At 35.1% G+C, this 57,671-nt stretch carries 59 protein-coding genes, 1 pseudogene and 2 riboswitches (1 of these 62 running past the window's edge); of the genes and pseudogenes, 18 read left to right on the forward strand and 42 right to left on the reverse strand.

The window, feature by feature from the left end:
- Positions 1-59: 59 nt before the first annotated feature.
- Together ABH961_RS27425 and ABH961_RS27430 are read right to left on the reverse strand one after the other, a co-directional pair.
- Positions 60-167, reverse strand: a complete 108-nt coding sequence (locus tag ABH961_RS27425; protein WP_000664237.1) for a DUF3948 family protein — start codon at positions 165-167, stop codon at positions 60-62.
- A gap of 41 nt (positions 168-208) precedes the next feature.
- Positions 209-316 carry a DUF3948 family protein gene (locus ABH961_RS27430; protein WP_000664237.1) on the reverse strand — a complete coding sequence of 36 codons (108 nt, stop codon included), beginning with the start codon at positions 314-316 and terminating at the stop codon, positions 209-211.
- Between the two features lie 518 nt (positions 317-834).
- Here ABH961_RS27430 and ABH961_RS27435 point away from each other — a divergent pair.
- The gene (locus tag ABH961_RS27435) at positions 835-1,707 is read left to right on the forward strand and encodes a Cof-type HAD-IIB family hydrolase (protein ID WP_141520062.1); all 873 of its coding nucleotides are present in this window, start codon (positions 835-837) and stop codon (positions 1,705-1,707) included.
- A gap of 37 nt (positions 1,708-1,744) precedes the next feature.
- On the opposite strand, the gene ABH961_RS27440 is transcribed toward ABH961_RS27435, so the two are convergent.
- From ABH961_RS27440 to ABH961_RS27465, 6 genes are all read right to left on the reverse strand, one after another.
- The gene (locus ABH961_RS27440) at positions 1,745-2,710 is read right to left on the reverse strand and encodes an ABC transporter ATP-binding protein (RefSeq protein ID WP_001294493.1); all 966 of its coding nucleotides are present in this window, start codon (positions 2,708-2,710) and stop codon (positions 1,745-1,747) included.
- Positions 2,707-3,687 (reverse strand): ABC transporter ATP-binding protein, encoded by a 981-nt coding sequence (locus tag ABH961_RS27445; RefSeq protein ID WP_000030797.1) that lies wholly within the window; start codon positions 3,685-3,687, stop codon positions 2,707-2,709. Before ABH961_RS27445 ends, ABH961_RS27440 begins: the two co-directional genes overlap by 4 nt.
- A gap of 10 nt (positions 3,688-3,697) precedes the next feature.
- On the reverse strand, positions 3,698-4,621 hold the full coding sequence (opp4C, locus tag ABH961_RS27450; RefSeq protein ID WP_098079950.1) for an oligopeptide ABC transporter permease: 924 nt from the start codon (positions 4,619-4,621) through the stop codon (positions 3,698-3,700).
- 12 nt (positions 4,622-4,633) lie between these two features.
- Complete coding sequence (locus tag ABH961_RS27455; RefSeq protein ID WP_048542900.1) at positions 4,634-5,590, reverse strand: ABC transporter permease; 957 nt, start codon at positions 5,588-5,590, stop codon at positions 4,634-4,636.
- Between the two features lie 108 nt (positions 5,591-5,698).
- Entirely contained in the window at positions 5,699-7,426 is a 1,728-nt protein-coding gene (locus ABH961_RS27460) for an ABC transporter substrate-binding protein (RefSeq protein ID WP_141520061.1), read from the reverse strand.
- 244 nt (positions 7,427-7,670) lie between these two features.
- Positions 7,671-9,371, reverse strand: a complete 1,701-nt coding sequence (locus ABH961_RS27465) for an ABC transporter substrate-binding protein (protein WP_098079948.1) — start codon at positions 9,369-9,371, stop codon at positions 7,671-7,673.
- Between the two features lie 237 nt (positions 9,372-9,608).
- Between ABH961_RS27465 and ABH961_RS27470 the strand changes: the two genes are divergently transcribed.
- Positions 9,609-9,806: a hypothetical protein gene (locus ABH961_RS27470; RefSeq protein WP_141497539.1), complete on the forward strand. Its 198-nt coding sequence runs from the start codon at positions 9,609-9,611 to the stop codon at positions 9,804-9,806.
- 11 nt (positions 9,807-9,817) lie between these two features.
- Here ABH961_RS27470 and ABH961_RS27475 read toward each other — a convergent pair whose 3' ends face one another.
- From ABH961_RS27475 to ABH961_RS27505, 7 genes are all read right to left on the reverse strand, one after another.
- Entirely contained in the window at positions 9,818-10,963 is a 1,146-nt protein-coding gene (locus ABH961_RS27475; RefSeq protein WP_098048794.1) for an ABC transporter permease, read from the reverse strand.
- A gap of 12 nt (positions 10,964-10,975) precedes the next feature.
- Positions 10,976-12,172, reverse strand: a complete 1,197-nt coding sequence (locus ABH961_RS27480; RefSeq protein ID WP_098079946.1) for an ABC transporter permease — start codon at positions 12,170-12,172, stop codon at positions 10,976-10,978.
- A 15-nt stretch (positions 12,173-12,187) separates the two neighbouring features.
- Positions 12,188-13,120, reverse strand: coding sequence for an ABC transporter ATP-binding protein (locus ABH961_RS27485; RefSeq protein WP_000960158.1), 933 nt, complete (start codon positions 13,118-13,120; stop codon positions 12,188-12,190).
- Positions 13,121-13,258: 138 nt separating this feature from the next.
- Positions 13,259-13,915 carry a response regulator gene (locus ABH961_RS27490; protein ID WP_098079944.1) on the reverse strand — a complete coding sequence of 219 codons (657 nt, stop codon included), beginning with the start codon at positions 13,913-13,915 and terminating at the stop codon, positions 13,259-13,261.
- Positions 13,912-15,105, reverse strand: coding sequence for a sensor histidine kinase (locus ABH961_RS27495; RefSeq protein ID WP_098079942.1), 1,194 nt, complete (start codon positions 15,103-15,105; stop codon positions 13,912-13,914). Before ABH961_RS27495 ends, ABH961_RS27490 begins: the two co-directional genes overlap by 4 nt.
- Positions 15,106-15,254: 149 nt before the next feature.
- Complete coding sequence (abc-f, locus tag ABH961_RS27500) at positions 15,255-17,135, reverse strand: ribosomal protection-like ABC-F family protein (RefSeq protein ID WP_098079940.1); 1,881 nt, start codon at positions 17,133-17,135, stop codon at positions 15,255-15,257.
- Positions 17,136-17,259: 124 nt separating this feature from the next.
- Positions 17,260-17,394 carry an RAxF-45 family protein gene (locus ABH961_RS27505; RefSeq protein WP_046956655.1) on the reverse strand — a complete coding sequence of 45 codons (135 nt, stop codon included), beginning with the start codon at positions 17,392-17,394 and terminating at the stop codon, positions 17,260-17,262.
- A 421-nt stretch (positions 17,395-17,815) separates the two neighbouring features.
- Between ABH961_RS27505 and ABH961_RS27510 the strand changes: the two genes are divergently transcribed.
- Both ABH961_RS27510 and ABH961_RS27515 read left to right on the forward strand, forming a co-directional pair.
- Positions 17,816-17,944: a hypothetical protein gene (locus ABH961_RS27510; protein WP_002006681.1), complete on the forward strand. Its 129-nt coding sequence runs from the start codon at positions 17,816-17,818 to the stop codon at positions 17,942-17,944.
- Positions 17,945-18,078: 134 nt separating this feature from the next.
- Positions 18,079-18,873 carry a DUF4931 domain-containing protein gene (locus ABH961_RS27515; RefSeq protein ID WP_255258500.1) on the forward strand — a complete coding sequence of 265 codons (795 nt, stop codon included), beginning with the start codon at positions 18,079-18,081 and terminating at the stop codon, positions 18,871-18,873.
- Between the two features lie 11 nt (positions 18,874-18,884).
- On the opposite strand, the gene ABH961_RS27520 is transcribed toward ABH961_RS27515, so the two are convergent.
- Positions 18,885-19,418 (reverse strand): transglycosylase SLT domain-containing protein, encoded by a 534-nt coding sequence (locus ABH961_RS27520; protein ID WP_048542991.1) that lies wholly within the window; start codon positions 19,416-19,418, stop codon positions 18,885-18,887.
- A 250-nt stretch (positions 19,419-19,668) separates the two neighbouring features.
- Between ABH961_RS27520 and ABH961_RS27525 the strand changes: the two genes are divergently transcribed.
- Complete coding sequence (locus tag ABH961_RS27525; protein ID WP_098079938.1) at positions 19,669-21,318, forward strand: DUF2334 domain-containing protein; 1,650 nt, start codon at positions 19,669-19,671, stop codon at positions 21,316-21,318.
- Positions 21,319-21,351: 33 nt separating this feature from the next.
- On the opposite strand, the gene ABH961_RS27530 is transcribed toward ABH961_RS27525, so the two are convergent.
- The 6 genes from ABH961_RS27530 to ABH961_RS27555 form a co-directional block, all read right to left on the reverse strand.
- Positions 21,352-22,857 carry a DL-endopeptidase inhibitor IseA family protein gene (locus tag ABH961_RS27530; protein WP_098079936.1) on the reverse strand — a complete coding sequence of 502 codons (1,506 nt, stop codon included), beginning with the start codon at positions 22,855-22,857 and terminating at the stop codon, positions 21,352-21,354.
- A gap of 96 nt (positions 22,858-22,953) precedes the next feature.
- Positions 22,954-23,718, reverse strand: a complete 765-nt coding sequence (locus ABH961_RS27535) for a TatD family hydrolase (RefSeq protein WP_098048790.1) — start codon at positions 23,716-23,718, stop codon at positions 22,954-22,956.
- Between the two features lie 744 nt (positions 23,719-24,462).
- Positions 24,463-24,819 (reverse strand): YxeA family protein, encoded by a 357-nt coding sequence (locus ABH961_RS27540; protein WP_048563001.1) that lies wholly within the window; start codon positions 24,817-24,819, stop codon positions 24,463-24,465.
- 138 nt (positions 24,820-24,957) lie between these two features.
- Positions 24,958-25,794 carry a YitT family protein gene (locus tag ABH961_RS27545; RefSeq protein ID WP_000248044.1) on the reverse strand — a complete coding sequence of 279 codons (837 nt, stop codon included), beginning with the start codon at positions 25,792-25,794 and terminating at the stop codon, positions 24,958-24,960.
- 117 nt (positions 25,795-25,911) lie between these two features.
- A complete protein-coding gene (locus ABH961_RS27550) occupies positions 25,912-26,241 on the reverse strand; it encodes a PH domain-containing protein (protein ID WP_048542920.1) in 330 nt (109 codons plus the stop codon).
- A gap of 146 nt (positions 26,242-26,387) precedes the next feature.
- A complete protein-coding gene (locus ABH961_RS27555) occupies positions 26,388-27,365 on the reverse strand; it encodes a LacI family DNA-binding transcriptional regulator (protein ID WP_048542922.1) in 978 nt (325 codons plus the stop codon).
- 305 nt (positions 27,366-27,670) lie between these two features.
- Between ABH961_RS27555 and ABH961_RS27560 the strand changes: the two genes are divergently transcribed.
- Positions 27,671-27,766, forward strand: coding sequence for a DUF3948 family protein (locus ABH961_RS27560; RefSeq protein ID WP_068967834.1), 96 nt, complete (start codon positions 27,671-27,673; stop codon positions 27,764-27,766).
- A gap of 73 nt (positions 27,767-27,839) precedes the next feature.
- On the opposite strand, the gene ABH961_RS27565 is transcribed toward ABH961_RS27560, so the two are convergent.
- The gene (locus ABH961_RS27565; RefSeq protein ID WP_000277788.1) at positions 27,840-28,445 is read right to left on the reverse strand and encodes a lysophospholipid acyltransferase family protein; all 606 of its coding nucleotides are present in this window, start codon (positions 28,443-28,445) and stop codon (positions 27,840-27,842) included.
- 336 nt (positions 28,446-28,781) lie between these two features.
- Here ABH961_RS27565 and ABH961_RS27570 point away from each other — a divergent pair, with 336 nt between their 5' ends.
- Positions 28,782-28,874 (forward strand): DUF3948 family protein, encoded by a 93-nt coding sequence (locus ABH961_RS27570; protein WP_068967835.1) that lies wholly within the window; start codon positions 28,782-28,784, stop codon positions 28,872-28,874.
- A 60-nt stretch (positions 28,875-28,934) separates the two neighbouring features.
- Here ABH961_RS27570 and ABH961_RS27575 read toward each other — a convergent pair whose 3' ends face one another.
- Complete coding sequence (locus tag ABH961_RS27575) at positions 28,935-29,075, reverse strand: YrzO family protein (protein WP_000894064.1); 141 nt, start codon at positions 29,073-29,075, stop codon at positions 28,935-28,937.
- A gap of 21 nt (positions 29,076-29,096) precedes the next feature.
- Positions 29,097-30,065 (reverse strand): DMT family transporter, encoded by a 969-nt coding sequence (locus ABH961_RS27580; RefSeq protein ID WP_048542927.1) that lies wholly within the window; start codon positions 30,063-30,065, stop codon positions 29,097-29,099.
- A 127-nt stretch (positions 30,066-30,192) separates the two neighbouring features.
- Here ABH961_RS27580 and ABH961_RS27585 point away from each other — a divergent pair, with 127 nt between their 5' ends.
- Both ABH961_RS27585 and ABH961_RS27590 read left to right on the forward strand, forming a co-directional pair.
- Positions 30,193-31,059, forward strand: a complete 867-nt coding sequence (locus tag ABH961_RS27585; RefSeq protein WP_048542928.1) for a LysR family transcriptional regulator — start codon at positions 30,193-30,195, stop codon at positions 31,057-31,059.
- A gap of 255 nt (positions 31,060-31,314) precedes the next feature.
- On the forward strand, positions 31,315-31,416 hold the full coding sequence (locus tag ABH961_RS27590) for a DUF3948 family protein (RefSeq protein WP_001060018.1): 102 nt from the start codon (positions 31,315-31,317) through the stop codon (positions 31,414-31,416).
- Positions 31,417-31,481: 65 nt separating this feature from the next.
- On the opposite strand, the gene ABH961_RS27595 is transcribed toward ABH961_RS27590, so the two are convergent.
- Entirely contained in the window at positions 31,482-32,429 is a 948-nt protein-coding gene (locus tag ABH961_RS27595; RefSeq protein ID WP_098068814.1) for a helix-turn-helix transcriptional regulator, read from the reverse strand.
- Between the two features lie 133 nt (positions 32,430-32,562).
- Between ABH961_RS27595 and modA the strand changes: the two genes are divergently transcribed.
- From modA to ABH961_RS27610, 3 genes are all read left to right on the forward strand, one after another.
- Positions 32,563-33,369 (forward strand): molybdate ABC transporter substrate-binding protein, encoded by an 807-nt coding sequence (modA, locus tag ABH961_RS27600; RefSeq protein WP_048542930.1) that lies wholly within the window; start codon positions 32,563-32,565, stop codon positions 33,367-33,369.
- 5 nt (positions 33,370-33,374) lie between these two features.
- Positions 33,375-34,049 (forward strand): molybdate ABC transporter permease subunit, encoded by a 675-nt coding sequence (modB, locus tag ABH961_RS27605; protein ID WP_098079934.1) that lies wholly within the window; start codon positions 33,375-33,377, stop codon positions 34,047-34,049.
- Positions 34,050-34,349: 300 nt separating this feature from the next.
- A complete protein-coding gene (locus tag ABH961_RS27610; RefSeq protein WP_000353549.1) occupies positions 34,350-35,201 on the forward strand; it encodes a GRP family sugar transporter in 852 nt (283 codons plus the stop codon).
- A 238-nt stretch (positions 35,202-35,439) separates the two neighbouring features.
- Here the strand turns inward: ABH961_RS27610 and pnuC are convergent, their stop codons facing one another.
- The gene (gene pnuC / locus ABH961_RS27615) at positions 35,440-36,072 is read right to left on the reverse strand and encodes a nicotinamide riboside transporter PnuC (protein WP_098079932.1); all 633 of its coding nucleotides are present in this window, start codon (positions 36,070-36,072) and stop codon (positions 35,440-35,442) included.
- Between the two features lie 187 nt (positions 36,073-36,259).
- On the opposite strand from pnuC, the gene proC reads away from it, so the two are divergent.
- The 4 genes from proC to ABH961_RS27635 all read left to right on the forward strand — a co-directional run bounded on the left by proC (position 36,260) and on the right by ABH961_RS27635 (position 41,944).
- Positions 36,260-37,063: a pyrroline-5-carboxylate reductase gene (proC, locus tag ABH961_RS27620; protein WP_098079928.1), complete on the forward strand. Its 804-nt coding sequence runs from the start codon at positions 36,260-36,262 to the stop codon at positions 37,061-37,063.
- Position 37,064: 1 nt separating this feature from the next.
- On the forward strand, positions 37,065-37,898 hold the full coding sequence (locus tag ABH961_RS27625) for an aldo/keto reductase (protein ID WP_048542938.1): 834 nt from the start codon (positions 37,065-37,067) through the stop codon (positions 37,896-37,898).
- A 153-nt stretch (positions 37,899-38,051) separates the two neighbouring features.
- Positions 38,052-38,156, forward strand: a riboswitch (SAM riboswitch).
- A 132-nt stretch (positions 38,157-38,288) separates the two neighbouring features.
- Positions 38,289-39,929 (forward strand): peptide ABC transporter substrate-binding protein, encoded by a 1,641-nt coding sequence (locus tag ABH961_RS27630; RefSeq protein WP_048542940.1) that lies wholly within the window; start codon positions 38,289-38,291, stop codon positions 39,927-39,929.
- 386 nt (positions 39,930-40,315) lie between these two features.
- Positions 40,316-41,944: a peptide ABC transporter substrate-binding protein gene (locus tag ABH961_RS27635; protein ID WP_048542942.1), complete on the forward strand. Its 1,629-nt coding sequence runs from the start codon at positions 40,316-40,318 to the stop codon at positions 41,942-41,944.
- A gap of 41 nt (positions 41,945-41,985) precedes the next feature.
- Here ABH961_RS27635 and ABH961_RS27640 read toward each other — a convergent pair whose 3' ends face one another.
- The 4 genes from ABH961_RS27640 to ABH961_RS27655 form a co-directional block, all read right to left on the reverse strand.
- Positions 41,986-43,125, reverse strand: a complete 1,140-nt coding sequence (locus ABH961_RS27640; RefSeq protein WP_048542944.1) for a YhgE/Pip domain-containing protein — start codon at positions 43,123-43,125, stop codon at positions 41,986-41,988.
- Between the two features lie 62 nt (positions 43,126-43,187).
- On the reverse strand, positions 43,188-43,769 hold the full coding sequence (locus tag ABH961_RS27645) for a TetR/AcrR family transcriptional regulator (RefSeq protein WP_071728628.1): 582 nt from the start codon (positions 43,767-43,769) through the stop codon (positions 43,188-43,190).
- A 65-nt stretch (positions 43,770-43,834) separates the two neighbouring features.
- Entirely contained in the window at positions 43,835-44,026 is a 192-nt protein-coding gene (locus ABH961_RS27650) for a hypothetical protein (RefSeq protein ID WP_048542950.1), read from the reverse strand.
- Between the two features lie 18 nt (positions 44,027-44,044).
- Complete coding sequence (locus ABH961_RS27655; protein WP_098079456.1) at positions 44,045-44,944, reverse strand: helix-turn-helix domain-containing protein; 900 nt, start codon at positions 44,942-44,944, stop codon at positions 44,045-44,047.
- Between the two features lie 172 nt (positions 44,945-45,116).
- Between ABH961_RS27655 and ABH961_RS27660 the strand changes: the two genes are divergently transcribed.
- On the forward strand, positions 45,117-45,584 hold the full coding sequence (locus tag ABH961_RS27660; RefSeq protein ID WP_001221562.1) for a YusW family protein: 468 nt from the start codon (positions 45,117-45,119) through the stop codon (positions 45,582-45,584).
- A gap of 16 nt (positions 45,585-45,600) precedes the next feature.
- On the opposite strand, the gene ABH961_RS27665 is transcribed toward ABH961_RS27660, so the two are convergent.
- From ABH961_RS27665 to ABH961_RS27685, 5 genes are read right to left on the reverse strand one after another with little or no spacing between them, the layout of a single operon-like run.
- Positions 45,601-47,211: a peptide ABC transporter substrate-binding protein gene (locus ABH961_RS27665; RefSeq protein ID WP_098642503.1), complete on the reverse strand. Its 1,611-nt coding sequence runs from the start codon at positions 47,209-47,211 to the stop codon at positions 45,601-45,603.
- A 13-nt stretch (positions 47,212-47,224) separates the two neighbouring features.
- Positions 47,225-47,998: an ABC transporter ATP-binding protein gene (locus ABH961_RS27670; protein WP_404520445.1), complete on the reverse strand. Its 774-nt coding sequence runs from the start codon at positions 47,996-47,998 to the stop codon at positions 47,225-47,227.
- Positions 47,995-49,005 carry an ABC transporter ATP-binding protein gene (locus tag ABH961_RS27675; RefSeq protein ID WP_098079922.1) on the reverse strand — a complete coding sequence of 337 codons (1,011 nt, stop codon included), beginning with the start codon at positions 49,003-49,005 and terminating at the stop codon, positions 47,995-47,997. The genes ABH961_RS27670 and ABH961_RS27675 overlap by 4 nt, the downstream gene beginning before the upstream one ends.
- Complete coding sequence (locus tag ABH961_RS27680) at positions 48,962-49,966, reverse strand: ABC transporter permease (RefSeq protein WP_098642504.1); 1,005 nt, start codon at positions 49,964-49,966, stop codon at positions 48,962-48,964. Before ABH961_RS27680 ends, ABH961_RS27675 begins: the two co-directional genes overlap by 44 nt.
- A gap of 17 nt (positions 49,967-49,983) precedes the next feature.
- Positions 49,984-50,901, reverse strand: coding sequence for an ABC transporter permease (locus ABH961_RS27685; protein ID WP_000289321.1), 918 nt, complete (start codon positions 50,899-50,901; stop codon positions 49,984-49,986).
- A gap of 134 nt (positions 50,902-51,035) precedes the next feature.
- A riboswitch (SAM riboswitch) is annotated at positions 51,036-51,141 on the reverse strand.
- Positions 51,142-51,256: 115 nt separating this feature from the next.
- Here ABH961_RS27685 and ABH961_RS27690 point away from each other — a divergent pair.
- Positions 51,257-51,449: pseudogene (locus ABH961_RS27690) on the forward strand (DUF3951 domain-containing protein).
- A gap of 18 nt (positions 51,450-51,467) precedes the next feature.
- Here ABH961_RS27690 and ABH961_RS27695 read toward each other — a convergent pair.
- The 6 genes from ABH961_RS27695 to ABH961_RS27720 all read right to left on the reverse strand — a co-directional run.
- Positions 51,468-51,971, reverse strand: a complete 504-nt coding sequence (locus ABH961_RS27695; RefSeq protein WP_048542964.1) for a lipoprotein — start codon at positions 51,969-51,971, stop codon at positions 51,468-51,470.
- Positions 51,972-52,221: 250 nt separating this feature from the next.
- Positions 52,222-53,472, reverse strand: coding sequence for a multidrug effflux MFS transporter (locus ABH961_RS27700; RefSeq protein ID WP_098079920.1), 1,251 nt, complete (start codon positions 53,470-53,472; stop codon positions 52,222-52,224).
- 126 nt (positions 53,473-53,598) lie between these two features.
- Complete coding sequence (locus tag ABH961_RS27705; RefSeq protein WP_048542966.1) at positions 53,599-55,317, reverse strand: DUF3981 domain-containing protein; 1,719 nt, start codon at positions 55,315-55,317, stop codon at positions 53,599-53,601.
- A gap of 78 nt (positions 55,318-55,395) precedes the next feature.
- On the reverse strand, positions 55,396-55,929 hold the full coding sequence (locus tag ABH961_RS27710; RefSeq protein WP_000222365.1) for an MFS transporter: 534 nt from the start codon (positions 55,927-55,929) through the stop codon (positions 55,396-55,398).
- Positions 55,926-57,362: an FAD-binding oxidoreductase gene (locus ABH961_RS27715; RefSeq protein WP_048542969.1), complete on the reverse strand. Its 1,437-nt coding sequence runs from the start codon at positions 57,360-57,362 to the stop codon at positions 55,926-55,928. The genes ABH961_RS27710 and ABH961_RS27715 overlap by 4 nt, the downstream gene beginning before the upstream one ends.
- Before the next feature lie 124 nt (positions 57,363-57,486).
- Positions 57,487-57,671, reverse strand: partial view of a hypothetical protein gene (locus ABH961_RS27720; RefSeq protein WP_098068808.1) — the 3' end only. The gene runs 580 nt beyond the window's last position; the window shows 185 of its 765 coding nt (coding positions 581-765); the start codon falls outside the window, past its right edge — the gene reads right to left on this strand; the stop codon is at positions 57,487-57,489.

Below are 57,671 nucleotides of genomic sequence, written 5' to 3' on the forward strand. Positions count from 1 at the left end.
TAATACTTGCTCTTTCATTTTGCATTCTCCTCTCTTTTTCTTTTATTACAAAACTTCTATTATACTAATACGCTTGATAGAAATACGATTAATGCCGTTAATACTACTGCTCCACTTGCTGATCCTACGAAGTCACCTTTTGTTACTTGTAATACTTGCTCTTTCATTTTGCATTCTCCTCTCTTTTTCTTTTATTACAAAACTTCTATTATACTAATACGCTTGATAGAAATACGATTAATGCTGTTAATACTACTGCTCCACTTGCTGATCCTACGAAGTCACCTTTTGTTACTTGTAATACTTGCTCTTTCATTTTATGTATCCTCCTTTTTAATAAGTTATCTATATGTAATTTCTAAGAAATGTTTATTTCATAGTTTTTATGTTAGCGTTACATTAAAGTTATTAACGTAACGTTTGTAACACTAATGTAACATAACTATTGTTACGTTGCAATATAATTACGTAAATTTTATTACACTTTTTTTACGTTTTTTTATAAACACCCTTAAAAACCCTGTTTTAATGCACTTTCTACTAACTCTATGTTTGTAATGTTATTGTAATATTACAGTCATATAACGAAATATACCCATACTCTCTCCTACTTTTGTTACAAATTAAAGTACATATTGGAATAAATACGTTGGAATCTATCAAATTTTCACTAACGATTTATTCAAGATAAAGTGAAAATTTAATCAGCCCTCACCAATCGAACTTTTATGGGCAGCCCGACCATTAAAACGGGATAAAATACAACCTTTCCAAGATAAGTTTATATGTTTCCTCTATATAACTATGTATAATAAAAGCAAAGAGGTGGTCATTTTGAAATTAATCGCATTAGATATGGATGGTACACTACTATCATCTAATCTTGAAATATCCAAAGAGAACTTACAAGCTATCCAAGCTGCAAAAGAGGCTGGTCATATAGTCATGATCTGTTCCGGTCGTGCAAAAGAGGATGCTTTAAAATTATTGGAAGAATATAAATTATCTCTTCCAGTTGGAGCGAGCAATGGGGCAATTGTTTATGTGGATGGAAAAGTAATTAACTCGCGTTGTTTACAAAATGATACAGTATACAAGCTTGCAAAATTACTAGAATCTGAAGGTTTTCCTTATAAGCTATATACGAATAAAGGAGTTTATTCTCCATATACATGGCAAGATCAAGTTATGCAAGCTTTCGAGGAGAACAAGCACGCATTAGATGTTACACTTGAGGAACTTGAAAGAATTACAGAAAAACAAAAAAAATCAAACTTAATTACTGATTTCCAAAAAATCGAAGATGTTGTAAATAATCCAGAATTAGAAATATCTAAATTCTTCATTTTGACATTTAATGCAGCGCATCGTGCACAGCTATTAAGCATGTTACAAGAAGACACTGATATTTCAGTTACGGCATCAGCTCCTACTAATGTAGAAATTATGGATAAGCATGGTCATAAAGGGAACGGTCTACAAGAAATGGCTACTTATTTCAATATACCAATTGAAGATACTATTGCGATCGGGGACAACTTTAATGATGTGCCAATGTTACAAGTAGCTGGCTTATCAGTTGCAATGGGAAATGCTGAAGAAGATGTAAAAAAACTATGTGATGTCGTAACATTAACAAATAATGAGCATGGTGTTGCTCACGCAATCGAGAAATTTGTATTGAAACAAACTTCATCTAGTAAATAAAAAAAGGACTCTTTCAATTTGAAAGGGTCCTTTTCTTTTATACATGATGACAAGCAACAAAATGCTCTTCACCAACATTACGGAATTCTGGTACCGTTTGTTTACAAATATCTGTTGCAAACGGGCAACGTGTATGAAAGCGACAACCCGAAGGTGGATTTGCTGGACTTGGAATATCACCCTCTAGTATAATCCGCTCTCGCTTCACTGTTGGATCTGGTATTGGCACAGCTGATAACAATGCTTTTGTATACGGATGCAGTGGGTTCGTAAATAACTCATCACGCGGCGCTGTTTCCACAATCGTTCCTAAATACATAATTCCAATTTTCGTACATAAGTGCTCTACTACGCTTAAATCATGAGAAATGAACAAATAAGATAGTCCCTTTTTCTCCTGTAACTCACTAAATAAATTAATGATCTGTGCTTGAATAGATACATCTAGTGCTGCCACAGGTTCGTCAGCTACTATAAATTCCGGATTTAATACCATAGCTCTTGCGATAACGATACGCTGACGTTGTCCACCAGAAAACTCATGAGGATACCGGTCAATATGATATGGGGCTAAGCCACATAACTCTAATACTTCTGTCACTTTTTCACGAACATTTTCTTTCGTCGCTAGTCCGTGAGCCAACATTGGTTCACCAAGTGCCTCTCCAATTCTCATTCTCGGATTTAATGAGCTAAATGGATCTTGAAACACGAGTTGCATATTAGGACGATGTTTTCTCAATTCCTCTTTTGATAGAGAATGAACATCGTGTCCTTTAAACTTCACTTCTCCCTCCGTTTTTTGAACGAGACGTAAAATTGTTTTTCCTATCGTCGTTTTTCCGCTTCCTGATTCACCAACGAGACCGAACACTTCGCCTTTATTAATAGTAAAACTTACTCCATCAACTGCTTTCACATGTCCAATCGTTCTACTAAATATGCCGCCTTTAATTGGGAAATATGTTTTTAAGTTTTTTACTTCTAATAATGGTTCACTCATTGTCCCGCACGCTCCTCATATAACCAGCAAGCTACTTTATGATTCTCATCATGTACATTCAGATTTGGCGCTTCTTCTTTACATATTTCCATACAATGCTCACAACGACCGCTAAAGTAGCAAAATTCATCCAAACCGACTAAATTAGGAACCTGCCCTGGAATAGAGTACAGTTTATCTATTCGTTTTCCCATCACTGGTTTTGATTTCAACAAACCTTTCGTATACGGGTGTTTCGGATTTTGGAATATTTCTAGTACTGGCGCTTCTTCAATCACTTTCCCGCCATACATAACGACAACGTAATCCGCCATTTCTGCTACAACGCCTAAATCATGTGTAATTAATAAAATAGATGTTTTAAATTCCTCTTTTACTTGCCTTAATAAGTCCAATATTTGTGCTTGAATCGTAACATCAAGAGCCGTTGTCGGTTCATCCGCAATTAATAACTTCGGATTACAACTAAGTGCAACAGCAATCATAATACGTTGTAGCATACCACCGCTCAGTTCATGTGGATAAGAATGGACAATTTCATCCGCACGAGCTATACCGACTTTACGAATTAACTCAATTGCCTTCTTATACGCCTCATTTTTACTAAGCAGTTCATGCTCCCTTAACGTCTCTACAATTTGTTCTCCTACAGTGAAGACCGGATTTAGCGATGTCATCGGTTCTTGGAAAATCATCGCAATATCATTGCCTCGTAAACTACGAAGCTCTTTCTCTTTCATTCCTAAAAGACTTTTTCCTTCATATAAGATATCTCCACCTACTACACTGCCTGATTCAGCAATAAGTCCCATAATAGATAAAGCTGTTACACTTTTCCCGCAACCCGATTCGCCTACAACACAAACCGTTTCACCTTCTCGAACTGTAAAACTAACATGATTCACAGCCTTTACTGTTCCTTCTTCTGTCTGAAAGTGTGTTTGTAAGTCTTTCAGCTCTACTACCGCTTTACTCATACCTTCTCACCTACCGTCTCATCTTTGGATCTAACGCATCACGAAGTGCATCACCAAGTAAATTAATTGATACAACTGTTATAAAGATTGCGAAACCAGGCGGAATCCATAACCACGGCCGCTTTTGGAAATCAATTAATGAGTTAGCTGCGCTAATCATATTCCCCCATGATGGTGTAGGTGGGACGACGCCGAGACCTAAGTAACTTAGCGCGGATTCACTCAAAATTGAACCTGCAACACCCAAAGTTGCTACAACAATAAGCAACGGAAAGACGTTAGGAATTAAATGATGAATAATTTTCCGAGAATCCTTTAATCCTAATACATCTGCTGCTTGCATAAAGGCTTGCTCTCGCAATGTTAAAATTTGTCCTCTCACAAGCCGGGCAAGTCCTGGCCATCCTACTAAACTTAAAATAATCATTACAACATATAAACGGTATTCCGATGGTAATTTCCATTCTGATAAAATTGCTCCCATTATAATAAGTAGCGGTAATCCCGGGATGGACATTAACACATCCGCAACACGCATAATTAAATGATCTACAACCCCTCGATAAAAACCAGCAATTGCTCCTAATAAAGCTCCTAGTATAACGGATAATAGCATCGACGCTAAACCAATTGTTAATGAAATACGACCTGCTTGCATAAGTCTAGTTAAAATATCCCGTCCCAACTGGTCTGTTCCAAGCCAATGTGACAGGCTGGGTGGTTTATTAATTTGTGTTACTTGTACTTTCCCATCAGCATACGGCGAAAAGATTGGACCGATAAAACTAAATAAAAACATAAATATTAAAACGTATAAGCCACACAGTGCCATCTTATTTTTCTTAATTTTTTTATACGCTTGACGCCATGGTGATGATTCATTTCTCTTTTTTTGTTCTTTCTTTTTCTCTATTATTGGTGTAATAGTCTCCATATCTTTCCCCCCTTACTTCAATCGAATTCTTGGATCAACAAACGCATATACAATATCAGCTAAGAAATTAGCCATAATTGTTAAACAAGAAAGAAACATTGTAAAGGCCATTAATACCGTATAATCACGGAAGTTTAATGCTTCTAATTGAATACTCCCAATCCCTGGCCAATTAAAAATCTGTTCAATAATAATCGCTCCTGAAAATAAACCAGGTAATTCAAAAGCAAGTAATGTAATTGCTGGCAAAATTGCATTTTTCAATGCATGTTTATAAATAACGGTTCTTTCTTTTAAACCTTTTGCACGAGCAGTACGAATATAATCTTGCCTAACAACATCCAACATGCTAGTTCTAAAATATCGTGTTAATGACCCTACACCAAGAAGCGTTAAAATAAATACAGGTAGAATCATATGACGTAATACTTCTAATATGTATGCTATTCCTGTTGAGTTACTTCCAATATCAATCATGCCACCAATAGGTAATAACTTTAAATCAACTGCTAATAATTTAATTAAAAATAATCCGATAAAGAATGATGGAAATGACATTGCTGCAAAGACACCGATTGTTACCAATCTATCAAACCAAGAGTGCTGCTTTGTTGCAGAAATAACCCCAATAATAAGAGCAATAATCCAAGTGAAAAATAAAGCTGCAACAGCAACGATAAATGTATTCCAAATAAATTTATTAAGTAATGAAGTTACAGGTTCTTGATACTGTAGAGAAAATCCAAAATCACCATGCAAAGCATTCACTAACCAATGAAAATACCTTTCAATAATTGGTTTGTTTAAGCCATACAATTCCCTTAACTCTTGAGCTCTCTCTGGTGTTAACTTAGGATTTGAATCAATATAATCCCCCGGCAAAAGTGCAAATAAGAAAAAAATAATAATAGATGTACCAAACAATGTAGGGATCATTTGAAGGAACCTACGAACGATATATGTTTTCACCTTTTGTCTCCCCAATCCTATTTACTTAAAAATAGAAGAACATTTTTTCAAAACAGCTACTATCCCATCGCTGTATGAAAAAACGCCTTCTATTATTTAGGTCAACCCTTATTGTTCAATAGATAACACTGGTAAGTTGGAACTAATGCTATCGTACTTTTCTGGATCAATTCCTTTTATACGTGCATTATGAGCATAAAGTAGTTTACGATAGTTTAATAAAATAACTGGTGGATCATCACTTAACTCTTTATACAGTTCTTTATAAATTGCTTTACGTTTTTCAATATCTGTCGTCCCTATACCTTTTACAATCAAGTCATCTACTTTCGGGTTGTTATAACCCGTATCACTTTTTGGATTAGTTGATAAGTAATCACTTACAACTTCACTTGGATCACTAATTCCTGGTGTTGAAACTGCCGCTAAATCGTAGTCACCTTTTCCTACTTTTGAAAGCATCGTATTAAAGTCCATCAACTCTGGATTTAATTCAACACCGATTTCTTTGTAACTTTCTTTTGCAATTGGAATAAAGATATCATTTGTTTTACCTGTATTTGATGCGTAGTATGTTAATTTTAGTTTTTGACCATCTTTTTCACGAACCCCGTCAGAACCTACTTTCCAACCAGCCTCATCCAATAATTTTTTAGCCTTTTCTACGTCGTGTGGATATTTATTAATACCTTCTTCTGTATATGCCCATGAAACTGGCGCAATTGGTACGTTAGCAACAGATCCATATCCTTGTAAAGCTGTATCCACATACTTCTTACGGTCTAATCCATAAGTAAGTGCTTGACGCACCTTCTTATCCTTCAAATACGATTTCTTATTATTTACATAGATATAAGCAATATCACTTGATGATTCAAGATTAATATTTGCAAACTCTAATCCTTTTAATTGGTCTATATTTTCAGGGTTCGCTCTAAATCCACTATAGTCCAGTTCACCTGTTTGGAATAATTGGAATCCAGTATCACCTGATGTGATTTTGTAAATAAAGTTTTTGATTTTTGGTTTACCTGCATAATAATTTTCATTAGCAACAAAGCGTACTTCTTGACCTGGAACATATTTTTCAAATTTATATGGACCCGCTGCAATTGGTTGCCCATATAATGCTTTTAAATAGTCTAAACTTGTATTTTGTTTATAATCTTTTCCATAATAAGCTTTTGATAGCACTGGACCACCTAAATTAGTTAGCGCCTGTGAATTAACTTTTTCAGTTGTAATTTTAATTGTCTGTGGATCAACAACTTGAATTCCTTCAATAGAAGTTGCTTTTCCTTCTTTATATTCTTTTCCACCTTTAACAGCATACTGTGCAATATCCATTCCACCTTCATACGCTTTATCATGAAGTAGTGTTAATGTAAATGCTACGTCCTCCGCCGTTAAAGGCGAACCATCACTAAATTTTAGATTTTTACGTAAATGGAATGTATATGTTAACTGGTCAGCAGAAATATCCCATTTTTCTGCAAGATCCGGAATAGGTTTACTTTGTTTGTCTGTTGTTACTAATGACGCAAAAATAACAGACGTTACATTTCCATCCCAACCATTATCTTGAAAATACGGAAGGAAAACTCCCCCTGGCTTAGAAATGGCTGTAATAAAAGTATCTTTTCGCTGATTTGCTTTCTCTGGACTTTTCTTTTTATCTGTAGCTGGAATTGATTCAATCTTAGCGTCTTTTAAATCCTGCTTTTTTACCGGTTCTGTAGAAGCCGTATCTTCCTGTCCCCCACAAGCAGATAACACAAGCAAACTACTCAATAATACTGAAAATACACCAGCCCATTTTTTTGTCTTTTTCTTCATTGTCCCCACCCTAACTTTTTTAATAATTAAACCTTATGAACTGCTTGCCTTATGTATGCCTCCCACAGCAATATTTTATAGCCAATCGGAAAAGTCGGTTTTATTCGTAAGAAAATAGATGTTTTTGAGGGGTAACAATCCTATTCCGACCTTTCCGGTAGACTTTATGGTTATTAGCTTATATCTTCCGTTATATTTTGTCAATTCTTTCTAAATAAATATTTTTAGAATTTTTTCAAAATTATCATTCTATCTTTAATTTAGGTAAACTTAATAAAATACCGTTATAGTTATCTTCTTGTAATCCTTGAATTCGTGCATTATGTGCAGACACCACTTTGCTATTATTCAAGAAGATTACAGGCGGGTCTTCACTTAATTCTTGATATAACTTTTTATAAATTTCTTTTCGCTTTTCAATATCCAACGTTTCTAATGCTTGCTTAGCTAATTCATCTACTTTCGGATTATAATATCCATCATAATTTCGTTTACTTGTTGAAACAAACTCTTCAATCGTTCCGCTCGGATCATCAATCATTGGCGTAGATACCATCGCTAAATCATAATCACCTTTTATCACTTTTGAAATCATCGTATTAAAGTCCATATATTCTGGGTTAAACTCTACACCCAACTTTTTATAATCTTCTTTCATCACAGGAATCATTACATCATTTATTTTACTTGCTGATGAGGCAAAATAACTTACTTTCAATTTTTGTCCATCTTTTTCACGAATTCCATCCGAACCCGCTTTCCATCCAGCCTCATCCAGTAATTTCTTCGCCTTCTCTAAATTATACTCATATTTATTAATGCCCTCTTCTGTATACGCCCATGAAACTGGCGTAATCGGTACATTAACGAGTGACGCATATCCTTGGAAATACGTATCAATAACCTTTTGACGCTCTAATCCGTAAATAAATGCTTGGCGGACACGTTTATCTTTAAAGTATGGCTTCTTATAATTCATTTTAATGTAGCCATAAGAGCTTCCCGTATACACATTAATATTAGCAAAACCTAAATCTTTTAATTGCTCAATGGTCTCCACGTTTGTCGTAAAACCATCATAATCTACTTCTCCTGCTTGAAATTGTTGTAACTTCGTATCACCCTTTGTAATTTTATAAATAAAGTGCTCAATCTTCGGTTTTCCTTCAAAATAATTTTCATTTGCTACAAATCGAACCTCTTGACCAGGAATATATTTATCCAATTTATAAGCTCCTGCTCCCACCGGCTTTCCATATAACTCTTTTAAGTACTCCAAGTGTCCTTGTTTATACTCTCTCCCATAATAAGCTTTAGATATAACTTCTCCACCGATTAATGATAATGTTTGAGCATTTACCTTTTCAGTCGTAATCGTAATTGTTTTCGGATCAATGATTTGAATTCCTTCAATAGAGGTTGCCTTTCCTTCTTTATAAGCTTGCCCACCTTTTATTGCTGTTTGGCTTATATCAGTCGCACCACTATAAGTTGGATCATGTAATAACGTTAATGTAAATGCTACATCATCTACAGTTAACGGTGAACCATCACTAAACTTTAAATCATCCTTCAAATGGAATGTATATGTAAGCTGATCCTCCGAAATCTCCCACTTTTTCGCTAATATTGGAATTGGCTTTCCTTCCTTATCCAGCCCAACAAGGGGCGCAAAGATAGCTTGCGTTATATTACCATCCCATCCATTCTCCATAAAGTGCGGAAGGAATATCCCTCCAGGACTCGGCATTCCAACTACAAAAGTATCTTTTCTTTCATTTACTTTTGTAGGACTTTTTGCTTTGTCGCTCGCCTTAATAAATTCATCTTTTACTTTTGGTACGTTCCCGGCTTCATTTGTACTTGCTTCCTCATGACCACATCCGGCTAGTAATACTGACACACTAAGAAATGTAGCAAGTGCTCCTTTAAAAACATTTTTCATTGCACTCTCACCTTTACCTTCCTAATTTTTAAAGATGTAGGAACATAGGCCTCCTTTCTGTAACTATCTTTATTTTTCCTATAAAAATAGTATGAATTAATTTCAAGATTATTCCTTTCCTTTAAACATGTCAATCACTCTCTTTTATTTCTTATTACAAAATTAAAAATTCACTTCTATTCGTTCCATATGAAACATAGACTACTAATAACCAATTACCAAAAAGGGGGCGAAAACATGGACAACCTATTCCAATACGTCCTGCACTACGTGTTATTAACCATTATGATAGTCGGGGCGCTATTACTATTCCCATTCTTCCCAAAGTTCGTCCTCTTTTTATCTTTTTTTATTATGCTCGGGATCGCTATTATCATTTCAACAAAAGAAGATACCACACAAAAAGAAAACAGAGTTCAGCGTGTAAAGCTGTAACTCTGTTTTTTTCAGTCGTAACGTATTCTTGTTAAACTAATTATGAAAAAGACCCCTGCAAATAAAATGAGTATACCAATATATCCTCCTATATCTGCCAATGTACCTCCCCTTACAATTAACTCCGTAAAGCCACGCATCGCCCAAGTTTGTGGAACAAAGTTTGCTACCGTTTGCATCCATGCTGGTTCAATTTCAATCGGCCAATAAAGACCACCAATCATGCATGTTGAAATCACAACGATATTCCCTAGCGCTGACTGTTGTTCTGTTGTTTTTACGATGCTTGCTAATAATAAGGCTAGACCAATGACAGCTAATAATAATACGGAAACGAGTATAATAACCCCTAATAAATTTCCCCACTGCACATCAAATAAGGAATACGTTGATATCATTAAAACACCGAATTGAATCCAACCTATTAAAAAGAACGATAGGATATACCCTGCTAATATTTGAACTTTTGAAACCGGCGTTCCTAATAAACGAGACCAAACACCAAGTTGTCTAGCTTTCAAAATAGTCCCCGTCGCACTTAACATAACAATCATAACGAATAGAATTGAAAAGCCTGCCGCTCGTCCTGTAACGTCATTTAACTTTTGATCATCATGTGAAATTGACTCTTTTTGAATCGAAACAGGTTCTACTTTTGTATAAATTTCTTTATACATTGTTTCCCACGAAGTGTTACTTTTCTTCTCTAAATCTCTCGCTGCGCTAACTTCTATCTCCATTTTTTTTAACGCGCTTGCCAATACTTGCTCTACAGAAGTTCCACCAGTAAAATCAGCACTGGCTTGAAACTGAATACTTTCTATCCTTCCATCTAGCATACTCTTTTGAAAGTCTTTCGGAATAATAACTATGCCGGATGATTTTTTGTTTTCAATCTTCTGTTTTCCTTCCTTATACGTTACCTTCTCTATAGAAATTAAGTCACTTTTCTTTATGTCCTCGTAATACTTGGTAGATAATGTAGAACCATCTTCATCTACTAAGCTAACATTTACTTTCGTATTCCCACTTCCACCTAAAAGTCCGCCGAAAATGAGTGTAAAAATAATAGGCATTCCAAACATGAGTATATAACTTTGTGGTTTTATTAAAATTTGTTTTAACTCTAGCCAACAAAGCGCCCAAACCTTCTTCATCATTTCCCCCTCCTATCTCGTACGTAAACGTAATGTTCCTATCATAACGGAGACAATTCCCGCACTACATAAACTAAAAATAACAGGGAGTAACACATCCCAAGGTGTTCCCGACATAATATTTAAGAAGCTCGTAAGTGCCCATTTATTCGGAGCAACATTCGCAATGGTTTGAAGTGTATCAGGGAATACGTAAATCGGTAACATCGATCCCCCTAATATAGCGAGTATTTGAATACCGATTCCTCCCATTACATCTGCCGTTTTTTCCTCACGAATAAAAGCTGCAATTAACATAGATAAACCAGAAACACAAATTGCATAAGACATTCCCACCACTACTATTTGGGACAAGTCTCCACCCCATTCCACTTGAAACATAAAGTGTGTAGCAACTATAAACATTCCTAATTGTATACAAGCAAATAATAATGTACCTAAAAACTTCCCGAATAAAATTGAAAATGAGCTCGTCGGTGTACTGAACAAACGCGCCAATGTTTCAGTTCGTTGCTCTGTTACAACTGACTTTGCACCTACTGTTATGTTATATAGTAAAAACATGACTAACATCGCTGCTGCATAATATTGCATCGCTGCAACTGTTTTTTTACCTATCGTTCCTTTTTCAATGTTATTTGCACCCGAAGTTGCTACTGTTTGTAAATCTCCACTCACTTCTTTTGCAACTTGTTCCACATTACTATGCTGAGACTTTGCTAATTCCGTCACAACACTTTTAGTAGATACCACAACTGTTTGAACACGCTCTGAAAAAGAACGGATCATTGATTCAGCGATTTTCGCTTGTATATCTTTTGATGGGTCTATAAAAACCTTTGGTTCTTTTAATTTTCCATCTTGTACTTGTTCGCTCCATTTATTTGGGATGACAATTCCCACATCGATTTTCTTTTCCTTTAACATACCTTCAAGCTCTTCCTGAGAATTAACTATCTTTACTTTCACACCATCTTTTAATTCTTTAGATTGCAATACGTCTTTTTGAAAGACATCTGCGAGCTCATCAGTTCCTTCTTGATAATAGCCAATCACTGTTTTTGGTAGTCCACCATTATCAAATATATTACTTAACGCTGAACCTAAAATCGCTGTTAATAAAAGCGGCATAATTAACATCATAATAAATCCACGCCGATCAATTAAACGTATTTTTAAATCTTTCCATGCAATAATAAAACTTTTCATCCCGCACTAACCTCCTTAATCACGAAGTGAACGTCCTGTTAATTGTAAAAAGAGTGCCTCTAAATTCGGTTCTTGCACTTCAAGCTTTAAAATCTGAGCGTTGTTCTCCACAACTACTGACACAACTGTACCAATGGAGTCGCCACCATTTAGTCCAATATCAATCGTACTATTATCTTCATCAAAAATAATTCGTTCAACAACAGATAGTGCTTTCAACTTTTGTAGCAATTCCGTACTATAACGATTTAATTGCAATCTCACTATAAACCCATCTGCCAGGCGATTACATAGCTCCCTTTTCGTTCCTAATGCAATTAACTTTCCATGATCAACAATTGCAATTCTTTCACATAAATACTCTACTTCTTCCATGTAATGACTCGTATAAATAACTGTCATCCCTTTTTCATTTAGCTTTTTAACAGTCTCTAAAATGTGGTTTCTCGATTGCGGATCAATCCCAACTGTCGGTTCATCCATAATTAATAACTCTGGCTCATGCATAAGTGCTGCACCAATATTAATACGCCTTTTCATTCCACCTGAAAATGTTTCAATTTTATCTTTTCCACGGTCTTGTAAACCGACGTAAGCTAATACTTCCTCCGCTCGCTCTTTTGCAACTTTTCCATTTAAACCGTACATCTTTCCCCAAAAAACCAAATTTTCCTTCGCTGAAAGTGTCGGATACAACGCAATATCTTGCGGAACAATACCAATTTTCTTTTTCGCCTCTAATGGATATTCTTTTACAGATTTCCCACCAACCTTGATATCACCACTATCGTATGGAATTAACCCGCAAATCATTGATATCGTCGTTGATTTTCCCGCTCCATTTGGACCAAGCAATCCAAATGTTTCACCTTTTTTCACTTCAAAAGAAACATTCTTTATGATTTCCTTCTTACCAAATGATTTCGTAATATGATCTATGACTAACATACTGATTCAGCCCCTTTGCATTCATTTACAATTTCATTGTAGAAAAATCCCTTCTCTTCTCCATCACCCTTGAGATAGAAATACAAAATAAAAAAGCAGCAAATTTTGCTGCTTTTTCACAATTATATATGCCAAAAGTCATGTGTACATCGTGATGCCATACCTTACTGCGTATATGGCTGCTTGCGTTCGATCTCTCAGTTCTAACTTACTAATTAAATTAGAAACATGATTCTTAACAGTTCCTTCTGTAATAAATAGCTTTTCCGCAATCTCTTTATTATTTAAACCAAGTCCAATTTCTCTTAAAACATCTACTTCCCGCTCAGTTAATTGCGCTAATTGTTCTGGTATGGTGCACTCTACTGCTACTTTTGTCTTTTTTAATTCTTTTATGATTTGCGCTGTTATATCCTGAGGAAGCACAGCCCCTCCACTATGCACCGTTAAAATTGCTTGAGCGATTGCATCTGTCTCCATGTCCTTCAATAAATAACCACTTGCTCCTTGCTCCAATGCTTCAAAAATAAGCTCACTATCACTAAAAGTCGTCAACATAAGAACCTTTATATGAGGGAACTGTTCTCTAACTAAACGTGTTCCTTCAACACCATTCATACGAGGCATCCGAATATCCATCAAAATAATTTCAGGATGTAGCTCTTTCACTTTTTGTATCACTTCGTCTCCATCAGTAGCTGTTCCCACTACTTCAAGTTCCGAACGTAAATTTAACAACATCGCTAAGCCATCACGAATGAGTGATTGATCATCAACAATCATAATCCGAATCATACAGTTCCCCCTATTATCCACTTTTTCTCCTGAAGTGGAAATTCAATCTTTAACTGAAAGCCTTTTTCTATCTCACTTTCAAATTGAATAGCTCCCCCATGTTCCTCTACACGTTCTTTCATATTAAGTAAACCAAAACCTGGGCTTACCTCGTTAACTCCCACGCCATTATCCAAAATGCATAGTTTAACTTGTCTCGTCGAACAAGTTAAACTCACTTCACATAAACTCGCTTTCCCATGCCGCTTTGCATTCGTTAAAGACTCTTGCATAACCCGGAGCAGTGTGGGTTGTAGTGACAACGGAATCAAAACCGGATCCCCTTGTAATTGAAAAGATACTTGTACTTTCGTCGCTTTAGAATATCCATGTAACATTTCACGCATATTCTCTATTATGTTCCCTAGTTTACCTTCTTCTTTTAAGGCGTGTACAGAAGCTCTCACCTCTTGAAGTGATTTTCTAGCTAGCCCATGACATGTATGTAAAACCTCTTCCGTAGTGTCCGATTTTTGTTTCCACAAAGCCTCTGCCAGTTGTAATTGAACAAGTAAGGCAGTCATATTATGACCAACTGTATCATGAATTTCTCGGGCAATATCATTCCGCTCCCGAACAGCAGTCAATTCTTCCACCTCTTTAGCATATAACCGTAATTGTTCATGCGCTTCTTTTAGAGCTGTATGAGATAATGCTAATTCCTCATATTGCTTATCTACCATTTTCCGAGCAGCTGTAAGTTTTTTTATTAAACTTCCAGCTAAAGCACTAAAAACGATGAACATGAAATTAATGGCATTACTCTCCAATTCTAAACTACCTGTATGTTGATACGCATGTAATATATTTATAAGCCAACAAAGAAAGAAAAAAGTAATAAAAAAGTACTTCATGCTTCTACGAAATTCATGAATAAATAGCCCTACTGCATCAATTCCAAATATAATTAAATATAAACATGTCTCGGGAAATAAAAAACCTAATAAAGCTGTGACTATCCCATTCGCTAATATTGTATAAAAAACAAGTTTTTTACCTCCATTCACTTTTACTAGCAAAATGTGATTCACAATATAAATAAAAAGTGCTGTACCCACAAAAAATTGCAAATGTGCTGTTTCACGTGAAACATGGTTTGCGTAAACAAAACAAATCATGACGATCGTAGCTATTCGCGCGTATCCTAACATAAAATTCTCCTCACGTTTTAATAACCTAAAATATGTCTCTTTATTGTAACAACAAGAAAATTATACCAATTACTTCTCTTTTCTTACACAAAAAGAGCAAGCCCTCCTCAAAATATGAGAAAACAACTTGCTCTTTCATTCTAATTTCTTTACTCCACAATATTCTCTAACTCATTATATAAATCCGCTCGTAACAACTCTTTCTTCGTTTTTTCTTCATACAATTGTTCAAACATTTCAACATCAACTACATGTTCCATCTTACACTCAAGCATATATATATCCTCTTCTACATGCATTAACTCCGTTTCAATATCCTCAACATTCCTAACTTCTTTCTTTTTTACAGGAGCTGTTGCCATACTTTTTCTTCCTTGGCGTTGCTGCTTTATTACTTGTTTCTCGAGCTTTTCTTCCCACTTTTGACGAGCCCATGCGTAGTTCCCTGCAAACTCAAATAATTTATGCTCATCAATCCAATACATCTTTTCAAATAACTTATTTAAAAAATAACGATCATGTGAAACAGCTAAAATCGTCCCATTATATTGCTCAAGAGCTTCCTCTAAAACTTCCCTTGATTCAATGTCGAGATGGTTTGTCGGCTCATCTAAAATCAAAAAATTGATATCTTGATACATAAGTTGCGCAAGTCTTAATCTCATTTTTTCTCCACCGCTCAGTTGCGTTACTTTCTTAAACACCGCTGGACCATAAAATAAAAACTTAGCTAATATATGTCTCGCTTCTCCCTCTGTTACAGCTACATATTCCCTGAAAGCCTCTAATACATTACTCTTCATATTTCCGTACGCATGCTGTGATAAATAACCGATTTTCACACTACTACCAATTCGAATTTCTCCAGCGTCTGGTTTTATTTCTTCTAATAATAACTTTAGTAGCGTTGTCTTTCCTGTACCATTACGGCCAACGATCGCCGCACGCTCTTGAAAACGAACATGTAAATTCGCTTCGTTAAATAAAGGATGGCCAGCAAACCCTTTACTCACTTCTTTCATTACAACAACATCTTTCCCACTTCTCTCTTGGCCTTCAAACTGAAGTCCCATTTGTTTTCGTTCTAAAATAGGTTTCTTTAGTTTCTCTATACGTTCCAGTGCACGTTCCATACTTCTCGCTCTCTTATGCAATCCTTCATTCGGAGGATTCGCCTGATTTGCCCATTCACGTAGTCGCTTAATTGCTTCTTTCATTTTCTTTATTTTCTTTTGCTGTTCTTGATAAGCCTGAAACTCCTGAAGTAACCGTTCTTCCTTTTCGTCAACAAACTGAGAATAGTTCGTATGATACACGTGAATCTCTCCATCTTCTAAATCAAAAATCTTCGTTACAACTTCATCAAGGAAATAGCGATCATGTGAAATGACCATAACCGTTCCATTGTATTCTTTTAAAAATTGCTCTAGCCACTCTACGGCAAATAAGTCTAAATGATTGGTTGGTTCATCTAATAGAAGTAAATCTGGTTTCTGCAATAGCATGTATGCAAGGCTTACTTTTGTTTGTTCCCCACCACTTAACTCCAGAAATGGTCGAGGGAATAATTCTGTCACCTGTAGACCATTTGCTACCTTCATCAAGTTCGCTTCTATTTCATAACCACCAAGAAACGCAAACTTTTCTTGGATTACTCCGTATCTCTCCATTAATTTTTGTAAAGCAGATGGTTCCCGTTCTTCCGCCATATTTTTTTCTAAAGCACGCATTTCTCTTTCTAATTCCTTTTCTGTTTTAAAAGCGGAACTCAATACATCATATACAGTCATACCCTCATCAAATTTCGGAATTTGTGCCACATGACCAATACGTGTACCTTTCTTCATATGAATGGCTCCTGCATCCAAACTTTCCATTCCAGTTAGAAGCTGAAAGATTGTTGTCTTCCCACTACCGTTACGACCAACTAATCCAACACGTTCACCATTCTTTATTTCAAGCGATATATTTTCAAATATGATGTTTCCACCAAAAGATTTCGTTACATTATTTACACTACAAATTGTCATTTTCCGTACTCCTTTCAATATAAAAAACCATGGGAAAGAAACATTCCCCATGGTTTTCGACATAGAAAAAGGAAGCCAAATAGCTCCCTTTTCACACGTTTATTAAAAATGGGTGAAGAGATTTCTATCGTTCAATAGCTACTATGCAATTGTTAAAAAAGGACAGACGTATCCCGTTAACAACTACATCATGAAAAATCGCACGACAAAAATAGATATAATCTAAAAATTTGGCACGTGCAGCTAAAGAACGTTTCATCTCATTCACCTCTTTCGTACGAAATTTAATACTTACTTCTTTATTATACTTTCCCATTTCATGTTTGAATAGTCATTTTTCTGAAAATAATGAAGATAGGCTAAACATTTCAATAAGTGACATCAAATCTTACAAAACTGTTATGTTCACGTAATGGAAAGCGATAGTACGAAAAGATGCCTCCCTATACAATAAAGATGTAAACAAGAGAGCCAAACAAAAGGAGGAAACGATCATGATGAAAGAAATCGTAAAAGCAATCTTTGAGGTATTAGTGAACGGACAAGCAGTTGTAAAAGAACTAAATGAACTATAAAAAGGAGTGAAGGAATATGATGAACATGGTAAAAATGATTTTACATGCTCTAGTTGATGCAAAAGCAGTTAGCCAAGAATTAAACCAACAATAAAAAAGGGGTAAATGAATATGAAGAAAGCCATTATTGTAATCGCAAGTACAGCAATTGCCTTATACACAATAAAAAATAGAAAAAAGAAACATAATAAAAATGATTTATATTATCCATACACATTATTAAAGAAAAAATAAAAGACAAGGTACCCTATTGTAATGAGGATATCTTGTCTTTTATTTTTCCTATTCCTTTTAAAGGATTTCCTTCTCCTTTTCCCGAATGTATTAAGCGGGATTTTTACACATATTTTAAAGGGGCATATATACAAATGGATACACAACAACTATACTTTTTAAACGATATTGGCAAACAAAAACCAGAAAGCATTCGGAATAGAAGCGCTGCATGTCCTTTTTGTGACAGAGAAAATTTAACGGATATTTTAGCAACTGAGGGCTCAATTATTTGGCTGAAAAACAAATTCCCTACATTAAAAGATACATTTCAAACGGTGCTAATCGAAACCGATAATTGTAAAGACCACATTGCGACATATACAGAAGAACATATGAGATCGCTAATTCGTTTCTCCATTAAACATTGGTTAGACTTACAGAAGAATGAAGAATTCACATCTGTGATTTTATACAAAAATCACGGTCCATTCTCAGGCGGGAGTTTGCATCATGCACACATGCAGATTATCGGAATGAAATATGTAGACTATCTCGGTAACGTAGAACAGGACAACTTCCGAGGAGTCATTGTACAAAAAAACGAACGCATTGAACTCAATATTTCAGATCGTCCTATTATCGGTTTTACTGAATTTAATATCATCATTGCAGATATTGGATACATAGATGAACTGGCAAATTATATTCAGCAAACTGTACGTTACATACTGACAGATTTCCATAAAGGATGTAGTAGTTATAACTTATTCTTCTATTACTTAAACGGAAAAATCATTTGTAAAGTTGTTCCTAGATTCGTCGTTTCACCATTATATGTAGGATATAAAATACCGCAAGTTTCTACAAAACTAAAAGACGTGAAAATACAACTCGTGCAGTACTTCACGAGCGAAAAAGATGCAATTATTCATAAAAAAACAGAGTAGGTATAGAAAACCTACTCTTTGATTACACCTTTATTTCGATAGTACACATCTTCTAATCCGATGTTATACTTCATGTTATTATCCGTCCACTCTGGCCCTAAATTTCCTGGCCATCCAGATGTATTTGCTACATATTTTAGTAATGCAAAATCAGTCAAACCTTTTTGCACCCCGCGCTTATATCCTTTCATTAAATGCGGCATTGCAATTTGCGCATTTGTGCGCGGATCTTTCAACTCTTCATCAGTTAAATGATCTGGTGCAAGCCCACCGCCACGGTGCAATTGAAACAGTCCGAATGAAGTTCCGTTATCTCCAATACTTCTTGGATTTAACCGGCTTTCATGTTCAGCAATTGTAAGAGGTATCCATTCTGGAAGATTGACTTTCTTTGCTTCCTCTATAATAATTTGTTTCATTTGTTTTGCTTCTTCTGAGTCAACATAGCTTGTCTCATTCACTAACTTGCCCATTCCTTCAGACTTTCCTTGGAAATATAAGTACACCCCAAGAACAACTAAAAATCCTACAAAGAATTTCTTCACTACCACTACCTCTTTCTCCGCTGAAATTTGTCCCCTTTCAGCCTTCCTCCCTTTACAATTACCCACATTCTATCATTCTCTTACCCTTTTATCATAGCAAATAACTATATATATTATCATCATGCTTTAGACCGATTTTGTGAAAAAACAGCTGGTAAATACGTGCAAAAATGTAACTTTCATAGACTACAACGTATTTTTTGTATATAATTGTAAATTGAAGTCTACATATAGAATAGGAGCAGACCAAATGAAAAAATGCATCATACTCTTGTTCAGCATTTTACTACTTATCCCTATCCACACCTCTGCACAAACATCATCAAAACCAAAAGTACTTGTTTTATACAGTACACAAGACGATAAAATTACAAATAATATTCAAATTCTTAATACCCAATTAGGACATTTTACAAACGATATAACTACGAAAAGTTTAAAAAAGGCTAATGAAATTACTAATTCATCTTCTTATACACATATTGTTTATATCGGTGAACAAAAAGAAGAGTTTCCTATTGAAACAAAGCAACTTCTAGAAAATTTCTCAGGCCCAATATTAGTTTTAGGACAAAATGTTGAACAATTATCTCATCGCTTTTCTTTCATTACCCTAAAGGCTGATGATATACGAGTTAATAAAATCGAATATCCAAGCCATAAGCTTAAAAACACTTTAGAAGAGGAACGATTGATTCAATCTTTTGATACAAATGGAACTGTTCTTGCTAACGCTGTAAGTTCAAATAGCAAGAACCCACTAATCGTTCAGCATGAAACATCTTATTACGTCGCAACGCCACACCTCTTTGACTGGATGTCTCATTACGTTGGTGAAATGTTATTTTCTTACTTTGGACAAAAGCCAACGACAAATAAAGTAGAGGCTTATTTGCGTCTTGAGGACGTTCATCCGGCCGCAGATATAAATCAATTAAAAGAAATTGCTGAATTACTAAAAGAGAAAAAGATTCCTTACATGATCACTGTTATTCCTGTATATAAAGATCCTGATACAGGTAAAACACTGCATTTAAAAGATAAACCCGAACTAGTCGATCTTTTACGCTCTATGCAAGATGATGGTGCAGCAATTATTATGCATGGTTATACGCATCAATTTTATGATAGTGAAACTGGGGAAGGTTTTGAATTTTGGGACGTAAAAACAGATCAACCAATTCGTCAACCGAAGCATGAAAAACCAAAAACAAAAGATGACTTCCCTAATATCGAAGCATATAATGCATATGTAAAAAAAGGGGAAGAGTTTGAAGAAAAGTATACGACCGATCATATTGAAAAAGGTATTCAAGAACTTGTAGATGCCAAACTATATCCTGTCGCATTTGAAGCACCTCATTACACGATGTCTCAAAAAGGATATGAAATATTATCAAGGTACTTTTCAACTTATGTAGGACAACTACAGTTAAGTGATACAACTTGGAAATCCATGCACTCACCATTCTATACAAGTACCCCATCATTTTTACACGGGATGAAATTAATGCCTGAAACAGTTGGCTTTATTGAAGAAGATAAGCCACATGCTATTGCAAAGATGAAGGAACGTGCTGTATCTATTGCTAAATTATCCGATGGAGTTATTGGTGCATTCTATCATCCTTACTTAGGTGTAAAACCATTAAAAGAAGTATTAAAGGATCTAGAAAGCATTCCAAATATAGAATGGATTGATTTACAAAAAGAAGCAAATGAAGTGAAAATGCAAGATATTCATATTACTACTAATAAAGACGGCATTCACGTTGAAAAACCAACAAGCGCAAGCTATGTAATGGATTATATAAAACAATATGGATTCTTCCTTATACTTGGTTTCTTCATCATTGTCTTTCTATTGTTATTAAGACGTGCGAAAAAATTAGAATCCTAAAAAAACCACCAAGCAAAATGCTTGGTGGTTTTTTTAACTTAAACCAAAACGCGGCATATTATTAATAACCCATTGATTATTTTCATAAATAAATTCAACTTCTACTTTTTCTGTTACATTATCATAGTCATTATACGTTTCTACCTGCGCTTTTATTTTTCCATCCTTTAACTCGGCAGAAATAATTTTTGTAAATTTAGTTGCTGCTTTTGATCCTGGATCTCCAACAGCATAGTGCATTTTTCCATTTAACTCTTTAATATACTTACTCTTCATATACTCTGCTATAAATGGTTTTGAGAAGTACGTAGATAGCGTGGCCTCTAAAGTGTCCTTTGTATTATAAGCAGGATTCACTAATTCCCCGTACGAAAAATCCCCTACTCGTTTTGGGTTTCCTGTTAGTGCAGCCATTTGAATATTAGTAAGTTCCTTTTGTGCATTCCATACTTTCTGTAACATAACCTCATCTACTAGCTTCTTATCTTTTACTTCATTTGATTTCTTTGTATCTAGATTTAAAATAGTTCCATTATCCGTATAAAGATACATATCTCCTGCTACAAAATATAAATAGGATTTAGTTGGTTCAACCGCTTTATTATAAATTACTTTTTCATTTCCGCCATTCATTTTCTTCTTATATACTCCATCCTCTTTTAAATAATAAAAGGTATCCCCTTTCACATTCATCTGCAAGGCATCCTTTACTAATAGCTTTTCATTATTTTGTTGAATGTCTATTTCATATATGCCATGCTCAGCTTCATTTGTTTCAAAAGGTAACGAAAAGTCGACAACAGCATATAATTTTTCATTATTATAAGTAGCACTAGATATTGTTGCATAATTTTCTTTTGACCAAGTTTTATTATCTTTTGTCACTTGTGTTCCACGATTTTTATTCCAATGTAAAATACTATCGTCTATCGTTTGAGACCAACCTGAGTTTTTAAATGCCGCTTCTTCTTCCTGCCCCGTTTTCAAATCCATTTTTACTATCCCTACAATATCAAAACCACCATGCTCAGAATATTTTTTCGGATAAAATAAAGTTTGGTCTTTTATATAAACATAATTTGTATCCGCTTTTAAAGTGTCTAGCTTTTTGTTAGCTATATCATACTTCATTAAAGAAGATAATCCCGCATTCTTATCTTCATCCGTATGAATAAAATATAAAGCTTTGTTTTTTATATTTATGTAAGAAGCATTTACACCTTCCACTACACGTTCCGAAGTCTGAAATTGATCTTTCGTACGATAAATGCCTCCTGTATTTTTATTACCATTTACTGCATAGTAAACCCATCCATCACTCTCTGCCATCTTCCCTTTATTAGAACTGTTTCCAACCGTATTCCCATTTTCCTCATTTTCTTTCATCTGTTTTTCAACTACTGGATCAATTTGTTCTTCCTTCTTTTCCTGTGTTGTGTTTGGGTTTATAACCTTTTTTTCTGCCTCACACCCAAACACTACAAGTGAAAGTGCACCGACCATCATTGTAATAGCCATTTTTTTATATGCTCTCCCCATTTTCTTCCCCTACTTTCTTCATCAAATTAAACACATCATAAATTATAGAAAATTTTAGAAAAAATATCCATAATAAAAAGGATAAGAGTAACGCTCCTATCCTTTCAAATAAAATTGAATCGTATTTTCATATATCGTTTTCGCAACCTTATTAACAGATACGTTTTTTATAACACTAATTTCCTTTAATACCTCTCGAATCATTCTCGGATGCGTCATAACATCCTCGTGAAATTCCCACGGTCCATCTGTTTCTACCATCATATATTCAAGTGGATAATACGAAACAATTTTTCTAATTTTGTCCTTATGTAAAACATCTGGTGTGATAGAAATATAATAACCGTTCCTCATCATCCGTTTCATTGTTGTTTCACTTCCTTTAAACCAATGAAAGTGTGCACGTGAAACTTTATATTTCTCTAGTAAATCACATACAATATCAGCATCTTCATACACTGCATGCAATATAATCGGTAAATCATATTTACTAGCTAGTTCAACAAATCGTTGTAACACTGATATATATGATTTGATAGTAATACGCTCATCTTCTTTTCTTAAATAATACGGTAAGCCTACTTCACCAATCGCAACTATGTCTTCTACATGCTCTTCAATTAATTTATAAATTTGCTCACATTCTTCTTTATGAATCGGTTGCTCCGGATGAAAACCTATTGCTGGATGTACAAAAGGATATCGCTTTGCTAAAGATAAAGTTTCTTTACATGATTGATAATTCATAGATACCGCGATAAGCCCCTGTATCTCTTTACTATGTTCCACATCTTTAAGTAATCTACTTTTTTCTTCATCCTTATATTGGTCAACATGTATATGACTATCAATCCATTTCATCTTTATGCCCCCATAAAAAAAACAAGAAAGGATCTCCCTTCTTGTTTTATCATCTATATTATTTAACAATTAAGTTTGTTATGATATCAAATAATCCAATACATACTACGGCAACAGTAAAGTAGCTACAGAAATCTTTAATTGGAAACTTCACTACTTCTTCTTTACGCATCCCATTTTTCTCCCTTCTTACTATATCCCTAATTATTTTATCTATTTGTATCTATTATGCAAAAAATATGACAAATTTACTATCGAATTAACTTACGTAAACCTTACAATGTTGTAAGGTTTATAAAAAGAGCCTCATCTAAATACAGATGAGGGCTATTAAAAAGTAGTTGGTTTTTCATTCTTCATTAATATTACAAACAGAAAGTAATACAGTGAGACTTTCTAATTACACTATATGAAATTCACTATCTTTTAACCATCGAATTACATTACAGAAGACTTACATGTTTGTAAGCTATGTGTAATGTAATTCGATAGTTTCTCTTACCTATATCTCGTACAATAAAGTTAGAAAGCAAGCCAAATAAGAAGAACACTCACATAACCAAATTACATTGCTAGTAGCTACTCTTCTTATACCTTTCACTCATGCTACTACAATGTACCCCCTTCCCCTTTATATAACAAAAAGAGCCTTAGTCCATATGGACTAAGGCTCTTTCATGAACCCTAAAATACCCCTACCTAGTATTTTTATTTTCGACAAAAAATAGGTGGGGGTATAATCTGCTATCTCATCGTTAAAAGTTTACTCTTCGCATTAATAGGAATATTTACAGCTTCAATTTCTTCAATCGCCTCTCCGTAGCGTCCTTTTGCATACACCTTTAACGCTTCATCTCTCTTTAACATATGCTTAACAGTCTTCTTTATTTTTTGTTCTCTTCCACGTTCGTCAAATGCAATAAATTCATATTCATACCACTCATCACCAATATGCTGACCAATTGTATTCACGACCGTATAGTATTCTTTCGTCTTATAAAGTGGATTATATTTATCGATAACTGGTCCAAGTTTCGTAGGCAGTAACATTACTACTATCACTATCATCGCTATTATAGTAGTGATCATTTTTTTCTTCATAATCAATCTTCCTCCTCTGCAGGATATATATACATCTATTTTAAAAAGAAGGAATAAAATCTACTATTGAATCTCATTACATTACACTTACATTATTGTAAGAATTAAAAAAGGTGAACGAATTTACTCGTTCACCTTTTAGCTCGCTTTAAAGCCACCTCCAAGTACATCGCGTACATCATGAATAACAACGAAAGCATCTTCATCTACTCGACTAATAACCTGCTTTAACTTAACAAGCTCTTGTTTATTTATAACAACATATAATACTTCTTTATTTTTACCAGTATATCCGCCGCGTCCTTCTAATACAGTAACACCGCGTGTCATGTTTTTCGTAATAGTTTCACGGATTAAATCCGGTTGATTTGAAATGATTGTAACAGCTGTTTTTGTATCCATTCCTTCTACAATGAAATCAATCACTTTCGCTCCGATGAATACCGCAACAAGTGTGTACATTGCTTTTTCTTGCCCTATTATAAATACAGAACCAGCAATTACCACAATATCAATAATAAGTACGCCTTTACCAACGCTCCATCCTAAATATTGATTGGCTAACCGAGCTAAAATTGCCGATCCTCCTGATGTACCTCCAGCTTTGAACATACAGCCTAATCCGACACCGACAAATAAGCCAGCGAATAGAGCTGCTAATAACGTATCACTATTTACATGATACTCAATATGTTCCGTAACATATAAAAACAAGGATGTTTCTACAATCCCTAAAATTGTATAAACCATCGTTTTCTTATCAAAAAATTTATAACCAATAGCTAGTAAAATTGCATTTATAGCAAAGTTTACAATCCCCGGTGACCAATCAAATAAATAGTACGTAACAACCGTTAAACCAATAATCCCACCCTCTGATAAACGGTTTGGAATTGCAAAGTAATTAATACCAATTGCGAATAATAATGAACCAATTGTAATTAGTGTTATTTCCTTTATACGTTGATTAACCATAGTTCATACCTCCCCCCATTTGACATTGTATCACTATCTCCTAGAGGTTTAGAAGTTGTTTTTATTGCGCATTTTTACTCTTACAGATCGGGATATTATGTTTAAACAAAGGGGTGATTAATTATTCATATTCGCTCTAACTGTACGGACAAATTGCTCCACATTCCCCTTCTGAATATACTTAGCTCGAATGGTTTCATGATTACAAGTACATTCGAAATGCGGACGAAAATCTATGCTATCTATATGCAAATATGAATAATCTTTAAATGTTGCAGGATAGTATGGAAATTTCCCATAAAAGAGAAGACGTCTAGTAGTAGCAGCAAAAATCCCTTGTTGATACGATAGCGTAAAATTATCCTTCTCAAATATCCCTACGACAAAAGCCAAAATCTTTTCATCATCCTCTATATGCTTTTTCATACTCAATAAAAGTTCATTCATGCATATCCCTCCAAATACTATTCTTGAAAAGAATCCATGGATTATTACAGACCGGTGTAACTCCTTTATAAAGTATGAAACGCGTTTCCTGTCAAAGATATTTCAAAAAATAATCCGTTATGCAATTTACACATAACGGATTAAAACTAAACAGTAGAGCGTTCCACAAGTTCGTATGGAATTTCCACCTTTTCTTGTTTAGAACTCTCACCACTTATTTGCCTATAAAACATTTCAAAAGCCTTTTTACCTATCTCCTTTAAATTTTGATCAATGGTTGTAAGCTGTAACACTTGCGAAATAGGTTGATTATCAAAGCCAATAATCGCTAAATCCTCAGGAACTTGAATACCTAATTTTTCAGCTTCTGTCATAACCCCAATCGCAACTTCATCTCCTGCTACTATTAATGCTTCGGGAAGATGCTGCATCCCCTTTAATTTATGAGCCACTTTCACACCATCTTCTAATGTAAAACATTCTGTAAAAATCCATTCTTCATTCACTTCTTCATCTATAGCTTGCAATTGCTGTTTATAAACATCAAAACGTTTTTGACTACTCGGACCTAATTTCCTTCCCGTACAATAACCAATTTTTTTATAACTTTTCTCAATCAAATAATCCATTCCTAATTGAAAAGCTGCCGAATGATTCGTATATACACTTGAGATATTTGAAATATCATTATCTTCACAAGCAACGATTGTCCCATAGGAAGCATACGGCTCTATCGTTTCCCAATCATTCGCACGAGAACAAATAATAAGGCCATCCAATTGTTTTGTTTTTAACATATGTAAACTTTTCATTTCTTCTTTTTTATTATAATTCGTTTGGCAAAGTAGCACTCTGTAATTATGAGCTAACGCCACCTCCATCATCCCGCCCACCATCGCATCAAAACATGGATGATTAATATACGGTAAAATAACACCAACAATATTCGTTTTCCCTTTTGATAAATGAACAGCATTTGCGTTTTGTGAGTAATTCAACTTCTCAACTATCTCCATAACCGCTTTCCTTTTTTCTTCACTTACATATGGATGATCATTCAATACTCTCGAAACAGTCGTAACTGAAACTCCCGCCATCTTTGCAATATCTTTAATATTGGCCATACACTCACCTCTACTTTTAACTTAATGAATTCCACGAACATATGTCAAACTTTCTCATCATTACACCTTCATTCGTTTTTCTTACAAAAGTGTAATTTTCCTGTAAGCTAATTCGATAGTTACTATCCTCAATATTTCATACAATTAAGTCAGAAACAGGACAACAACTATTCGAAATGGAGCGGATTCATATGATGAACAAAATGAAATCAAACAATTTTTTAAATACAATGGACATGGTATTTTCCGCTCTAATCGATGCTAAAGCTGTTGCTTCTACATTAAACAAGTAAGGAGAATGTATGATGAAAAACATCACTTTTAACAAATTAGATTTTTTAGGACTAGCTAGTGGCTCTCTTCTTCTTACTGCTTTTATTTACGCCGCTACGCTTGTATAACTTTTGTGTCCCCTTTCCCTTTTATTATAAATAATAATAGAAAAGACGACCGTCTATGCCCGGTCGTCTTTTCTTACTTTTGATTTGATTGCAAAGTTTCCTTTAGCTCATCAAACTTCTCATTTAATTGATCTGTCATCATTTTCATAGCTGTCTTTCGATCTATTTGTTCTTCAGCATCAATTTGAATTGGGTCGCCAAAAATTAATTGTGCCTTTTTCCCTTTTATTAATTCTTTTACACTTGATGGACCAACATAAGCTGCCGGTACTAACGGGACATTAGAACGCAATGCAATCGTAACAGCCCCAGCTTTTAATGAAACGTCTTCTGTTGATCGTGTCCCACTCGGAAAAATCCCTACTACTTTCCCTTCTTTTAATAGGCGTGACGGAATTTTGAGTGTACTCGGTCCTGGATTCGCACGATCTACAGGGAATGCATTCACATTTTTAAAGAACCAATTTTTGAACTTCCCTTCAAATAACTCTTTTTTTGCCATGTAATGAATTTGGGTCGGGTACATCCCTGTAGCTAACATTAATACATCCATAAAACTTGTATGTGTACATGCAACAACATATGGGCCACCTTCTGGTAACTTTTCTCTTCCTTGCACTTCTACTTTCCCAGCTGTTTTAAATATATATTTCAACAAAAATGTAATTGGTTTATACATTTGTTTCGTTCCTTTCTGAATATCCGAATTATAATCATTTTCTTATAACGATTATAACACTAAGTTTTAGGAGTTGGTAATAATTTTAAGTATTAATTGTTACATTTCAATTCTTACAAAAGTGTAACTTTCTTGTAAGCTAATTCGATAGTTACTTCCCCAAATATTTCATACAATTAAGTCAGAAAGAAACAACAACTATTCGAAATGGAGCGGATTCATATGATGAACAAAATGAAATCAAACAATTTTTTAGATACAGTGGGCATGGTATTTTCCGCTCTAATCGATGCAAAATCTGTTGCTTCTACATTAAACAAGTAAGGAGAATGCATCATGAATAACATCACTTTTAACAAATTAGATTTTTTAGGATTAGCTAGTGGCTCTCTTCTTACTGCTTTTATTTACGCTGCTACGCTTGTATAACTTTGTGTCCCCTTTCCCCTTTATATAGAAAAAGACGACCGTCTATGCCCGGTCGTCTTTTTACATTTTTCTTTCTTTCAATTCTTTTAAAAGCTGTATCAGCTCAGCTTGTTGTTTTATCTTTTTACGACCATTTCGGTTAATTGCTGCAAGCTCGCAGGCAACTCCGACGGCGAAGAAAAACAATAAACTTTCTAACATGTGAAATCCTCCAATTGCCTATTAAACAGCTTGACGTAATTGCTCTTCTTGTAAACTTCGCTTGTTTATATTTTCTTCTTTTCTCTGACAAACGTTATTGCGAATAAGTGCTGCAATAACAAGTAAAGTCCCTATAATATCAAACATTGTTATTCGATATCCTTGCATCATCATAATAACTAAAGTCGTGATTGGTACAAAATTAATAAATAAAATCCCATTAATGGACGATAAAATTTTCACACCGTAATTCCAAGCAAGTAACGCTACGATACCTGGTAATGTCATCATAAACAATAAATCATATTTCACGATAGAAATCGTTCCCATACTAGGAACCGATACATATCCAAACGATGTAATGATTACAGTTATAATCCCTGTGACAGTCGTACCGAATACACACGTCAACGTAGAATAACGTAATGTTGACCAATCGCTACACGTTTGACCACCCATCGTATAAATAACCCAACCTACAACCCCTACAAATATAAAGGCCAGCGAAAACATGTTATCTTTCAATGTTAAAAAGAAACTCATATCACCTTTCGTAATAACGAATACAGCCCCTACAAAAGCGATAATCATGCTCGTTATCATATACTTTTTCGGTTTTACATGCTTATATCCCCATAGAATACAAATAGAAATCATCGGCATCAGTGCTTCCATAATGGAGGCTACCATCACACCTGATTTCCCCATTAACATTTGACCTAAAAATATAAGTACATTATATACAGTAAACGCCATCGTTCCGAAAAAGACGAGTAACTTTCCTCTTCCCTCTAAACGAAATGCCTGTTTTCCTTCTTTCATTAACAATAATACAATCAGTACGATCGCCACCGCTCCATAGCGAATAAGCGAAAAATAAAATGGATCTATGTATTCTAGCGCATGATCAGCAACCGGAAACATCGCTCCCCACGACATACTTGCAATTAAACATGCTAAAGCCCCTATTATCATTTGACCTTTTTTCACCACAATCCCCCACTTCTTTCTATTTGCACAAAGAGAATTGTAAAAGAAAAAATATATCACGTAAAATGATTCAAAATGATGTTAACTATCATTTATAATGATAGTTAACATCAAGGAGGATCACATTATGGAATTAAGAGATTTACAAATCTTCCAGAACGTTGCCGACAAAGGTAGTGTAAGCGGCGCAGCAAAGGAATTAAATTACGTACAATCAAATGTAACTGCACGTATTAAACAACTAGAGAACGAACTAAAAACACCGCTCTTTTATCGTCATAAACGAGGCATGACTTTAACAGCTGAAGGAAGAAAAATGCTCGTTTATGTTAATAAAATTTTGCAAGATGTTGACGAGCTAAAACAAGTATTTTTAGATAGTGAAACTCCCTCTGGCATATTAAAAATCGGTACAGTCGAAACAGTAAGTACATTACCTACCATTTTATCTTCTTACTATAAACGCTATCCGAATGTCGATTTATCATTACAAGCGGGTCTAACAGAAGCATTGATTAGAGAAGTACTTGATCATCAATTAGATGGTGCCTTTATATCAGGTCCTATTAAACACCCACTAATTGAACAATACGATGTTAGTACAGAAAAATTAATGCTTGTAACACAAAATAAAGCTTTTCATATAGAAGAATTTACAACAACGCCCCTACTCGTTTTTAACCAAGGATGTGGATACCGTTCCAAACTAGAACGATGGCTTAAAGATGAAGGTTTGCTCCCAAAAAGAATTATGGAATTTAATATATTAGAAACGATATTAAACAGTGTTGCACTCGGCCTTGGAATTACACTCGTACCACAGTCTGCTGTCCACCATCTTTCTAAAGCTGGTAAGGTACATTGTCATGCAATCCCTGAAAAATATGGTAGTATTTCAACGGTTTTCATACGCCGTAAAGATAGTTATATGACGAATTCAATGCGTAGCTTTTTAAAAACAATTGAAGAGCATCATCATATCAATATGCTGTGAAAGACATTCTTACATGAATGTCTTTTTTTCTTACAAAAGTGTAAGTCTTCCGTAAGCTAATTCGATAGTTGCAGGCAATCATATTTCCTATAATTAAGATATAAAGCAGGGCAACAACAAATCGAAAAGGAGCGGATACGCATGATGAACAAAATGAAATCAAACAAATTTTTAAATACAATGGGCATGGTGCTATCCGCACTTGTCGATGCAAAAGCTGTTGCAACTACATTAAACAAATAAGGAGAGATTATAATGAACAACATTACTTTCAACAAATCAGACTTTATCGGACTTGCAAGTGGAGCTACTCTTCTTACAGCTTTCATTTACACACTTGCTCAAGGTCTTGTTTAATACTTTGTTTCCCCAAACCCCTTTATATATAGAAAAAGCTGCTCGTCTTATAGACAAGCAGCTTTTTAGTTTATTTCATATATAATTTGACCTGTTTTCGTCATATCGTATCCGCCAATTGCTTTTAATTCATTATGAAATTCTTCCGATTGCAGAATGCCTTTCACGACTTCAATCAGCTCTTCATTTTCTTTATTCTTCAAAATCACCAAATCGTACTGTTCTTTCATGATTGGAATAAAATCTACATTTACAATTTGCGAAAACTTTTCTGATCCTACTCCCACATCAGCTTTTCCATTCGCAACTTGCGTGGCAACACCAAGATGGTTTGATTCTTCCCATTCATATCCACTAATACGTTCTTTATTTAACTTTTGGATGCGCAATTGTTCATCGACTAACACCCTAATACCAGAACCTTTTTCTCGATTTACAAATCGTGTAGATGACTGAGATAAATCAGCCCATGTTTTTATATTTTTCGGATTTCCCTTTTGCACATAAAATCCAACGTTTCTTGCTAATAAATTAATCATCGTACATGGTTGTCCCACTAAAATACGTTTTACGTAAGGAACATTATATGTACCCGTTTCACCATCAAACAAATGCAGACTAACGATACTTCCTTCTCCTTGATACATTTTTATTAAACTCGTTAAACTACCTTGATATGCCCTTAATATATTTGAACTTGGCAGGCGGTTTTCTATACGCTTTGCCAACATATCTAACGTTAGTTCTTGTCCGCTAATAATACATGTATCCAAGCCTCTACTATCTTCGCTCTTTACAGGAGTGCCTTGTATTTTCCCTGTTTTCATTTGCTTTATATATTGTTCTAAATCTGTTGCATCAATGCGCATCTGTCTACCAATTCTATAAGAAGGAAGTTCTCCTTTTTTAATTAGATCGTATACAGTTAATTTTGATACCTTTAATCGCTTCGCTACTTCTTCCGTTGTGTAGGAATGATGATCCATAGACGATTCCTCACTTTCTTCCTTCATTGTAACAAAGAAAAGAATATTTCTCCTATATTTAAAAACAACTACATCGTTCAAATTATATTCAATTATAACTAGTTATATCTAGTTATAATTAGTTATAATTAAATATGTCAAAACGAAAGGGGATTTTTTTATGAACAAATTTACATTACGATCCATCGGAGCACTTATACTTTCTTTTCTTCTTATATTTAGTGCTGCATGTACAAGCGGCGAAAAGAAAGAGAAATCAACTGCTAAAGAAGGAAAAGCAGTTGAACTTACTATATCAGCTGCTGCAAGCTTACAAGATGCACTAAAAGAAATTGAAACAAAATATAAAGAAAAAGAACCTAATATTAAACTTTCTTTTAACTTCGGTGCTTCTGGTGCACTTCAACAACAAATTGAACAAGGCGCACCTGCTGATTTATTCTTCTCAGCAGCCGAAGATAAATTCCAAACTCTTGTAAAAAAAGGATTCATTAATGAAAAAGAAGGGAAAAATCTTCTTGGAAATGAACTTGTTCTAGTTGTCCCAAAAGATAGTTCTCTTACGAAAATTCAAGATTTAAAAGATGAAAAAATTAAGAAAATCGCACTTGGTACACCTGAATCTGTACCCGCAGGAAAATATGCAAAGGCTTCTCTCACGCATGAAAATCTTTGGAATGACATTCAAAATAAAATCGTATTTACAAAAGATGTTCGCCAAGTGTTAACATATGTAGAAACAGGTAATGTCGATGCTGGTATTGTATACAAAACAGATGCTCTTATTTCAAACAAAGTAAAGATTGGTGAGACAGCAGCAGCTACTTCGCATGAGCCAATTCACTATCCTTTAGGTGTTATAAAAGAATCTAAGCACAAGAAAGAGGCGACTTCATTTTATGAGTATTTGCAGTCAAAAGATGCACAATCTATCTTTAAAAAATATGGATTTACAGTCCTATTATAATTGCCATGAGCTTTGATGCTATTTTTTCACCAATCTTTCTATCTATACGAGTAGCTGCATGCGCCACCATTATCGTTACAATTTTAGGGACGATTATCGGACGGGCGTTAGCACGCTCCTCATGGAGATATAAAGTACTATTAGAAACTATTTTCTTATTACCAATGGTACTTCCGCCAACTGTAATCGGCTTTTTTCTCATTATCATTTTTGGAAATAATAGTCCCATTGGAATGTGGATAGAATCAATATTTCAGCAGTCCATTATGTTCACATCTACTGCTGCAATCATCGCTTCTACAGTTGTTGCATTTCCGCTCATGTACCAATCAGCAAAAACAGGATTTTCTATTGCGAATGTACAAATTGAAGAAAGTGCTCGTGACCTTGGTGCAAGTGAATATCAAGTTTTTCTACACGTCACACTTCCGCTGGCATTTCCCGCCTTACTAAGCGGAATGATTTTGAGCTTTGTTCGTGCGCTCGGTGAGTTTGGTGCTACACTCATGTTTGCTGGGAACATTCCTGGTAAAACACAAACAATCCCAACTGCAATTTATATGGCGATTGATGCAAGTAATATGCAGCTCGCCTGGACACTTGTAGTTATCACTATTAGTATGTCACTCCTATTTCTACTATGTATTCAGCTTATTAACAAAAGAATTACTAACCCTTAAAGCAGCTTTTTCGAAGCTGCTTCTTTATTTCTTAGGAAATAAAAATTTACCATCGGGAAATAACTGAATTTTACCTTTTATTAAAATATACATTTTATTTGAATTCACTTTCTAAAATAGGCAATTTCCTGTTATTATATGGAGGTGTTTCAAAAAATGAAGAAATGAAAACGCATTTATATCGTGAATTCTTCATCCTGTTTTAGCGATCGGTAATCTTCTACTCTAGTAGTGGGGCATTACCGATCGTTAGAACGATATGTAATTATATTGGTATAGAAAACCGAAGGGAGTCTTGTAATGGACATTTTATTAGCGCTTCTTCCTGCAATTGCATGGGGAAACATCTTATTAGTAAGCGTAAAAATGGGCGGTGGTGCATATAGCCAAACGGTAGGTATGACAATCGGTGCTCTATTCTTCGCAACAATTATGTATGTATTTACTCAACCAGCTTTAACAATGACAGTCTTGATTGTTGGTTTTATTTCAGGTTTATTCTGGGCTTTAGGACAAGTAAACCAATTAAAAACAGTTGAAAAACTAGGTGTTTCAACTACTGTAACAATTTCTACTGGTATGCAACTTGTTGCAACTTCTATCTTTGGGGTTATCGCTTTCCGTGAGTGGACTACTACAACAACGATTGTTCTGGGAACGATTGCAATCCTATTAATCGTAGTTGGTGTTGTATTCACATCACTAGATGACAAAGAAAATGCACAGCCACCAGGTCAATTGAAAAAAGGACTTCTTACTTTAATTGTTTCTACTTTCGGTTACCTTGTATATGTAATTATTATTCGTTGGTATAATATCGATGGTTGGTCTGCTATTTTACCACAAGCAGTTGGTATGTTTGTTGGTGCGGTTGTATTGACATCTAAACATAAACCATTTAACAAATATGCAATCCGTAATGCTTTATCTGGTTTACTATGGGGAACTGGAAACTTATTCTTACTTCTTTCATTACCACGTGTCGGAGTGGCAACAAGCTTCCCATTATCTCAAACTGGAATCGTTATCTCAACATTCGGTGCGATTGTCTTTTTAGGTGAAAAGAAAACAAAACGTCAATTGATCTTTATTGCACTAGGTAGTGTTTTAATTATCGGCGGCGCTGTATTGTTAGGTATGACAAAAGCATAAACTTATAATCTATTAATAAACCCCTGAAGCATATATGCTTCAGGGGTTTTTCTCTTTCAATTGTTTTCTAAATATAATTATTTACATGTCCCTGTCTTTTATCCCGCTTTAACGGGCAGTAAGACCCCCACCTCAAAATTCAGCGAAAGCAAAGAATTTAGGTGGAGGATCAACTACCCATAAAAGTCCGATTGGTGAAGGCTAATAATCAGTGGGGGATGAAGAAAACCCCCACTGATTAAAGTTTCACTTTATAGTTGTTCTTCCACTCTAGTAAACCAGCTACACATATAAAGAGATTAATAACAGCTAATATTAGCATGACGTATAAACCTGTGGAAATATAAATCACAATGCTAACCACGTTATACAAAATCCATAAATACCAGTTTTCTAAAATTTTTCGACTTAGCATAAATTGAGCTACTAATCCTAGTACAGCATTTAAAGCATCTAAATATGGACTAGTTGATTCTAGATAACGGATTTGATAATAGCCCCAACCAATCCAAGTAACTAACATAAAGATTATATAAATAGTCCACCCTTTTACACCTAAACGAACTGTTGCTTTTACCTCTTCTCCCCCACTACATGCTATCCAATAATACCAACCATATACATTAAATATAAATTGAAAGGCTGCCAATACTGCCATTGCATATAAACCTTGCGTAATGAAAATATACAGAAATACCGCAACCGTAATCATGCCAAACAAAAAGTTAGATACCTTTTCCCTCGCTAATAACCAAACATTAATAATCCCCATAACCGATGCGAAAATTTCAATATAACTCGATTGAATATAAAATCCAACCAATACGCAAATAATACTGGAAATGAATAAAAAAAGCGGACTTCTGACCATGATCATCTCTCCCCAGATGTATAATAAATTCCCTATCACCAGTATAAGGAACAACGCTTTCCTTTACCATGAATTTCCTCCTTCTCGTTATCCATTCCATCTACGGTAAGTCTTTTCTTTTTACAAAATTCTCTTAAAGATGGTATCGTTTTTTATAACATATCTCCACTAGAAAGGAATAAAGGATATGCTAACTAAACATCGAATTCTATTTATTGGTGCTGGTCGTATGGCAGAAGCTATATTTTCCGGATTACTTAAAACAAGCAAAGAATACATCGAAAAAATTATCGTTTCTAACCGCAGCAACGTAGAAAAGCTAGAACAATTACAAGGACAATATAATGTGTCTATCACAACAGATTGGAAGCAGCATGTTACATCTGTTGATACGATTGTTTTAGCAATGCCGCCTTCTGCACATGAAGAATTATTAGCGGAGCTATCTCCGTTACTATCGAATCAACTTGTCGTAACGGTAGCTGCTGGCATTGGTCCATCTTATTTAGAAGCTAGACTCCCTAAGGACACGCCTGTTGCTTGGATTATGCCAAATACAGCTGCTGAAATTGGGAAGTCAATCTCCTTATATACAACAGGACAATCAGTAAACGAGATGCATCAAGAAACCTTGCAACTGCTTTTAAGAGGCATTGGTACTTCGCAACTTTGCACTGAGGAAGAAGTTCATCAACTTACTGCAGTTACTGGAAGTGCACCAGCTTTCCTTTATTACTTTGCTGAAAGCTTGATTGAAGCAACAAAAAGTTATGGAGTCGATGAAGCAACTGCCAAACACCTTGTCATTCAAATGATTTCTGGCTCTGCTTCTATGCTTGAACAAACGCAAGATCCAACTAACCTCCGCGAACAAGTAACAACACCAGGTGGTTCCACAGCTGAAGGTCTCAAAGCTTTATATGAATATAATTTTTCAGAGGCAATTCAAAAAGCAGTAGAAGCAACAAACAAAAAAGCTAGGGGGAAATAATATGAGTTTAACAAGTTTAAAAGACTATACTACATTACATAACGGTGTAAAAATGCCTTGGTTCGGTTTAGGTGTTTTTAAAGTAGAAGATGGTTCAGAAGTAATTGAGTCTGTAAAATCAGCAATAAAAAATGGCTACCGCAGCATCGATACTGCAGCAATCTATCAAAACGAAGAAGGCGTTGGACAAGCGATCCGTGAAGCAGGTGTTCCACGTGAAGAATTATTTATTACATCAAAAGTATGGAATAGCGATCAAGGATATGAAACAACACTTCAAGCATTTGAAACTACATTAGAAAAATTAGGTCTAGAATATTTAGATTTATATTTAGTACATTGGCCTGTAAAAGGGAAATATACTGAATCATGGAAAGCGTTAGAAAAACTTTATAAAGATGGCCGTGTTCGTGCTATCGGTGTGAGTAATTTCCACATTCACCACTTACAAGACGTATTTGAAATCGCTGAAATTAAGCCAATGGTCAATCAAGTGGAATACCACCCACGTTTAGCACAAGAAGAATTACACGCTTTCTGTAAAGAACATAACATCCAGCTTGAAGCTTGGTCACCATTAATGCAGGGACAACTATTGGATAACTCCACATTACAAGACATTGCGACAAAATATAATAAATCAACTGCACAAATTATTTTACGCTGGGATTTACAAAATGAAGTTGTAACAATCCCTAAATCTATTAAAGAACATCGCATTATTGAAAATGCAAATATATTCGATTTTGAATTAAGTGCTGATGACATGAAAGCAATTCAAGCTCTAAATGAAGATCGTCGCGTTGGTCCAGATCCAGATAACTTTAACTTCTAGTAGAAAAACCACTGCCATATGCAGTGGTTTTTCTCGTTAAATAAAACTGAAAATTTAAACTATATTTCAATTGGTTGACACTTCGTTATCCAAGGTGTAAGATTTTGAATTATCAAAGAAACACAAAAATTAATAAAATTTATTCGTTTACTCATTGTATCAAGAGAGGTGGAGGGACTGGCCCTTTGAAACCTCGGCAACAGGTTCATTTTGAATACTGTGCCACTTCCTGCAAGCATTGTGCTTGAAAGATAGAATGAGGGACTTCGTTTATATACGGGTGCATAACTTGTACGTAAAAATCCCTCTTTCTCAATATGAAAAGAGGGATTTTTTATTTTTCATTTCCCTCATCATCATCCAAACTTAATTATTTAGGAGGAAAATCAAATGAAAAAGAAGTTTGTACCCGGTATTGCATCAGTTGTAGGAGTAAGTATTTTATTAACTGGTTGCGGTAGTTATAAAAACGAAGCAAGTGGAGCAAATGCAAAAGACGAGGCGCCTAGTAAACAGGTTTTAAACTTATCTTCACCTACTGAAATACGAACAATGGATACAGCTCGTGCTACAGATACTGATTCTGGTCAAGTAATGAGAAACGTATTTGAAGGTTTGTATAATCTTGGTGAAGGTAACAAACCTGTCCCTGGCGTTGCGAAATCTCATGAAGTAAGTGGCGATAAAACGAAATACACATTCCACCTGCGAGATTCAAAATGGTCAAACGGCACTCCTGTCACAGCGAAAGATTTTGTCTTCGCTTGGCAAAGAGCTGTTGATCCAGCAACAGCCTCTGAATATGCATTTCTATTCTTTGATATTAAAAATGCAACAAAAATTAACAACAAAGAACTTCCAGCCGATCAACTTGGTGTAAAAGCAATTGATGACCATACGTTTGAGGTAGAATTAGAACGTCCTGTTCCGTACTTTATAAGCTTAACAGCGTTCCCAACATTTCTACCAATTAACGAGGAATTCTTTAAAGCACAAGGTGATAAGTATGCGTTAGAAGACAATACAATTTTGTACAACGGAGCTTTTACACTAAGCGATTGGAAGCATGAGCAAAGCTTTAAATTTAAGAAAAACCCTACCTATTGGGATAAAGATACTGTCAAACTGGAAGAAATCAATTTTAACGTCGTAAAAGAAAAATCTACAGAAGTAAATTTATTCGAGTCAAAACAATTAGATCGTATCAAACTAACATCTGACTTCGTTGATAAATATAAAAAGGATGCTAACTTTAAAGAACGGCCAAACGTAGGGGTACAGTTTCTACGTATGAATCAACAAAACAAAGTACTTCAAAACGTTTCTGCACGCCAAGCAATCGATCAAACAATTGATCGAAAATCCTTTGTAAATACGTTATTAAATGACGGCTCTACACCAACCTCTAGTCTCGTGCCGAAAAACTTTGCAAAAGGACCTGACGGAACAGACTTCCGTGCTGCAAACGGCGATTTAACAAAGGTTGATACAAAATCTGCTCAAGAATTATGGAAAAAGGCAAAACAAGAACTTGGGTCTGAAAAAATAACATTAGAACTATTAATAAGTGACGGTGACCTTGAAAAGAAAACTGGTGAGTTCTTAAAAGGACAATTAGAAAAGAATTTAGATGGCTTAACAGTAAATATAAAGCCGCAACCACGTAAACAACAAGTTTCACTTTTATTAAAAGGTGACTACGAAATTGGAATTGACGGCTGGAGCCCTGACTTTGCAGATCCAATTACATTCCTTGAGCTATTTACAACGAATAACCCTTACAACTTAGATCATTACTCTAATAAGGAGTTCGATGAAACAATAGCAAAAGTGAAAACAACTTTAGCCGGTGATGAAAAAGCTCGCTGGGAAGCATTACTAGCATCCGAGAAAATATTATTTAAAGACTCTGTTATCGCTCCTCTTTACCAAAAAGGCGAATCTTATTTAGAACGTTCTTACGTGAAAGGAATTGTGCAAGTAGACTTTGCAGGTCAATTAAACTTCAAATGGGCACAAATTAAAAAATAAAAGGCAACCTGAATTGAAGTTTCCCTACCCATACCAATTGTTTTATTGGAAAAATGTATTAAAAGCGGATTTCTCAATAGGAGAAAATCCGCTTTTTTAATATATTATTTTTAAAAAATAATACTCCGATTTTATTATTGACATATAGTTCTTTTCAGTGTTAATATTCTAAATAATCAAAGAAACGAAATATTTCACCATCAAAATATAACGTCTACTACGTTGAAACATATAACGATAGATTATAGTTCAACATGTATATACATATAGAACACCTGATTACCTACATGCACATATTTATAATAGGTTTTCTCTTCTTCTATAGATACACTTCAAAACGTGGACATTATGACGTTACGAACAACACATTCAGGGAGGAACGAACAATGAAGAAAAAAGTTGTACCTGTTGTTGCATCTGTTTTAGGGGCAAGTCTATTACTAACTGCTTGCGGGGGAAATAAAGATCATGCAAACGGAGCGAAAGCAAATGATAAACAGGCAATTAACTTATCATTCGCTTCAGAAATTCCAACAATGGATGTTGCAAAAGCAACGGATGGGGAATCCATGAACGTAATGCGCAATGTTTTTGAAGGATTATATGCAATGGGAGAAGATAATAAACCAATTCCTGGTGTTGCTGAGTCGGTTGACGTTAGTCCCGATAAAACAAAATATACATTCCACCTGCGTGATTCGAAATGGTCAAACGGTACTCCTGTTACAGCAAAGGACTTCGTCTTCGCTTGGCAACGTGCCGTAAATCCTGATACAGCAGCTGAATATGCATTCTTATTCTTCGATATAAAGAATGCGAAACAAATAAACCAAAAACAATTACCGGTTGATCAATTAGGTATTAAAGCTGTTGATGACAAAACTTTAGAAGTACAACTAGACCGTCCTGTTCCCTACTTCTTAAGCTTAACGACATTCTCAACATTCTTACCAATTAATGAAGATTACTTAAAGTCTCAAGGCGATAAATACGGTTTAGAAACAAATCATTTAATTTACAACGGTGCTTTCACATTAGATAACTGGAAACATGAGCAAAGCTTCCAATTGAAGAAGAATCCTAACTATTGGGATGCTAAAACTGTAAAATTAGAAGAAATCAACTTCAATGTTGTTAAAGATAAATCTACAGAAGTTAACTTATACGATTCAGGACAAATTGATCGCGTTGCTTTAACTGCGGAGTTTGTTGATAAATATAAGAGCGATCCAAACTTCAAAGACCGCGCTGAAGTTGGCATTCAATTCTTACGACTAAATCAAAAAAATGAAACATTAAAAAATCAACATGCACGCCTTGCTATTAACGGAGCAATGAATAAAAAAGCATACGTAGAAACAATTTTAAATAACGGTGCTATTCCAGCTGAAGGAATGGTTCCTGCGAAATTCGCAAAGAGTCCAGAAGGTAACGACTTCCGTAAAGAAAACGGAAACCTAGTCAAAGATGATGTGAAAACAGCGAAAGAAAACTGGAAAAAAGCGAAACAAGAACTTGGTACTGACAAAGTAACAATCGAACTATTAACAAGTGATAATGCTTTAGCTAAAAAAACTGGTGAATATTTAAAAGGTGAACTAGAAAAGAACCTAGATGGATTAACAGTGACATTAAAACCACAACCACGTAAACAACAGCTGAAACTACTATTAAGTGGTGACTATGAAATCGGTATTGATGGCTGGGGCCCTGACTTCGCTGACCCAATTACATTCTTAGATTTATTTACAACAGAAAGTGCTTATAACTTCGATAAATACTCTAACAAAGAGTATGATGCGCTCATTCATAAAGTGAAAGCAGATTTAGCTGGCGATGAAAAGGCTCGCTTTGAAGCAATGAAGCAAGCTGAAAAAATCCTATTAGAAGACGGCGCTGTCGCTCCTTTATACCAACAAGGTCGTTCTTACTTACAACGCTCTTTCATTAAAGGACTTGTAACAACTGACTTCGGCGGTGAATTTAACTACAAGTGGACAGAAGTTGCAAAATAATAAAATAAAAACGGTATCCTTCGGCGGATACCGTTTTTATTTTATACTTCTTTAACTACATGACTTCTTCTCTTTACTATTTCTTTTATAGATACAGTAATTACTGCTACCAATTGTGTAACTAATATAATGACTAATAATGAAATAATATTTTTCTCTAAACTTACTCCCCCAAATATTATTGTATAATAGCCATTCGCTGCATATGTTGCGGGAAATAATTCGCCGATTGTTTGATATGTTTTAGAAAGCATCTCATGTGGCACAATTACACCCGAACTTACAAGTTGTAACGACAGTGAAATTATATTAAAGATCATACCTGCATTTCCGAAAACAGTTATGAACATTTGTGTTAATGAAAGAAAGGCGAAGAAGACTATCGCTTGAAACATCCATATACTCCATACTGCTTCGTGTACTTCAATTTGAAATCCTCTCATCAAACCAATTGTAATACATGCAAGTAAAATTGATACTGTACCGTTAATGACCTGTCTTGATACAAAATTACTCCAACCGTTCTTTACTTCCTTTGCAACTTTTGATAGCTCCATACTCATGATCATCGCTCCTACAAATGAAGCTAATACCATCATTAGTGGTACCATATTAACTGAAAATCCTTTTGCATCATTTACTTTATGAACTGTAAAACCAATTGAATCTTCGGTTAACCCTTTTATCACTTCTACATTCTCAGGTCCTACAGCTTGTAGCTTTCCAACAATCGCTTGTTTCTTATAACTTGCTATCTCTTTATTTACATTATCTCGAATTTGTTTTGCAGCTCCTTCCATCATTTGCTTTGCCATCATGGCATTCGCTTGATTAATGTGGAAGTTTAAACTTGATTTTCCTGTTTCATTTATATCTTTTGAAAAAGAAGCAGGAATTTCAATAATCATATCGTACACATGGTCATTCATTTCTTTGTTTGCTTTTTCCACAGACCGTTCTGCTTTCACTTGAAATGGTAAATTTCTCTGTAAGCCTTCCGCTATTTTACTACCTATATTGACATCTTCATTCACAATAGCGATACGCATTTGATCAGTTCTTTCATTCACTCCATCATACGCCGTTAACCAAACACAAAAGAAAATAAGTTGGAACGATAACGCCACCACCATTCCTATATACGTACCAGGTCTTTTTAAAAATTGTTTTAATGCTTCCATCTTCTCACTCTCCTACCCAGCAAGCAAGTAAGTACACACTTGCATTTTATTTTAAATAAATACTAGGGTCTTAATGCCCTAGCATATAAAACAATATTGTTTTCAATAAATTTCTCATCATCAACTTCTGTCAGGCGATCGGCAAAACGTAATTTAGATAAGAAATATCCAAAATTGATCCAGATAAAGTTCATTACTTGCGCTTCAATATTCGTATCAATAATGTTTCCTTTTTCCTGCATTTTTGCAAAATAGATACTTAATTCTTCCTTTAGCCCTTGTGGTATTTTAGCAATTTCCCCGTCTAATTCAGGAAATTCTCCAGCCTCACGTATACCAATAGCAATAATATCTTTTACCCCATCTAAAAAATTATGATAATGCCTTGCTAAGTTCTTTAAATCCGTTTCTAATTCCCATACAATTTCTGTTTGTAAAAAATGTTTTAAATGCGGTACATATGAAAATTCAGCAACCGCCGCTTCAATAACACCCTTCTTACTCTTAAAATTGCGGAATATCGTTACTTCATTAACACCAGCACGCATTGCAATTTCTTTCGTTGTTGCTGCTGTATATCCTTTTTCTTTCACTAATTCAATCGCTGCTTGAATAATTTTTTCTGCTGTCTTTGAGCGCGCCATAAAATCCTCTCTTCCTCATGCAAGTGATCACTTACATTTAGGTTATATAACTTTTCTAATAATTGTCAATAATCCTTTCTCTCTTCTTTTTGCACGGAACCAAAACTCATCATAAATATAAACCCAAACATCAAATATGTTCTCCATGTCAAAGAAGGTGTATGCCCTGACCAAATATAGCTAACTAAATAGTTAATTCCCATAATACAAGACGATATTGCTAAACTAATACTTATTAGTTTTACATATTTGAGCATATCTTTTCTCCTTGTTTTTTATTTTTCTACTTCTTCAAATTGTAGATTCACCGGCTCTTCTAAAAGTGTTTCATAAAAGTTCTCTGCCAAATCTGTTGAAGGAATTTTTTCATCCACTTCATCAAATCGAATACTATCTAGCCACACACAACCTTCCCCTGATAATAAGACACCAAATGCTATACCAAGTGCTCCTTCTTTTATATCTAATACAACCGAGTACGATTGCCAGTTATTCGTATTTTTAATTGGGCGATTTTGCATGTTATCCATAGCGAGTGGTTCTGTATCTTTTCCGTCTACTCTCATCCACAATCCCGCCCAATCTCTTACGTTCTCACTCTTAACAAATGCTGTTAAACGTAATCTTTTACCTACATATTTATCCGCTCGAAACATTTGCATTAATGTTGAAAAGCCTCCATGTGTAACATTCTCTTTTGCCTTTATGTATGCAGATACTTTTCCTTGATGGGCAACTTCATAGTCTAGACCCATTTCATATTCAGCAGGATGACTTCCACTTAAGATCCATCCTTTCGGTATACCTTTTTGCATTGAAACACCCTCTCTTTCTATATAAAATGACTGGAAGTACTTTCGATATTTCTTCGGTGGCAATTGAAACATTCTTTTAAAGGCTCTCGTAAATGCCTCTTGTGAGGAAAAGCCGTATTGTACTGCAATATCAATAACAGCCCTCTCCGTTGACACTAAAGCTTGCGCAGCATGAGTTAACCTTCTCTTTCGAATATAATCCGTTACACTCATCCCAACATATCTTTGAAAGATGCGATGAAAATGGTACATCGATACTGCACTGTGAGACGCCACTCTTTCTGTTGTAAGCTCCTCATGTAAATGCTCCTCTATATATTCAATTGCTTTTTTTATTATCTCTTTATATTCTTCATGCATTTTAGCACCTCCTCACAACCTTAATTTACCATATACATACAAACCATTTTTGATTTAAATTGCGAATTAAACTTTGTGGCTACAAGTTAATAATTTATTTTCAACACATACATAATTACATGATTTTGGGAAAAACTTGTATAGAACGAATTTACATAAGGAGGAAATTATAATGAGAATTTTACTATCAGTTTTATTAGCGCTTATGCTAGTACCTGTATTAACAGGATGTAAAGCTCCTGCAAAAGAAGATACAACTTCTAATAAGAAAACTACTGAAGAAGCAAAAAATGAAGCTCCTGCTGATTTAAAACTTAACTTCAATGAATTTAGTTTGGATGCAGACTATCAAGATACGAAGAAAGACTACGAGGCTGATTATAAGAATGTAGCAGCTGATAAGAAAATGGAAGCAAAACTTGAAGACCATAAATCAAATGCAAAGTTTACAGGTGACGAGGCTATTACAAAATTAAGCCCACTTCTACAAGAATTAAAATTTGATAAAGATACTCCTGACCAAGAAGTAATCGATCAAGTAGTAAATGTGTTCAAACTTGATAAAGACTACCAAAAGTTTGATTTAGAAGTTGTCTTCTCTGATGGAACGAAAAAAGAATATAAAAGAGAAATAAAATAAAGAAGTAGGCGGTTGCCTACTTCTTTATTTTTGCATATCTTAAATCTGGTTTAGATCCAACATAATATTGAAGTCCAGATACTGATCCTTTTTGTAAGTAAGAATCAGAAGGGAATATAATTGGAATTAACGGTGAATCTGTAAACATAATATCTTCTGCTTTATGCAATAAATCAAAACGCTTATCTTCATTTTGTTCAACTTCTGCTTCTTTGATTAAAGCGTCAAATTCTTTATTATGCCATTTTGCATAGTTGTTTGGACCATCACCTGCATATAAATCTAGTTTAGTAATTGGGTCTAATAAAGAACCGCCCCATCCCATATAAGCTAATTGGAAATCACTTTGCTTATATGTATCGATGTAACTCTTCCACTCTTTATTTTCTAATTTAATATCTACACCAAGATTTTTCTTAAACATTTCCTGCATTGCTTCTGCTACTTTTTTATGTTGTGTATCTGTAGTGAATTTTAATGTTACTTCAGGTAATGTAGACCAGCCTTGTTCTTTCATGCCTTCTTCTAATAATTTTTTCGCTTCTGCTGGATCAAATTTAACGTAATCACCTTTTTCTTTACGGAAATCACGACCACTTTGTGTTTTTGCTCCTTCTGGAACGAATGCGTATGCTTCTTGCGCATTATTCTTATACAGTTTTTCAACGATAAACTTACGATCAACTGCTAATGAAAATGCTTTACGTACTTTCGCATTTGTGAATGGCTCTTTTTCTACGTTAAACGAATAAATATAAGATGAGAATCCCGCAACACGCTTATATTCTTTATTTCCTTTTTCTTTCTCAATCATTTCTTGTGGTAAACCACTTAGTAAATCTAATTCTTTTGATTTGTATAATTGGTACGCTGTTTTAGAATCTGGAATAATACGAAACTCAATTTCTTTTAATGTTACCTTTTTATCATAGTATTCTTTATTTTTTTGTACTGTAATTGCTTGGTTATGCTTCCATTCTTTTAACGTGAATGGTCCATTTGTAATTAACTCTTTTGGATCTGTTTTTAATTTATTGTTATCATCAATTGATTTTTTAGATAATGGAATAAATAATGAACTCGCTAATTTTTGTTTAATAGAAGCAACTGGGTGCTCAAGTGTTACCTTCAATGTTTGAGGATCAGCAACTTGAATACCAACTTGGCTTTCTTCACCTTTTCCAGTATTATACGCCTCTGCACCTTTAATAAAGTACATTTCTGTCCCATTCATAGAACCCGTTTTCGGATTTAATAACCGCTTCCATGCAAATTCAAAATCATTTGCTGTAATAGGAGAACCATCTGACCATTTAATATCTTTCTTTAAATGGATTGTATATTCAGTTCCATCTGCATTTACTTCTTCTTTCTCTGCTAATTCATTTTGATATTTCCCATCACTATCTTGCGTATATAAGCTTGAGAATAAATGTCCAATTACATAACCTGATGTGCTATCTGTTGCAATAGCGGAATCCAGTGTATATGGATCGCTACCAATATTCGTTACTAATCGATCTCCTTCTCCCTTACCAGCACTTACTTTTTGCGTCTCTTTCTTACCACAAGCGACAGAAGTAATCGCTAAAACAGTCATAATGACAAACAGTAAAAACTTCTTCATCCTACATTCTCCTTTAACCCGAAATTTTTGGTGTTGATGCTAATAATGTTTTTGTATAAGAATGTTGTGGATTACGGAATACTTCGTCCGTATTTCCAAATTCAACAAGTTCTCCTTTATATAAGACAGCCACTTTTTCACATAAGTAGTGAACCATCGGTAAATCATGCGCGATAAATAAATATGTATAGCCTTGTTCCTTTTGAATCTTTTGCAACAAGTGTACAATTTGGATTTGAAGTGAAACATCTAACGCTGAAATTGGTTCATCCAGGATTAATACTTCTGGCTCACATAATAACGCCCTTGCAATAGCGATCCGTTGACGTTGTCCTCCGCTAAATTCGTGTGGGTATCGATCAATATATCGTCTATCTAATCCAACACGTTCTAGCGCATCACCTGCCACCTCATCTTTCAATCCTTTATCACCTAAACCGAATGAAATATATCCTTCTGTTACGCTATCGCGTACTTTCCAGCGCGGATTTAATGCAGCTGTTGAATCTTGAAAAATGAATTGTACTTTCTGCAAGAAATCTCGCTTATGAGCTGACTTCAACTTGTGAACAACTTGACCGTTATAATCAATTTGACCAGACTTTGGACTCTCAATCCCAGCTATGAGCTTACCAAGTGTTGTCTTTCCTGAACCACTTTCTCCAATAATGCCAAGCGTTGTTCCTTTCGGGATAGAAAGTGATATATCTTTTAGCGCTATGATTTCTTTCTTTTTACTTCCATACGTTTTCGTTACTTGCTTTACAGTAATTAAATCTGTCATCATGAGGCATTCACCTTCTCTTTTGATTTCGCTTGGTCATGCTCTAGAACATGTTGCCAACAATGTGAACTGTGTTCCCCAGAATATGCTGTTCTATCAGGGAAACGATGAACACATTCTTGTATTGCTACTGGGCATCTATTTACAAATGGGCACCCAAAGCTATTTAACGTTTCAATTGATGGTGTTGTTCCCTCAATGGTCCTAAGTACCTTTTCGGAATCATCCATATTTGGAATAGCTCGCAATAAACTTTTCGTATATGGGTGCTTAGGTGAACCTATCACTTCTTGTATCGTCCCTTTTTCAACAACACGTCCCCCGTACATCACAACTACTCGGTCAGCTACTTCACGTACAAGCGCCAAATCGTGGGTAATTAATAAAATACTCGTATTTTGTTTTTCTTTTCGCTCTTTTAATAACCCCATAATTTGCTTTTGAATCGTTACATCTAATGCAGTTGTAGGCTCATCTGCAATAACGAGCTTTGGGTGACACGCAAACGCAATTGCTAAACAAATACGTTGCCTCATGCCTCCGCTTAATTGATGTGGGTACTGTTCAAAACGTTTCTCTGCTTCATGTATCCCTAAATCATTTAATAAGTTAATCGCAATTTCTTTTGCTTCTCTTTTCGATTTTTTCTCATGTTGCAAAATCACTTCTGTAATTTGCCTTCCTACTTTCATCGTCGGATTTAAAGAGGACAGAGGGTCTTGAAAGATAAACGAAATATCTTTCCCTCGAATTTGATTCCATTCTGATTCTTGTAAATTCGTCAACCCTTGAGATTGAAAAAAGATGCTTCCATCATCAATGTGAATAGATTCTTGATTTAATCCGACAATAGATTGTGCTGTAACACTTTTTCCTGAACCACTTTCTCCTACAAGTGCAACGATTTCACCTTCATTAATAGAAAAGGAAACATGCTTCACAATTGTTTGCTTACTACTCTCTTTTTCAACGGCCAATGTTACGTTTTCTAAAGATAAGAGCTGTCCCATGTTTTTTCTCCTTTCGATTCCGTTTTACAATCTTCGGATCAATTGCATCTTGCAAACCATCACCAATTGCATTAAATGCAAACATAATGAGTGCAATCATGATTGCTGGGAAGAATAATTGCCACCATTCTCCGCTTAGTAATGTCCCGAGTGCATCGTTCGTCATCGTTCCCCAGCTCGCTGCTGGTGATTGTACTCCGAGTCCGATAAAGCTTAAAAATGATTCTGAGAAAATAGCTGCTGGAATTGTAAATGATAAATTTACGATAATAATGCCTGTTAAGTTCGGAATTAAATGCCCGTATATAATTTTCATATGCGATGTACCTAATCGCTCCGCTGCAATAACAAATTCTCTTTGCTTTAAAGATAATACTTGTGCCCTAACGAGACGTGCCATGCCAATCCATCCTGTTAATGCAAGGGCAATAATAATTGTAAAAAGCCCTGGTTTCATAACGATTAATAATAAAATAACAATTAATAAATATGGGATACCGTATAACACTTCAATCCCTCGTACAATCCACTCATCAATTAACGTTCCAAGGCGACTACGTCCTCTCACATATCCACTAAAGCCCCCGATTAGTACACCTATTCCTATATCAAGAGCCGCTGCCACTAATCCAACTGTTAGTGAAATTTTCCCTCCAGCCCAGGTGCGCGCCCATATGTCCCTTCCTAAATCATCTGTTCCGAACCAATGCTCACTACTAGGTGGGAGGTTTGTTGCTTCTTTTACTTGTTCACTCGCAGTAAATGCCGTTAAATTTTCGCCAACCAGTGAGAAAATAATAATTAGTAATAACGTCACTGCCCCTAAAACTGCTATAGGGTTTGATATAAACTTGCGAAACACTTCCTTCTTCCGACTAATCGTTTGCTGATCTTTATTTATCGTTAATTCTTTTTTCTCCTCATTCGTTAATAACTGTTTATTGATTTCATAAGCTCCCATTTAAATGCCCCCCCTCCTTACGTAATAGAACGAATACGCGGATCAACAATACGGTGAATAATATCTGTAATGAAAATACAAGAAATTAATAATGCACTATAGAAAATCGTTGTTCCCATAATGACTGGATAATCCCGGTTAAAAATACTATCCACAAAATATTTTCCTAGACCAGGAATGGAAAATATTTTTTCAATAACGAAAGTCCCTGTTAAAAGTCCAGCCATTAACGGTCCAACAAATGTAAGTACTGGAACAATCGCATTTCGAAGAGCATGTCTTATAATAATTTTCTTAATCGGGATGCCTTTCGCTCTCGCTAGCTTAATATAATCACTCTGCAAAACTTCAATCATATTAGAACGAACAAATCTTGTAATAACCGCGATTGGCCCTAACGCTAATGCGAAGGATGGCAATACCGTATGTTCGAATGTGCCCCAAGACGCTACTGGCAAAAGTTCAAATTGTATAGCAAATACTTGTATAAATAATGGTGCTAAAATAAAACTTGGAATAGAAATACCGAGAATCGCAAGTAAGCTCACACTATAATCAATTACTTTCCCATGATAGAGAGCTGCAAATGTACCTGCTGCAATTCCGACTAATAATGAAATAACAAGTGCTTGTAAACCAATAATCGCTGATGGACCAAATCCTGTCGTTATAATTTCTGATACGCCTTGCCCCGTCGATTGAACAGATTCACCAAAATCAAAATGAACTACGCCATCTAAATAAGCGACATATTGATTCCATAACGGTTCATCGAGGTGATACTTCGCCCTCATATTTTGTATTACTTCCTCTGGAAAGATTTTCGCATCTGATGAAAATGGATCCCCAGGAATGATATGCATAATCAAAAATGTTACTGTCGTAATGACCCATAGCGTGAACACCATAACCGATAGTTTTTTAATAACATACACTTCAATAACCTCCTAAACAAATGAATTTACTTTGTTTTATTGACATATTTGTTCCCATTACTTTTCCGCTTCTTAAAATACAAAAAGCCTTGATCTTAAAAAATAAGATCAAGGCTTAATAAACAAAGGCCCATCACTTATCTTTCAAGACTTGCTTGCTGGAATTAGCACGGTGTTCCTGTTACAGAACCCGCTGCTGAGGTGTCATAGGGCCAGTCCCTCTACCTCTCTGGATAAGTAAATTGCTATATTATTATTTGGTTCAAATTGTATATTTCGAATTATAATTCTGAAAAAATGAAAAGTCAATCAAATTGGATATATTTAGAAAAATCAGTTTTTACTTCTTGCTACTATAGAGTTACCCTTAACAATCGTTATACTTGTCATCATCAGCTTCTATAAACTCTTTATTAAAAAGAAACGTATCACTTCTTTTTATACTCCATTCGATAATATTTACCGGACAAACAATCTCTGCATTTCACGAAGAACAGAAGGTATTAGTATCCGAGGATGAAGACGGAGATGATAAGAAGAAAAAATAACCTTGCGCGTACGCAAAGTTATTTTTTCGTTTCTGCTTGAAAACGTTTATAGTATGTTGATGCTGTTGCAAAGTTAATTTCTATATCACGAATCAATGATGAGTCTTCTTCTTTAGCTAGCTTCTGTAATTTTTTCATTGCTTGTTCCGATTCATTCAAGAAACCAGCGTATACCTCATGTTCTTGCTCTTTCGACTTTGGAACACGAATTTCTTTACGTATATTATCAATATCTTCTAACATGCTAGTCGTTACCTTTTGCACATCTTCTTTATATGTAGCATTCGTTATTTCCTTACCGCCCTTTTCTTTTGCCACCTCAAATAACTGTAGTGCTTTATTAATTTCTTTATTCATTTTCATATCGTATTTTTCATGTACTGCACGGTATTCTTTCATCTCTTCTGTTTGCTCAGTAGATTGCTCTACCGTTTCTTTCGGTTCTTTCGTATCTTTATTTCCATTACACCCTGCTAGAAGGAGCATACTTCCCATTACAGCAATACCCAAAACCTTCTTCATCTCTTCTTCTCCTTTTATCTACAGCTATTACTCATTATAGTTTCTTTTATCTCCACTTGTTATTATACCGAGAACACCCTACTTTTTACACTTAAGACGATACCTTAATATACACACCAACATTTTTGTCACAGTATCGTCACTTTATACAAATAACTTTTGCATCACCTTACAACACTGTATAAGTTATTTCAAAGAAATGAAAAAAAAGCTGATTCAAAACATGTTTGAATCAGCTCTTTTGTATAAATTAAGCCTCTAAATTTTGTCTTTGTTGCAGTTCAAACTGCTTCTCACTTCTTCTGGCCATAAATAGATAACATAACACAGCACCAATTTCACAAAGAGCTATCACAACCCCCATCGGTAATGCGGTATTGCTTCCGCCAATACCTACTAACGGTGCAACAAGTGCTCCTGAAATGAACTGTAATAATCCTAATAAGGCCGACGCTGTTCCTGCGGCTTGTTTCTGATTTCTCATCGCTAACGAGAATCCAGTTGTTGATACAACCCCGACACTTGATACGACAAGGAATAACGAACATAAAACACCAATTAAACCTATTCCTAGTACGATTGTCAGTAGTAAAGATAAACCGCCAACAGCTGCAATAATAATACCAGCAACAAATAATGTCTTCTCATTCACTTTCCCTGCTAAACGACCTGTTACCTGACTAGCAATAATAATACCGATACCGTTAATCGCAAAGAATAAACTAAATTGCTGTGGTGATGCTCCGTATATGTTCTGCAGCACAAATGGTGAGCCCGAAATGTATGCAAACATTGCCGCCGTTACTAGCCCTTGTGACAATGCATATCCCATAAACAGACGATCCTTTAACAGTTTTCCGTACGTCGCCAACGTCCCTGACAATCCACCTGTTTCTCTTTCTTCGATAGGTAATGTTTCACGTAATACAAAAGTAGCTGATATTAACATGAATACACTAATTGCTCCAAGAACGATGAAGACACCGCGCCATGTTGTAAACTGTAGCAATTGTCCTCCAATAATCGGTGCCAAAATAGGCGCTGCTCCGTTTACTAACATGAGCAGTGAGAAAAACTTCGTCATTTCAGAACCCGAATACATGTCACGCACCATTGCACGTGATATAACAATCCCAGCCGATCCTGAAGCTCCTTGTAAGAAGCGTAATAACACTAAACTCCAAATAGATGGCGCAATAGCACAAAGTAAAGAAGAAGCAACATAAATAATAAGAGCAATAATAAGAGGTTTGCGCCTTCCGTAAATGTCACTAATTGAACCGACAAATAATTGTCCTACTGAAAGCCCAAGCAAACAAGCTGTCAATGTAAGCTGTGCAAGAGATGCGCCTGTTTGTAAATCATCTGTTAATTTTGGTAAAGAAGGCAAATACATATCAATAGATAATGGCCCAATCGCCGTAAGTGTCCCTAATACAAGAATCATCCATAACCTATTTGTCTTTACAGGTTTATATATTTCGTGATTAACTCCATTCACTTTTTCCGTTCACCCTTTCCGATAAATACTAAATCGTAACAATTATAGTTACAACATAAACATACGTCAAGTATAGTGCATTTTCCTGTTTCATACCGTAAAAAAAGCGATAGAATTTCTATCGCTTTACTTTTTCAAATTGCTATTTGTAAATTTAGATACGGAAGACATCGCCTCTCCTGTATCTAAATATGTGATTTGAATTGGATCTCCCACTTCTGTAAACATAGCATATGGGAATTTCTTCACCGGTATCATAAATACTTTTTGTTCATTCTCTAACAGTACATACACAATTGTATTTTCACCTGATTTTTCTTTATATACACGTTGTACAACGCCTTCTTTTTGTGCTTCTTTACCATTTGAAGTCGGTCTAAATGAATCTCCACTTCCACTCAGCGCATTTTTATAATTCTCAAGCGCTTCTTTTTGCGTCGAACCTGTTGCAAATATTTTCGCATTAGAAGCATAGATAACTGTATGAGCACGTACTAATCCCCCGTCATCAATAACAGGTACAATCCAAGAAGGTTTACCATACACGTTATAAATAACCGGCATCGTTCCATGCCATTTCTCTCTCTTAAAGGAATTATCCACTACTTCCGAAGCAGCTGAACCATCCATAATTCCCTTCACTTCTTTTCCGTTATAGTAATACAACTTACCTGTACGCGCATCGATAAGCGAGTAACCTAACGCAGAATCTACTCCCTCTTTCGGGGAGGTGAAATCAGTAAAATAATATAACGTTCCATCCTTACCGAATATTGGTGTAACTCCTTCTTTCGTTCCCCACTCAGTCGGAATCTTCATATCCGTTTGCGAGAATTTCGTATTCCAAAATCCGTGAATATATTTACCGAAGTACGTATTTAATGTAGATGCGGTCTCGTGATTTAATACACCATCAACAAATTTAGGCGCTTTTCCTTTATCATATCTTTTCACTTCACCTGTTTGTGCATCTACTACTACAACGCCCTCTACCTCAAATCCAGATCTTCCTGAAATAAATTCACCATACGTCATTGTATAATACGGTTTCCCTTTATCATCCACTTCAAATTTAGGTTTCCCTTTAAAGATTAGATTTGGTTCGGCTTGCCTTACAACACGCTCTAAATTATTCCCGAAGAACATGCTTGGCACATATTTCATTTTATAACCAAGGTGCAGTTTCGCTTCCGCATCAGGATTCGTACCTGACATCGTTACGTACCCTGGAATTGTCTCAGCTTTACGTGCTTTAAAAAAGCCTGAAACTTCAATCGGTGCTACATATAAAGCCTCACCATTTACCATTTGTGGCGTTAATTCCCCTAGCTCAAAATAAGCTACTTTCGGAATATCCCCAAATACTTTTTTCATTTTATTTTCCGCTGTCTTTGGCGGCACTGTAAACGGTTGATCATTTTCAGTAAACGGCTCTGAAATATCTTTCTCGATCTTCACAACAGAATCATATTTTTTTTGCGTGATTACTATATCATGTAAATAACCAAAATAGCCGTAACTTGCGAGTAAAATAAACATTAGAAGTCCTTTTAATGTACCTTCTAATTTCCCTATTTGATCTTGTGAAAATAAAACAAGCCCAATTAAAATTGCTACTGCAACAGAATAATGAGTAAGAATCGAATCTGCTCGATCATCGATTAGCCAAAGATATTCATAGATTGCAATACCTATCCAAAATAATACAGGAATAACTAAAATGGATGATTTCTTACCCTTTACAACCTTCTCATCCCCTTTCTTATCCACTGCTCGAAGTTTACTACCGCTTCTTGTCCATGGAATCAAAAACAAAGTGAGAATAGCTAAAATTAAAAATTTCATCAAAGGCAATGTCCCCTTTTCTTTTGTCTTCCCCTTTAGTATAACAAATAAAGGGTATTCAGGTAAAAATGGGGATGATTATATTTTTTTACTACTTAATACAACTCCGCTCACTACATATAAGATAGATGCAATATAAAAAATCGTACCAATCGTAAAGAAATCTACTAAATATCCCGTGGCAATAATTGCTACTGCTCCTCCAATCGATGTCCACACATGATATTTTCCAATCTCATAACCAGCATTTTCTTGCACAACCTTTCGTGCTAACGACGTCTTCTCGGTATTACGCTGCACAGCACCTAAAACTCCCATTACAATTTGGAGAATATAAACATGCCAGACTTCCGTGGCAATCGGGAAACAAAGCATTAATATTGCCATGGACCAAGCATATATAATTAATAATTTTTGATCGCCTACTCGATCAGACATCTTTCCTACTAATGGATATACAAGTGCTGAAGTTAAAGCAAATAAGCCATACGCCCAGCCAAACTGCGAGAAGCTATTCCCAACATTCCGAAGCAATAGAATGTAAAAAGGAAATACCATACTTCCCGCCATCATAATTATGCTTTGTGACGCTACAAATCTTCTATATGTCATTTCGTATACTCCCTATAAAATAAATTCACAAATCTCTCTTTTGGATCCGCTTCTTTTTTCTTCTGAAGAAATTCTTCTATACGAGGATATGCCCTCTTTAACTGCTCCTTCGTTGGATACGAATAGTACGGTAAATAATAACTACCATTATGTTTTAAAGTAACATCAATCATTTTCTGAATGACATCTTCTGTTTTCTTTATTTCATCCTCTGAGCGTCCTTGGTTAATTAAAAGAACTAGCGCAAACATATCATCTTTCGCATAGGATAAAACTGCATTTTCATTCTTTTCCACATAACGAATCGTAATATTGAGCAAATTAAACTCTTCTTCATTTAATACGTTACGTAAATCATCTATGTATTCCGTGAAGAAATCTATAGGCACAAAGTATTCTTGTAACACTTCTGTTCTATTCGGATTTTCATATTCCATAAAGGCACTATCTGACCTCATAACATTATTTCGCGTCTCATACGCTCCATCTGTACGCTCAAAATAACTTCTTTGTATATCCCAAAATGTATTCTTTCCCCAATCGCTATAACGGGATAATCCGAGTAAAAATTTCGGTGCAGCTATAATAGTTTCCTCTTTTAATTCACTGTACTCTTCCCTCATATTTTGATTTTTCGCCAATGTATAATCTGTCACATACATCTCTTTTAAAAATGAATTGGGGGCAACAGAAATACGGGCTAAGTGCATACGAACATTTTCATCTCTTTTCACTTTATCTTTGAAATAAGATGTGTATTCTTTATAATCTATCATTCTCGTATGCATTTCATATAATTCATCATCAGTTAACTTTAATGTCACATCTAAAATGACACCAAATAACCCGTAACCACCTATGACATATGGAAATAGCTCTGCATTTTCTTCTCTACTTACATTACGTACCGTACCATCTGCCATTAACAATCTGAATGACTCTACTGTATCAATCAATGCTTCATGACGAATATCACGCCCATGTACATTCACACTTAATGAACCACCAACAGTAAAAATATTTTGAGATTGCATTACTTGAACCGCAAGACCATATGGATTGATTTTCTTTTGAATGTCATTCCATGTGACACCGCTTTGCACCCTAATCCTCTTCTCCTCCGGATCAAATTCTAATATTTTATTATATCCCTTCATATCAAGCATCGTGCCGTTCGGATAATACGTCTGTCCTCCTTGGCTATGTTGCATACCTGCAATGGAAATTTTCTCTCCTGAAACTTTTGCATCTTGCACTAATTTTACTAACAAGTGCTCATCCGTAGCACTTTCAACACGTTTAATCTTTGTCGGGAGCAATTTACCGACATCACTCATCATAGGATGATCGAGTTGTTTTTTATACGTATGTACAGACGCCGCTAACAAAACGGTATACGCTACAATGACAACTACTATCTTTCTTTTTTTCAAATGACACTCTCCTTGTTTGAATTTCTTTCACTACATATTGTACATATTTTTCTAAGAAGAAAATATATTAGTAACGAAAAAAGAGAGATACCCTTACTCTTTTAGGCATCTCTCTTCAAATCAATTAATTCGTTACTGGCAACTGTATGGGATCAAATTTTTCATATGATGTATATTTTATATCCGTCATAATTTTTGCTTTCTCCTTACTATTTCTACTCACAACTATATCCAATTTTAATGATTCATATTTAAAATCTTTTGTGATCATATATTCTGCATCTATCTCTTCTACCTTTGCATTTTGTG

The sequence above is a fragment of the Bacillus sp. RC251 genome (assembly GCF_044908765.1).
GTDB lineage: Bacteria > Bacillota > Bacilli > Bacillales > Bacillaceae_G > Bacillus_A > Bacillus_A wiedmannii.

What these genes read in the sequence shown, in the direction of transcription:
- ABH961_RS27430 (WP_000664237.1), bottom strand. Translation starts at nt 316, where the DNA reads ATGAAAGAGCAAGTATTACAAGTAACAAAAGGTGACTTCGTAGGATCA.
- ABH961_RS27505 (WP_046956655.1), bottom strand. Translation starts at nt 17,394, where the DNA reads ATGAAACGTTCTTTAGCTGCACGTGCCAAATTTTTAGATTATATCTAT.
- modA (WP_048542930.1), top strand. Translation starts at nt 32,563, where the DNA reads ATGAACAAATTTACATTACGATCCATCGGAGCACTTATACTTTCTTTT.
- ABH961_RS27460 (WP_141520061.1), bottom strand. Translation starts at nt 7,426, where the DNA reads ATGAAGAAAAAGACAAAAAAATGGGCTGGTGTATTTTCAGTATTATTG.
- ABH961_RS27480 (WP_098079946.1), bottom strand. Translation starts at nt 12,172, where the DNA reads ATGAAAAGTTTTATTATTGCATGGAAAGATTTAAAAATACGTTTAATT.
- ABH961_RS27670 (WP_404520445.1), bottom strand. Translation starts at nt 47,998, where the DNA reads ATGATGACAGATTTAATTACTGTAAAGCAAGTAACGAAAACGTATGGA.
- ABH961_RS27575 (WP_000894064.1), bottom strand. Translation starts at nt 29,075, where the DNA reads ATGTTAGAAAGTTTATTGTTTTTCTTCGCCGTCGGAGTTGCCTGCGAG.
- proC (WP_098079928.1), top strand. Translation starts at nt 36,260, where the DNA reads ATGCTAACTAAACATCGAATTCTATTTATTGGTGCTGGTCGTATGGCA.
- ABH961_RS27425 (WP_000664237.1), bottom strand. Translation starts at nt 167, where the DNA reads ATGAAAGAGCAAGTATTACAAGTAACAAAAGGTGACTTCGTAGGATCA.
- ABH961_RS27540 (WP_048563001.1), bottom strand. Translation starts at nt 24,819, where the DNA reads ATGAAGAAAAAAATGATCACTACTATAATAGCGATGATAGTGATAGTA.
- ABH961_RS27495 (WP_098079942.1), bottom strand. Translation starts at nt 15,105, where the DNA reads ATGTTAGGATACGCGCGAATAGCTACGATCGTCATGATTTGTTTTGTT.
- abc-f (WP_098079940.1), bottom strand. Translation starts at nt 17,135, where the DNA reads ATGACAATTTGTAGTGTAAATAATGTAACGAAATCTTTTGGTGGAAAC.
- ABH961_RS27680 (WP_098642504.1), bottom strand. Translation starts at nt 49,966, where the DNA reads ATGGGAGCTTATGAAATCAATAAACAGTTATTAACGAATGAGGAGAAA.
- ABH961_RS27630 (WP_048542940.1), top strand. Translation starts at nt 38,289, where the DNA reads ATGAAAAAGAAGTTTGTACCCGGTATTGCATCAGTTGTAGGAGTAAGT.
- ABH961_RS27550 (WP_048542920.1), bottom strand. Translation starts at nt 26,241, where the DNA reads ATGAATGAACTTTTATTGAGTATGAAAAAGCATATAGAGGATGATGAA.
- ABH961_RS27485 (WP_000960158.1), bottom strand. Translation starts at nt 13,120, where the DNA reads ATGTTAGTCATAGATCATATTACGAAATCATTTGGTAAGAAGGAAATC.
- ABH961_RS27470 (WP_141497539.1), top strand. Translation starts at nt 9,609, where the DNA reads ATGGACAACCTATTCCAATACGTCCTGCACTACGTGTTATTAACCATT.
- pnuC (WP_098079932.1), bottom strand. Translation starts at nt 36,072, where the DNA reads ATGGTCAGAAGTCCGCTTTTTTTATTCATTTCCAGTATTATTTGCGTA.
- ABH961_RS27555 (WP_048542922.1), bottom strand. Translation starts at nt 27,365, where the DNA reads ATGGCCAATATTAAAGATATTGCAAAGATGGCGGGAGTTTCAGTTACG.
- ABH961_RS27640 (WP_048542944.1), bottom strand. Translation starts at nt 43,125, where the DNA reads ATGGAAGCATTAAAACAATTTTTAAAAAGACCTGGTACGTATATAGGA.
- ABH961_RS27655 (WP_098079456.1), bottom strand. Translation starts at nt 44,944, where the DNA reads ATGCATGAAGAATATAAAGAGATAATAAAAAAAGCAATTGAATATATA.
- ABH961_RS27635 (WP_048542942.1), top strand. Translation starts at nt 40,316, where the DNA reads ATGAAGAAAAAAGTTGTACCTGTTGTTGCATCTGTTTTAGGGGCAAGT.
- ABH961_RS27565 (WP_000277788.1), bottom strand. Translation starts at nt 28,445, where the DNA reads ATGTATAAACCAATTACATTTTTGTTGAAATATATATTTAAAACAGCT.
- ABH961_RS27535 (WP_098048790.1), bottom strand. Translation starts at nt 23,718, where the DNA reads ATGAAATGGATTGATAGTCATATACATGTTGACCAATATAAGGATGAA.
- ABH961_RS27645 (WP_071728628.1), bottom strand. Translation starts at nt 43,769, where the DNA reads ATGGCGCGCTCAAAGACAGCAGAAAAAATTATTCAAGCAGCGATTGAA.
- ABH961_RS27590 (WP_001060018.1), top strand. Translation starts at nt 31,315, where the DNA reads ATGAACAACATTACTTTCAACAAATCAGACTTTATCGGACTTGCAAGT.
- ABH961_RS27585 (WP_048542928.1), top strand. Translation starts at nt 30,193, where the DNA reads ATGGAATTAAGAGATTTACAAATCTTCCAGAACGTTGCCGACAAAGGT.
- ABH961_RS27440 (WP_001294493.1), bottom strand. Translation starts at nt 2,710, where the DNA reads ATGAGTGAACCATTATTAGAAGTAAAAAACTTAAAAACATATTTCCCA.
- ABH961_RS27510 (WP_002006681.1), top strand. Translation starts at nt 17,816, where the DNA reads ATGAATATGAAGAAAGCCATTATTGTAATCGCAAGTACAGCAATTGCC.
- ABH961_RS27610 (WP_000353549.1), top strand. Translation starts at nt 34,350, where the DNA reads ATGGACATTTTATTAGCGCTTCTTCCTGCAATTGCATGGGGAAACATC.
- modB (WP_098079934.1), top strand. Translation starts at nt 33,375, where the DNA reads ATGAGCTTTGATGCTATTTTTTCACCAATCTTTCTATCTATACGAGTA.
- ABH961_RS27465 (WP_098079948.1), bottom strand. Translation starts at nt 9,371, where the DNA reads ATGAAAAATGTTTTTAAAGGAGCACTTGCTACATTTCTTAGTGTGTCA.
- ABH961_RS27710 (WP_000222365.1), bottom strand. Translation starts at nt 55,929, where the DNA reads ATGACATATAGAAGATTTGTAGCGTCACAAAGCATAATTATGATGGCG.
- ABH961_RS27660 (WP_001221562.1), top strand. Translation starts at nt 45,117, where the DNA reads ATGAGAATTTTACTATCAGTTTTATTAGCGCTTATGCTAGTACCTGTA.
- ABH961_RS27560 (WP_068967834.1), top strand. Translation starts at nt 27,671, where the DNA reads ATGAAAAACATCACTTTTAACAAATTAGATTTTTTAGGACTAGCTAGT.
- ABH961_RS27525 (WP_098079938.1), top strand. Translation starts at nt 19,669, where the DNA reads ATGAAAAAATGCATCATACTCTTGTTCAGCATTTTACTACTTATCCCT.
- ABH961_RS27675 (WP_098079922.1), bottom strand. Translation starts at nt 49,005, where the DNA reads ATGGGACAGCTCTTATCTTTAGAAAACGTAACATTGGCCGTTGAAAAA.
- ABH961_RS27695 (WP_048542964.1), bottom strand. Translation starts at nt 51,971, where the DNA reads ATGAAGAAGGTTTTGGGTATTGCTGTAATGGGAAGTATGCTCCTTCTA.
- ABH961_RS27445 (WP_000030797.1), bottom strand. Translation starts at nt 3,687, where the DNA reads ATGAGTAAAGCGGTAGTAGAGCTGAAAGACTTACAAACACACTTTCAG.
- ABH961_RS27625 (WP_048542938.1), top strand. Translation starts at nt 37,065, where the DNA reads ATGAGTTTAACAAGTTTAAAAGACTATACTACATTACATAACGGTGTA.
- opp4C (WP_098079950.1), bottom strand. Translation starts at nt 4,621, where the DNA reads ATGGAGACTATTACACCAATAATAGAGAAAAAGAAAGAACAAAAAAAG.
- ABH961_RS27665 (WP_098642503.1), bottom strand. Translation starts at nt 47,211, where the DNA reads ATGAAGAAGTTTTTACTGTTTGTCATTATGACTGTTTTAGCGATTACT.
- ABH961_RS27515 (WP_255258500.1), top strand. Translation starts at nt 18,079, where the DNA reads ATGGATACACAACAACTATACTTTTTAAACGATATTGGCAAACAAAAA.
- ABH961_RS27650 (WP_048542950.1), bottom strand. Translation starts at nt 44,026, where the DNA reads ATGCTCAAATATGTAAAACTAATAAGTATTAGTTTAGCAATATCGTCT.
- ABH961_RS27475 (WP_098048794.1), bottom strand. Translation starts at nt 10,963, where the DNA reads ATGAAGAAGGTTTGGGCGCTTTGTTGGCTAGAGTTAAAACAAATTTTA.
- ABH961_RS27530 (WP_098079936.1), bottom strand. Translation starts at nt 22,857, where the DNA reads ATGGGGAGAGCATATAAAAAAATGGCTATTACAATGATGGTCGGTGCA.
- ABH961_RS27570 (WP_068967835.1), top strand. Translation starts at nt 28,782, where the DNA reads ATGAATAACATCACTTTTAACAAATTAGATTTTTTAGGATTAGCTAGT.
- ABH961_RS27490 (WP_098079944.1), bottom strand. Translation starts at nt 13,915, where the DNA reads ATGATTCGGATTATGATTGTTGATGATCAATCACTCATTCGTGATGGC.
- ABH961_RS27705 (WP_048542966.1), bottom strand. Translation starts at nt 55,317, where the DNA reads ATGAAATTTTTAATTTTAGCTATTCTCACTTTGTTTTTGATTCCATGG.
- ABH961_RS27545 (WP_000248044.1), bottom strand. Translation starts at nt 25,794, where the DNA reads ATGGTTAATCAACGTATAAAGGAAATAACACTAATTACAATTGGTTCA.
- ABH961_RS27595 (WP_098068814.1), bottom strand. Translation starts at nt 32,429, where the DNA reads ATGAAGGAAGAAAGTGAGGAATCGTCTATGGATCATCATTCCTACACA.